The organism is Desulfolithobacter sp. (genome assembly GCF_054025815.1).
In genome coordinates, this window is sequence record NZ_JBPMMS010000013.1 from 115343 (window position 1) to 172846 (window position 57504).

The 57504-nt window shown below is 54.2% G+C and carries 52 protein-coding genes (2 of these 52 only partly in view); 26 read left to right on the forward strand and 26 right to left on the reverse strand.

Annotated features, from left to right (window positions below; translation table 11 throughout):
- The 9 genes from ACXJJY_RS03335 to ACXJJY_RS03375 form a co-directional block, all read right to left on the reverse strand.
- On the reverse strand, positions 1-63 hold the start of the coding sequence (locus ACXJJY_RS03335; protein ID WP_456385291.1) for a secretin GspD/PilQ domain-containing protein. The gene continues 1482 nt to the left of window position 1, outside the view; the window shows 63 of its 1545 coding nt (coding positions 1-63); it begins with the start codon at positions 61-63; the stop codon falls past the left edge of the window.
- 76 nt (positions 64-139) lie between these two features.
- The gene (locus ACXJJY_RS03340) at positions 140-1048 is read right to left on the reverse strand and encodes a zonular occludens toxin domain-containing protein (protein ID WP_456385292.1); all 909 of its coding nucleotides are present in this window, start codon (positions 1046-1048) and stop codon (positions 140-142) included.
- Between the two features lie 4 nt (positions 1049-1052).
- On the reverse strand, positions 1053-1382 hold the full coding sequence (locus tag ACXJJY_RS03345; RefSeq protein ID WP_456385293.1) for a hypothetical protein: 330 nt from the start codon (positions 1380-1382) through the stop codon (positions 1053-1055).
- 9 nt (positions 1383-1391) lie between these two features.
- A complete protein-coding gene (locus ACXJJY_RS03350; RefSeq protein WP_456385294.1) occupies positions 1392-2861 on the reverse strand; it encodes a hypothetical protein in 1470 nt (489 codons plus the stop codon).
- A 5-nt stretch (positions 2862-2866) separates the two neighbouring features.
- Positions 2867-3001, reverse strand: coding sequence for a hypothetical protein (locus tag ACXJJY_RS03355; protein WP_456385295.1), 135 nt, complete (start codon positions 2999-3001; stop codon positions 2867-2869).
- Between the two features lie 247 nt (positions 3002-3248).
- Entirely contained in the window at positions 3249-3551 is a 303-nt protein-coding gene (locus ACXJJY_RS03360) for a hypothetical protein (RefSeq protein ID WP_456385296.1), read from the reverse strand.
- 41 nt (positions 3552-3592) lie between these two features.
- Positions 3593-3727, reverse strand: coding sequence for a hypothetical protein (locus ACXJJY_RS03365; protein WP_456385297.1), 135 nt, complete (start codon positions 3725-3727; stop codon positions 3593-3595).
- 39 nt (positions 3728-3766) lie between these two features.
- Positions 3767-3904, reverse strand: a complete 138-nt coding sequence (locus ACXJJY_RS03370; RefSeq protein ID WP_456385298.1) for a hypothetical protein — start codon at positions 3902-3904, stop codon at positions 3767-3769.
- Between the two features lie 121 nt (positions 3905-4025).
- A complete protein-coding gene (locus ACXJJY_RS03375) occupies positions 4026-4304 on the reverse strand; it encodes a hypothetical protein (RefSeq protein WP_456385299.1) in 279 nt (92 codons plus the stop codon).
- Positions 4305-5037: 733 nt separating this feature from the next.
- Here ACXJJY_RS03375 and ACXJJY_RS03380 point away from each other — a divergent pair.
- The 6 genes from ACXJJY_RS03380 (at position 5038) to ACXJJY_RS03405 (ending at position 10410) form a co-directional block, all read left to right on the forward strand.
- A complete protein-coding gene (locus ACXJJY_RS03380; protein ID WP_456385300.1) occupies positions 5038-5499 on the forward strand; it encodes a helix-turn-helix domain-containing protein in 462 nt (153 codons plus the stop codon).
- A gap of 7 nt (positions 5500-5506) precedes the next feature.
- Positions 5507-6187 carry a DUF4124 domain-containing protein gene (locus ACXJJY_RS03385; protein WP_456385301.1) on the forward strand — a complete coding sequence of 227 codons (681 nt, stop codon included), beginning with the start codon at positions 5507-5509 and terminating at the stop codon, positions 6185-6187.
- 325 nt (positions 6188-6512) lie between these two features.
- Complete coding sequence (locus ACXJJY_RS03390; RefSeq protein ID WP_456385360.1) at positions 6513-6728, forward strand: RNA-binding S4 domain-containing protein; 216 nt, start codon at positions 6513-6515, stop codon at positions 6726-6728.
- 519 nt (positions 6729-7247) lie between these two features.
- Positions 7248-9422 (forward strand): adenosylcobalamin-dependent ribonucleoside-diphosphate reductase, encoded by a 2175-nt coding sequence (locus ACXJJY_RS03395; RefSeq protein ID WP_456385302.1) that lies wholly within the window; start codon positions 7248-7250, stop codon positions 9420-9422.
- A 53-nt stretch (positions 9423-9475) separates the two neighbouring features.
- Positions 9476-10000, forward strand: coding sequence for an SEC-C metal-binding domain-containing protein (locus ACXJJY_RS03400; protein WP_456385303.1), 525 nt, complete (start codon positions 9476-9478; stop codon positions 9998-10000).
- 8 nt (positions 10001-10008) lie between these two features.
- A complete protein-coding gene (locus tag ACXJJY_RS03405; protein ID WP_456385304.1) occupies positions 10009-10410 on the forward strand; it encodes a VanZ family protein in 402 nt (133 codons plus the stop codon).
- A gap of 93 nt (positions 10411-10503) precedes the next feature.
- Here the strand turns inward: ACXJJY_RS03405 and hemB are convergent, their stop codons facing one another.
- The 4 genes from hemB to ACXJJY_RS03425 form a co-directional block, all read right to left on the reverse strand.
- Complete coding sequence (gene hemB / locus ACXJJY_RS03410; protein ID WP_456385305.1) at positions 10504-11481, reverse strand: porphobilinogen synthase; 978 nt, start codon at positions 11479-11481, stop codon at positions 10504-10506.
- Between the two features lie 126 nt (positions 11482-11607).
- Positions 11608-12981 (reverse strand): sigma-54-dependent transcriptional regulator, encoded by a 1374-nt coding sequence (locus ACXJJY_RS03415; RefSeq protein WP_456385306.1) that lies wholly within the window; start codon positions 12979-12981, stop codon positions 11608-11610.
- Between the two features lie 73 nt (positions 12982-13054).
- The gene (locus ACXJJY_RS03420) at positions 13055-15277 is read right to left on the reverse strand and encodes a sensor histidine kinase (protein ID WP_456385307.1); all 2223 of its coding nucleotides are present in this window, start codon (positions 15275-15277) and stop codon (positions 13055-13057) included.
- A gap of 89 nt (positions 15278-15366) precedes the next feature.
- Complete coding sequence (locus ACXJJY_RS03425) at positions 15367-15948, reverse strand: DUF4390 domain-containing protein (RefSeq protein WP_456385308.1); 582 nt, start codon at positions 15946-15948, stop codon at positions 15367-15369.
- 312 nt (positions 15949-16260) lie between these two features.
- Between ACXJJY_RS03425 and ACXJJY_RS03430 the strand changes: the two genes are divergently transcribed.
- The 7 genes from ACXJJY_RS03430 (at position 16261) to rfbC (ending at position 20964) form a co-directional block, all read left to right on the forward strand.
- Positions 16261-16674: a DUF302 domain-containing protein gene (locus ACXJJY_RS03430; protein WP_456385309.1), complete on the forward strand. Its 414-nt coding sequence runs from the start codon at positions 16261-16263 to the stop codon at positions 16672-16674.
- Between the two features lie 61 nt (positions 16675-16735).
- Complete coding sequence (locus ACXJJY_RS03435; RefSeq protein WP_456385310.1) at positions 16736-17725, forward strand: arsenic resistance protein; 990 nt, start codon at positions 16736-16738, stop codon at positions 17723-17725.
- Between the two features lie 41 nt (positions 17726-17766).
- Positions 17767-18162, forward strand: coding sequence for a NifB/NifX family molybdenum-iron cluster-binding protein (locus tag ACXJJY_RS03440; protein WP_456385311.1), 396 nt, complete (start codon positions 17767-17769; stop codon positions 18160-18162).
- A gap of 84 nt (positions 18163-18246) precedes the next feature.
- Positions 18247-18543: a DUF134 domain-containing protein gene (locus ACXJJY_RS03445; RefSeq protein WP_456385312.1), complete on the forward strand. Its 297-nt coding sequence runs from the start codon at positions 18247-18249 to the stop codon at positions 18541-18543.
- A gap of 145 nt (positions 18544-18688) precedes the next feature.
- Positions 18689-18874: a 4Fe-4S dicluster domain-containing protein gene (locus ACXJJY_RS03450; RefSeq protein WP_267928737.1), complete on the forward strand. Its 186-nt coding sequence runs from the start codon at positions 18689-18691 to the stop codon at positions 18872-18874.
- A 469-nt stretch (positions 18875-19343) separates the two neighbouring features.
- The gene (rfbB, locus tag ACXJJY_RS03455) at positions 19344-20414 is read left to right on the forward strand and encodes a dTDP-glucose 4,6-dehydratase (RefSeq protein ID WP_456385313.1); all 1071 of its coding nucleotides are present in this window, start codon (positions 19344-19346) and stop codon (positions 20412-20414) included.
- Positions 20415-20418: 4 nt separating this feature from the next.
- A complete protein-coding gene (gene rfbC / locus ACXJJY_RS03460; protein ID WP_456385361.1) occupies positions 20419-20964 on the forward strand; it encodes a dTDP-4-dehydrorhamnose 3,5-epimerase in 546 nt (181 codons plus the stop codon).
- Positions 20965-21107: 143 nt separating this feature from the next.
- Here the strand turns inward: rfbC and ACXJJY_RS03465 are convergent, their stop codons facing one another.
- Positions 21108-23132: a ribonuclease catalytic domain-containing protein gene (locus ACXJJY_RS03465; protein ID WP_456385314.1), complete on the reverse strand. Its 2025-nt coding sequence runs from the start codon at positions 23130-23132 to the stop codon at positions 21108-21110.
- Between the two features lie 450 nt (positions 23133-23582).
- Between ACXJJY_RS03465 and era the strand changes: the two genes are divergently transcribed.
- Together era and ACXJJY_RS03475 are read left to right on the forward strand one after the other, a co-directional pair.
- Complete coding sequence (gene era, locus ACXJJY_RS03470) at positions 23583-24500, forward strand: GTPase Era (RefSeq protein WP_456385315.1); 918 nt, start codon at positions 23583-23585, stop codon at positions 24498-24500.
- Between the two features lie 166 nt (positions 24501-24666).
- Positions 24667-25638 carry a DUF6765 family protein gene (locus ACXJJY_RS03475; protein WP_456385316.1) on the forward strand — a complete coding sequence of 324 codons (972 nt, stop codon included), beginning with the start codon at positions 24667-24669 and terminating at the stop codon, positions 25636-25638.
- 61 nt (positions 25639-25699) lie between these two features.
- On the opposite strand, the gene ACXJJY_RS03480 is transcribed toward ACXJJY_RS03475, so the two are convergent.
- From ACXJJY_RS03480 to ACXJJY_RS03505, 6 genes are all read right to left on the reverse strand, one after another.
- A complete protein-coding gene (locus ACXJJY_RS03480; protein WP_456385317.1) occupies positions 25700-26899 on the reverse strand; it encodes an amidohydrolase family protein in 1200 nt (399 codons plus the stop codon).
- A gap of 194 nt (positions 26900-27093) precedes the next feature.
- Positions 27094-28413 (reverse strand): S41 family peptidase, encoded by a 1320-nt coding sequence (locus tag ACXJJY_RS03485; RefSeq protein WP_456385318.1) that lies wholly within the window; start codon positions 28411-28413, stop codon positions 27094-27096.
- Between the two features lie 220 nt (positions 28414-28633).
- The gene (locus tag ACXJJY_RS03490) at positions 28634-29815 is read right to left on the reverse strand and encodes a murein hydrolase activator EnvC family protein (RefSeq protein WP_456385319.1); all 1182 of its coding nucleotides are present in this window, start codon (positions 29813-29815) and stop codon (positions 28634-28636) included.
- Positions 29812-30699: a cell division protein FtsX gene (locus tag ACXJJY_RS03495; protein WP_456385320.1), complete on the reverse strand. Its 888-nt coding sequence runs from the start codon at positions 30697-30699 to the stop codon at positions 29812-29814. Before ACXJJY_RS03495 ends, ACXJJY_RS03490 begins: the two co-directional genes overlap by 4 nt.
- Entirely contained in the window at positions 30696-31430 is a 735-nt protein-coding gene (gene ftsE / locus ACXJJY_RS03500) for a cell division ATP-binding protein FtsE (RefSeq protein ID WP_456385321.1), read from the reverse strand. Before ftsE ends, ACXJJY_RS03495 begins: the two co-directional genes overlap by 4 nt.
- A gap of 13 nt (positions 31431-31443) precedes the next feature.
- Positions 31444-32208: an ATP-binding protein gene (locus tag ACXJJY_RS03505; protein ID WP_456385322.1), complete on the reverse strand. Its 765-nt coding sequence runs from the start codon at positions 32206-32208 to the stop codon at positions 31444-31446.
- 236 nt (positions 32209-32444) lie between these two features.
- On the opposite strand from ACXJJY_RS03505, the gene ACXJJY_RS03510 reads away from it, so the two are divergent.
- On the forward strand, positions 32445-33119 hold the full coding sequence (locus ACXJJY_RS03510; protein ID WP_456385323.1) for an HAD family hydrolase: 675 nt from the start codon (positions 32445-32447) through the stop codon (positions 33117-33119).
- Complete coding sequence (locus ACXJJY_RS03515; RefSeq protein ID WP_456385324.1) at positions 33116-34726, forward strand: DUF445 family protein; 1611 nt, start codon at positions 33116-33118, stop codon at positions 34724-34726. The genes ACXJJY_RS03510 and ACXJJY_RS03515 overlap by 4 nt, the downstream gene beginning before the upstream one ends.
- Here ACXJJY_RS03515 and ACXJJY_RS03520 read toward each other — a convergent pair.
- From ACXJJY_RS03520 to glgB, 3 genes are all read right to left on the reverse strand, one after another.
- Positions 34713-37301 carry a response regulator gene (locus ACXJJY_RS03520; protein WP_456385325.1) on the reverse strand — a complete coding sequence of 863 codons (2589 nt, stop codon included), beginning with the start codon at positions 37299-37301 and terminating at the stop codon, positions 34713-34715. The genes ACXJJY_RS03515 and ACXJJY_RS03520 overlap by 14 nt on opposite strands.
- A 373-nt stretch (positions 37302-37674) precedes the next feature.
- Positions 37675-41166, reverse strand: a complete 3492-nt coding sequence (locus ACXJJY_RS03525) for an OmpA family protein (protein ID WP_456385326.1) — start codon at positions 41164-41166, stop codon at positions 37675-37677.
- On the reverse strand, positions 41163-43136 hold the full coding sequence (gene glgB, locus ACXJJY_RS03530) for a 1,4-alpha-glucan branching protein GlgB (RefSeq protein WP_456385327.1): 1974 nt from the start codon (positions 43134-43136) through the stop codon (positions 41163-41165). The genes ACXJJY_RS03525 and glgB overlap by 4 nt, the downstream gene beginning before the upstream one ends.
- A gap of 148 nt (positions 43137-43284) precedes the next feature.
- Between glgB and ACXJJY_RS03535 the strand changes: the two genes are divergently transcribed.
- A complete protein-coding gene (locus ACXJJY_RS03535; RefSeq protein WP_456385328.1) occupies positions 43285-44079 on the forward strand; it encodes a 16S rRNA (uracil(1498)-N(3))-methyltransferase in 795 nt (264 codons plus the stop codon).
- On the opposite strand, the gene murJ is transcribed toward ACXJJY_RS03535, so the two are convergent.
- Positions 44061-45653, reverse strand: a complete 1593-nt coding sequence (gene murJ / locus ACXJJY_RS03540; RefSeq protein WP_456385329.1) for a murein biosynthesis integral membrane protein MurJ — start codon at positions 45651-45653, stop codon at positions 44061-44063. The genes ACXJJY_RS03535 and murJ overlap by 19 nt on opposite strands.
- Positions 45654-45949: 296 nt before the next feature.
- Here murJ and fusA point away from each other — a divergent pair, with 296 nt between their 5' ends.
- Both fusA and ACXJJY_RS03550 read left to right on the forward strand, forming a co-directional pair.
- The gene (gene fusA, locus ACXJJY_RS03545) at positions 45950-48016 is read left to right on the forward strand and encodes an elongation factor G (RefSeq protein WP_456385330.1); all 2067 of its coding nucleotides are present in this window, start codon (positions 45950-45952) and stop codon (positions 48014-48016) included.
- Between the two features lie 5 nt (positions 48017-48021).
- Positions 48022-48543 carry a MogA/MoaB family molybdenum cofactor biosynthesis protein gene (locus ACXJJY_RS03550; RefSeq protein ID WP_456385331.1) on the forward strand — a complete coding sequence of 174 codons (522 nt, stop codon included), beginning with the start codon at positions 48022-48024 and terminating at the stop codon, positions 48541-48543.
- A 117-nt stretch (positions 48544-48660) separates the two neighbouring features.
- Here the strand turns inward: ACXJJY_RS03550 and purM are convergent, their stop codons facing one another.
- Positions 48661-49728, reverse strand: a complete 1068-nt coding sequence (purM, locus tag ACXJJY_RS03555; protein WP_456385332.1) for a phosphoribosylformylglycinamidine cyclo-ligase — start codon at positions 49726-49728, stop codon at positions 48661-48663.
- 185 nt (positions 49729-49913) lie between these two features.
- Here purM and ACXJJY_RS03560 point away from each other — a divergent pair, with 185 nt between their 5' ends.
- From ACXJJY_RS03560 to ACXJJY_RS03570, 3 genes are all read left to right on the forward strand, one after another.
- On the forward strand, positions 49914-50114 hold the full coding sequence (locus ACXJJY_RS03560; protein WP_456385333.1) for a DUF2065 domain-containing protein: 201 nt from the start codon (positions 49914-49916) through the stop codon (positions 50112-50114).
- A 146-nt stretch (positions 50115-50260) separates the two neighbouring features.
- Positions 50261-51643 (forward strand): magnesium transporter, encoded by a 1383-nt coding sequence (gene mgtE / locus ACXJJY_RS03565; RefSeq protein WP_456385334.1) that lies wholly within the window; start codon positions 50261-50263, stop codon positions 51641-51643.
- Positions 51644-51703: 60 nt separating this feature from the next.
- Positions 51704-52777: a S1C family serine protease gene (locus tag ACXJJY_RS03570; RefSeq protein WP_456385362.1), complete on the forward strand. Its 1074-nt coding sequence runs from the start codon at positions 51704-51706 to the stop codon at positions 52775-52777.
- Positions 52778-52949: 172 nt separating this feature from the next.
- On the opposite strand, the gene ACXJJY_RS03575 is transcribed toward ACXJJY_RS03570, so the two are convergent.
- Positions 52950-53981 (reverse strand): hemolysin family protein, encoded by a 1032-nt coding sequence (locus tag ACXJJY_RS03575; RefSeq protein ID WP_456385335.1) that lies wholly within the window; start codon positions 53979-53981, stop codon positions 52950-52952.
- A 304-nt stretch (positions 53982-54285) separates the two neighbouring features.
- Here ACXJJY_RS03575 and ACXJJY_RS03580 point away from each other — a divergent pair, with 304 nt between their 5' ends.
- The 3 genes from ACXJJY_RS03580 to ACXJJY_RS03590 all read left to right on the forward strand — a co-directional run.
- Positions 54286-55833, forward strand: coding sequence for a leucyl aminopeptidase (locus tag ACXJJY_RS03580; RefSeq protein WP_456385336.1), 1548 nt, complete (start codon positions 54286-54288; stop codon positions 55831-55833).
- A 97-nt stretch (positions 55834-55930) separates the two neighbouring features.
- Entirely contained in the window at positions 55931-56950 is a 1020-nt protein-coding gene (gene fbp, locus ACXJJY_RS03585; RefSeq protein WP_456385337.1) for a class 1 fructose-bisphosphatase, read from the forward strand.
- Between the two features lie 96 nt (positions 56951-57046).
- On the forward strand, positions 57047-57504 hold the beginning of the coding sequence (locus ACXJJY_RS03590) for a TRAP transporter substrate-binding protein (protein ID WP_456385338.1). Its footprint extends 619 nt past the window's final position; only the first 458 of its 1077 coding nucleotides appear in the window; its start codon is at positions 57047-57049; its stop codon lies beyond the right edge, outside the window.

The following is a 57504-nucleotide window of genomic DNA, read 5'->3' on the forward strand; positions in this document are numbered from 1 at the left end:
GAGAAAAACCAACTCTGACAACGCCACATTTTCAAAATCAACATCAATGTAATTGTCTGGCACAATTCGACCAGAAGGATTGGCAGAAACTGCCAGATTAGGACTGAGGACTAAAAGACTTATAGCTAAAAAGAGTATTCTACTGAACATTTTGCCTGTTTTGCAGAGATAAACGATTTGTAAAAAGGATGCGACCGGCTGAGGTAGTCTGTCGCAAAATACTGGGACTATGCTCGGCAACGGCCTGATCTGCACCAGGAGACATGTCGAACAACTTCTGACCAACAACCTGCTTTTTTGCCTTGTCCAGGTTGGACAGAGCTTTTCCGGAACCGAAGAGGTCACCGGTGCCCAGGGAAGACTTGAAAAAGACCATATAGATAGTGAAAGCAAGGACAAGTGGAATAGCGAAGAAAACTGGATGTTTGAGCACGTTAACGTGCTTCATGATACCGAGTTCTTTTACGTCCTTGCCTGTATAGGATTTGTAGCAAAGGAAAACGACCTGGTTATAGGTGCGCACATTCTTGGATAGAGGAGCTGTGCGGGTCTCATCACCGGCGTAGCTATAACAGATGTATTTTTTCTGGACAGCGCCGCCGAAAAAATTGACCTTGCGGAAGACATAGGTCCATTCAACCAGGGCCCGAACCGCCGAATCAATACGCTCGATATGCTGAGTGATCAGGACAACATCAAAGCCATGGTGACGGTGGGTAGATGCCCAGGAGCCGAACAGCTTGTTTTTTTCGGTCTGCCATTCCCGAGAGGAAAAGACTTTCTGAATTTCATCGAGGACCACCAGGCAACCAGGCTCAATATGATTCCAGAAATCTTCCAGTTGGTCGTGCTCGAGAAATTTAAGGTGCCGGGAAAGACCAAAATCTGAAAGGCCACAGACACATTTGATCATCTCCTGACATTGGGGATCATCCATGCCATCGATGTTGGTGTACACAACACGGCCCATACAAAGATTATCGAGAATCTTTTTGACAGCCTCGTATGTTTTCCCGGATCCGGGAGTGCCAGCAAAGCAGATGATCATATTATTAGACTCGGGTCAGGGCAGCGGGTATAAGATTTATCAGGACTCTGAGCATGATAGCGCCGCTAACGATGGTCAGGCACTGTGGCAATGCCAGCTGATTGATCAGCCAGATTAGTTGAGTAGGCAAACTGGACCATTCAGCGGCATGAGTGAAAGCCACTGAGGAAAAATCGAGAGCAGCAAAGAAAGCATGGACAACCATCAAAAATCCATCGTAGATGGTGTACGCCACAAAACTGATAACGAGCAGAACAGCATCGAGGAGCCAGGAAAGAATAGAGACGAGAAGATCCCAGAATGAATTGATAAAGTCTATGAGCCAATCAAGCATGAAGAAAACCTAACGCTTGAGGGTAACAATGCGGATTCCGATCCAGGAAAACACTATAAGACAGACGGAACGAAGCACGGCAAGAGAATTCCCCCAATCAGCGAAATCAAAATTATGGGTACCGTATTGACCTGCTTCGATGGTCATTGCAGAATCGCCACCTGTAGGAATGTCCTGGGCAATTTGACCGGGCAGAGAGAAAAAACCAGTGGACTTCATCTGATCAATGAAGGCATTGGTGCGTGCAACAAAATCAAAATCTTCGCCAACATCATAAGGCTGAAGGTCTGATGGTGGGGTGAACTGACCATCAAGAGCATTCTGAATAGTATCGTTCAAGGCATCCACGCTGGTCCCGACACCATCTATGTTAGTAGCCAGGTCACCAATAGAAGAAGAGACGCCTGAAAGGCCATCGGTAAGACCAGAGTTGAGGCTGTCTGATATCTGAGAGCCGAAGGCACCGACGCCAGCAGCAATATCATTCAGGGCCTGAATCTGACTGTTGCCGATAGTGGACAAGTCAGCCAATTGATTACTGATAGTGGTATTCTGATCCACCAGTTCACGAAGATTATCACTGTCAGCAGCGGGATCGCCGCCGGCATTACCAATACTGTCAGAGGGTGAAGTCAGGCCTGGAACGGTAGGAGCGGAAGGAGAATCGACACAGATACATTTGCCATCAGTGGAGGAATACATGTAATCCCTGGGCAAGCAGGAGGCCGCGCAGTTAGCGGCAGGCTCCGGAGCATCAGGATCTACCGGTTGATCCGAAGGACCAGAAGCACCTGGGGGAAGAGGTGCAAGATTGCCAGGTGATGCAAGCACTTCAGGAGCAAATCCATCCGAATCACCAGGGCAGAAACACCGAGGCTCAGCAATAAGATTGATAGTAAGACCAGAGGAAAAGGATAGATCCTGATCAGGATCACGATTCCAGACAAAGGACCCACCGTCAGCGCAGGTGTCAACACCCTTGAATGGATCAAAATATACGACGGCCAAACCAAAAGAATCGGAGACAGAACCACACTCGCAAACCTTTTGAGAGTCATCGCACGGGTCAATATTGGGAACTCCGGAGCAGTCCGGAGGAAGTGAACTTACAATATTAGGTACATTATAAGTTACATTGTACATTTTATAAAATACTTGATTGTATTTCAAATGCCAGGAACCTGATTCGTAATAATAACTATAAGCATAAAGGGTAAATGCAGAAGAAGGAGTTGAAGTAGAATCTACAATTGTCATCGTAAATTCGCCAGTTGCAGTATCTATCGTCAGAATTCCATCTCGATACGTGTTGTTAGCTAAAATACCAGTAGCGGCCTCATTAACAACTGCAACGGTACATTCTCCAGGCCAAGCAGCAAAAACAGAATGTAGAAATCCAAGAAAGAAAAAAACAAGGCAGAAACACAATACAATGACAACAAGACGAATCTTGAAGAAAGATGGTATTGGAGCGGCCATGATGATCAAACCCGACGCAGGATATTGTTGATCAGGAAACCACAGGCTACGAGAAAAGACAGGCTGACAAAAGGAGCGGCAAGGGCAAAAAAATCATTGACGAGCATGGCAACATCAAAATCAGCAGGTAACGTGATCATCAGAACCACCTCATATGAGTTGCAATAACAAAGGCAATGGCACAGAGAGCGCCCAGGCCAAAGGACATAATGTCTGCAAGGCGGAGTGAGAAAACTTGTAACAAGAAAGACAGTTCATCAGCAGTCATGAAAGCCTACCAATACCGCGAATGATGGAAAAAACGTAGCTGACCACCAAACCGCAGACCCAGCCTACCATGACAAGACCGAGGCCATATCCAAATGCTTCAAGGTTCAATTCCATCAATTACCACCTGTCATTTGTGCGATCACCAATAGAGGCAGCTTTAGCAATAGCATTACGATACCGAGCATGGGCATAATCACGGTAAAGACCACTGGAGGTTTTACGGCGTTCATGCCAATATTCAGCCTCTTCAAAAAAACGACCTATAAAATAGTTATTAAGCTTGGACTCAAGAATACTCTTCAATAAATCGAGACCCATCAAGATAAACGCAATGACAAGAATACCTGCCAGGGCAGTTTTCATATCAGTGATAAGGCCGCCGGTAAGATCTGATGCTAAGTCAAAAAGAAAAGTATCCATGAGGTAATAAGGGGGAAGTCGCCTTCCCCCTGGAGCCGGGATTAACCGAAACGCAGAATGCGCTTGATATACCGAAAGCCAACAAACAGCAGGGCCACGCCGATGAAAGAAATCATCAGTGCGGAAGTGTTGGTGGACAGACTCGAGATATCAACGGCGGTAAACAGAGCATCCATAAGATTCACCTCCCTATGGAAAGATTAATAAAAAACTGATCAGTGCAGAAATGCCTTGATCAGCACGCCAAGACCGACAACGATAAGAACAAGAGAGAGGATGCCACCGACGGCTACAAGCAGATCCGCACGGATGCCATCAAACATGGTTGCTTCAATAAGTGGTGTCCAGGTCATGTCAATACCTCGTGGTTATGAGTGACGAAAAACCGCACAGACTGAGGTGCCGGGCCTCGGCAGGAGCCGAATGCCCGGAACCTCAGTCTGTGGGAGTCTGCGGCAACCCCCAATGTTCTATTTAAGGTTGAGCTTCCCAGAGCTGGACGTTGTAATACATCTGACCATCCTTACGGCGGTTGGATGCACGGACATCGCAGAGGACTTCAACAAGGGAACCATCAGCGCCCAAGGGGGAACGAGCGTTTACAGCAAACCGTTGAGGAAAAGAAAACTCATCAGGAGCAGGTACAATGATGTGATTCGCGAAAAAAGTACCGCGATCTGAATGAATCTGATGATGGCTTTCAAGCTTGCCTTTGATGATCACCTGGAGAGCGTTTCGTTTCTTTTCTGTCATTTTCATTACCTCGATAGTTTAGTTTGTCGTTTTGTTCAATTGGACGTTCTTGTCATGCTGGTCCGCCAAGATCAGCTAAAAATCATAGTAATCGTAAAAATATTCGGTCTCATCGGGTGATGAATATCGGGTAAATCCAGGCATAGATGTAAAATCCCTGCCCTCAACTGGACGAATGAAATCAGGATCAGCAAAGGGACTATCTTCGGGGATTGACCAATCAAGTACTTCTGGCTCGTAATAAGAAGGCATATAGTCACCTCAAGGAATGGATAGGGACAAGAAAATGATGGCAGACAGGACAACGGAGGACGAAGATCTTACGAAGGGAAGCGGAACTCCGCAGCTTGAAGAGGCGAAGAGGTACATCGCAAAATGGACAAATAGGGCCTGGTTTACGAGTGGTTGTTTTGACGTTAGCTATCGGTTTCACAGTATCAAAAAGGTGTAGTGTAAAACGGAATAATCTCGCCGGAACCATGACAGTGAGGACATTCCAATTTATCACCAGCATCGAAGACAAATCCTCTGCCACTACAAGTATGGCAAGGAGTGGGTTCGCGCGGGTCATAATCGTCAGCGTCAACCCAGAGAGAACCGTCTGTATCGTATGGCCCAGGTTCGTCGAACATTTGATTTCTAAATACCGTTTGTGATACGCTGTAAAGTTGTAAAGAAGAAAGCAATAAAACATAAAGATTATGTATTATTGACTTAATAGCACATAAAAATTATGTGTGTCAAGAAAAATACACAACTTTTAGACGTGAAAGAAAAATTTATCGATATCTGGGAACGAATAAAAAAAGAAACAGAACTGAAAACATTAACGCAGCTAGGAAAAGTAGTTGAAAGCACACAACAATATGTATCAAGAAAGAAAAAAGCCAACGACTTCCCCATAAAATGGGCCTACCTGGTAGCCAAGAAATATGGTTTATCCACAGAATGGATCATGACAGGGAAAGGTCCCAAGAGGCTGGACCAACAGCCGACCAGGGCAAACTATGAAAATAACTTCCTGGAACTGGTGGATGAATGGTTGACCGAACTGATCAGGAAGCAGCCAAGAAGAGCTGAGTGGTTCCGATACCAGTTCGAGGATTCTTTTCCAGGATTCAAGGAATGGCTGAAGCAACGTGAAGCCAAGGGGCAGGGGGAAGGTAATACCAATATGGACAGCAAGGTGGCGTAGAAAATAAATGGACGGAAAAGAAAAAGTAACGAAACTGACAAAAGTTATCTTGAACGATATGAAAGGAAAAAGGGAAATATATCAGGATGAAAAGGGGAAAATAAAAAAAAAATACAGCTATAGAATTAAAAGAGAAAATGAAACATGGAAGATAGCATGGAAAACATTACTGGTTATATTTATCATTGATTTTAGTATTTTCAGTTATTTCAAATTTTATAAACATGTAGGAGTGATTGAAGGGCTTGATGGATGGTCAAGAAGTGTAAGAAGTTTGATTAATAGAGGAGATCAACAAAAAACAACAAGACAAGAAAATTATTATGATATAAATAAATCAAAACCAAGTAAAAATGATAGAGTATATAAATGGACTGATAGCAACGGTAAAGTTTACTATTCAAATGTACCAATAGGAGCAGATAGGAAAAATGTGCAGATAGCTAACCTGCCAAATATACAAAAATTACAACAACAGAAAACAAAACAATACAAATTATTAAAATACATTGTTTACATAAAAAATGGTGGGCAAGTGGAATGCTCAAGTATAAGTAGAAATGAAAACATGATCGTTTTGATGACAAAAGACGGATTATTAATGAATATTGACGAAAACAAAATTGATAAGATTGAACAATACCAGTTTGTTAACAACAACATCAGAATGACAAAATGGAAGCCGTAACAAAAGGAATATAAAGGTGGGCCTCATGGTGGGCCTTTACTTTGCGAAACAGAACAAAATGAACGAGATAGGCAAATAAAAATTATTCAATATCAATATGTTATGGCTGATGAACCGGCCTGTCACGCCGGAGGTCGCGAGTTCGAGTCTCGTCGGCCCCGCCAGTATATCCAGGGACTTAGCCAGTTTGGTTAAGTCCCTTTTTTTATGACAGTGGGTCTTTATCCGAAAAACAAAGTCAACAAAGTATATTTTGTCCTTCAGGAAGGTTATCCGTAAATAACCAGGCCGGTACAGGGGAGCTGCTGTGGAGAAATGCACACAGATGGAGATCCGCGGAGCATATATTGAGCTTTACAAAGTCCTCAAGCTGCAAAACCTGGTGGCCAGCGGCGGAGAGGCGAAATATGTGATCGCAGAAGGCATGGTACAGGTGAACGGCAGCGTGGAAACCCGTAAACGGCGGAAGATTGTCCCCGGCGACCGGGTAGAGTTTGCCGGGCATCTCGTTATGGTTACTCCTGGTTTGTCTGCGACTTGATCCATCCCAAACGGATGTAGTACTGCTGGCCCGCGTCCTCCCAGTCATCACAGCTGGTTTGCGCTTCGACAGCAGGCCGCTCGGCCTCGCGGTTTCCTGTTTTTTTCACTGTTACCAGGCAAAAGCCACTGCTGGTATCCTTGACCTTATAGAATTTACAGCTCAGGCATGTGACGGCGACCATATCGTGCACCTCTGGTTGTTTGTGGCAGGTATTGTATTTTCCTCTCCGGGTCCGTAAACGGCAGAAAAATCACGGTAAACATACTGTAGCAAAGGTAAGAGCGCACTATTTTTTTCTGACCCCAAAAGGGTGTTTCCGCAGGAACTATTTGAAAATATGTGCTTTTGCTGTAATCAGGTAAAGCACAACCTGTTGGGCTTTTTATGGTTGCCTGCCCCTATATGTTGTGCTATAAGACCACGGTACCATGTTGGCCCGGCCGGCCGGTCGGCCGGGTCTGTTCAGAATCCACACCACAAAACCTGAGCAGGAAAAGTCATGCAAGGGAGGGACTCATGACACGTGATATTCCTAAAATGGAATTGACAAAAACCGCGGAAACTGTGCTCCGGCGCCGGTACTATCTCAAGGACCGCAATGGCAATCCCATCGAGAACTGGGAGTCGCTGTGTCACCGGGTGGCTGATGCTGTGGCGGTGGTCGACAGGGAATATCCTGAATATGAAGAACTGCGCAACAGTTTCTTCAACATGATCTACTATCTCGATTTTCTGCCTAATTCACCCTGCCTGATGAACGCGGGTACGGATCTGGGTCAGCTGTCTGCCTGTTTTGTCCTGCCGGTGGAAGACTCCATGGATGGAATTTTCACATCCATTCGCAATGGGGCCCTTGTCCACAAGACCGGTGGCGGCACCGGCTACTCTTTTTCCCGGCTGCGGCCCAGGAATTCCGCCGTCCGTTCTACCCAGGGGGTGGCCTCCGGGCCGCTGAGTTTTGCCGCCGTGTTTGACGCCGCCACCGAGACCATCAAGCAAGGTGGCAAGCGCCGTGGCGCCAATATGGGGGTGCTTCGGGTTGATCATCCCGATATCATGGATTTTATTCATGCCAAGCAGGATCAGAACCGTTTCACCAATTTCAATTTCAGCGTTGCCATTACCGACAAGTTCATGGAGGCAGCCAAGGCGGGTCAGGACTATGATCTCATTGATCCCTCCACCGGTGAAGTGGTGGACACTCTCAATGCGGCTGAAGTCTTTGATACCATTGTCGACCTGGCCTGGCACAACGGCGAGCCCGGGGTCCTGTTCATTGATGCGGCCAACCGGGCCAACACCACTCCTCAGCTCGGTGAGTTTGAGGCCACCAATCCCTGTGGTGAACAGTGGCTTCTGCCCTACGAGTCGTGCAATCTGGGATCCATTAACCTGGGGCGCTATGTGAAGGACGGGGTTGTTGACCGGGAACGGCTGGGCAGGACGGTTCGGCTTGCGGTGCGTTTTCTGGACAACGTTATCGACTGCAACCGATTTCCCATTCCCGAGATTGCCGAGATGACACAGAAAACCCGTAAGGTTGGGCTGGGCATCATGGGGATGCACGACATGCTCATCCAGATGCGCCTTCCCTATGCCAGTGAAGAGGGACGTGCAGCTTCTGCTGATGTGATGCGTTTCATCCGCGAGGAAGCTGAACAAGCCTCTGTCGAACTGGCTGAACTTAAAGGACCTTTTCCAGCCTACGATCGCCATGTTAACAAGTATCCGGCCCGTCGCAACGCCGCCCTGACATCCATACAGCCCACCGGCACGGTCTCAATGATCGCTGATTGTGCTTCGGGCTGCGAACCTTATTTTTCCATTGTCATGGTGAAGCATGTCATGGACGGAGATCGCCTGTTGATGGTCAATAAGCTGTTTGAGCAGGTGGCACGGGCCGAGGGCTTTTATTCCGAGGAGTTGATGAACAAGGTGGCGGAAAGCGGCACAGTGATAGGCCATGAGGAAATTCCCGAAGAGTGGCAGGAGATCTTCCGTACGGCCCAGGATATCCCGCCCGAGGATCATATCCGCATGCAGGGCGCCCTGCAGACAAACGGAGTGGACTCGTCCATCTCAAAAACCATCAACCTGCCTTCCTCTGCCACCACAGAGGATGTACGTCTTTCCTATCTGCTCGGCTACGAGCTCGGCTGCAAGGGGCTGACCGTCTACCGGGACGGTTCCCGGGATGCCCAGGTCTTGAACAGCGCGGTTAAAGAAAAGCAAGACCAGACAGCTACGGTCTCCACTCAGGGGTTGGTCCGCAAGAAGACCCTGCCCGATGTCCTGAGTGCCAAGCGGTATCGGCTCAAGGATGCCAACGAGAACACGATCTATATCATTGTTTGTTTTGACGACAATGAAAACCCGATGGAGGTCTTTGCAAAATTTCCATTTGACAATCGGGTCGACCTGAAGGATAAGTCCACTATGTGGACCACCACCTGTCGACTGGTCTCCCTGGCCCTGCGCTACCAGATTCCCATGGATGAGATTATCAAGCAGCTGGATCGCTCCAGCGGGCACATGCTTGACCTGCCGGCCCAGCTTGGCAAGCTTCTCAAGTCGTTCATGGCCGGCACCCACCACGGATTTGCCTCTATCTGCCCGGAATGTTCTGGAAAACTGGTCTTTGAGGAAGGGTGCGAAACCTGTCACGACTGCGGTTATTCCAAGTGTTCCTGAGCCCGTCAGGTTTCATGGCCTTATGACGATAACTGGACAAGGAAAAACAAGATATGGCAAAGATTGGACGAAATGATCCCTGCCCCTGTGGCAGCGGCAGTAAGTACAAGAAATGTTGTCTGCCCAGGGCACAGGCTGGTCAGCCGGTCACTCCCATGGAACAGGCCCGGGTTTCTTTGATGGGACAGATCGAAAAGATCCAGCGGGCCGCGGGCGCTGGAAAAGAGAAGGTCTTTGAGGTGGGTGTGTTTGTTTTCTTCAGTAAGCGTGACGGCGATGCCTGGCTCCTGGAGATAACCGATTCAGATGCGGTTCAGGTGGCCAGGGCAGGTAAACCGCTTGACACTCCCATCGATGAAAATCCGGAGACCATCGAGATCAACTGGAGTCATACCTTTGCCATCCGGGACAAAAAATTCTACCTGACCTCCTACGAGGACAAAAGCGAGGCCCTGCTCCCCGGGGTACCCACCCAGCAGGTTCGGGCCGCCATCCGCAGGATAAGGAAACGGTATCCCGAGGATCTGCTCAACCAGGTCCACGTCCCTCAGGAGAACACCGAGGCGACAGACCCCTGATCACGACCATGAACCGCTGGTATCGATATATTCCGCTGGTCCTGGTGATGGGAATAATTTTTTATCTCTCCCATCAGCCTGGTGATACCCTGGAGCTGCCCGACCTGCCGGATATAGATAAACTCTGTCATGCCCTTGCTTACGGCGCTTTGGCCGGCAGCGCGATTTTTGCTGTCAGGATGGAACATTGGCGATGCCGGCCGCTGTATATGGCTCTGCTGGTGCTGGGCTTTTGCCTGGGCTACGGAATCAGCGACGAGTTTCACCAGTCCTTTATTGCCGGCCGGGACACCAGTGGCTGGGATGTGGCTGCCGATATGACCGGAGCCATGCTGACCCAGGGGGGCTGGCTCTGGTATTTGCGGCAGAGGTTTGGCGTTCGCCTGACGGCCATGCCGGCAAACAGATAGTTTTTTGTTCTGTTCCAGGTGACAAGAAAAAAGCCCGATCGATTGCCGATCGGGCTTTTTTTTCTTTTTTCTTTTTTCTTCTTTTTTCCGTTCTCAACCGCCCTGGAGAAGCCTGGCCATGTCCTTGGCAAAATAGGTGATGATTATATCAGCTCCGGCCCTCCGGATGGAGAGCAGAGTCTCGGCCATGACCCGGTCGCCATCGATCCAGCCCTGTTCAGCCGCTGCTTTGATCATGGCGTACTCGCCGCTTACATGATAGGCTGCCACCGGCAGATCGAATTCGTCGCGCAGCTGGCGAATGATATCCAGGTAAGCCACGGCCGGCTTGACCATGAGGATGTCTGCCCCTTCGTCCACATCCAGGGTGGCCTCCCGCAGGGCCTCGCGGGAATTGGCCGGATCCATCTGGTAACTGCGGCGGTCTCCGAACTGGGGTGCGCAGTCTGCCGCGTCCCGGAAGGGGCCGTAAAAGGCCGAGGCGTATTTCACCGCATAGGACATGATCGGAACCATATGGAAGTTGTTTTCGTCCAGAGCAGAGCGGATCTCGGAAACCCGGCCGTCCATCATGTCCGAGGGCGCCACCATGTCCGCCCCGGCCTTGGCGTGCGACAGGGCCGTACGGGCCAGCAGTTCGAGGGTGGTGTCGTTGTCCACCTTGCCTTCCACCAGGCAGCCGCAGTGACCGTGGTCGGTGTACTCGCAGAGGCAGACGTCGGTGATCACGGTCAGCTCAGGTACTTTGTTCTTCAGTTCGCGGATCGCACGCTGGACAATGCCGTCATTGGCATGGGCGCCGGAGCCCATGGGATCTTTTTTCTCGGGCAGGCCAAAAAGAATGACCGAGCGAACGCCGAGTTCCAGGCACTGCTTTCCTTCCCTGGCCAGCTGATCCACACTGAGACGGAAAACTCCGGGCATGGAGGGCACGGGTTCGCGTCGGTTTTTGCCCGGCATGACAAACAGAGGATAGATCATCTGTTCCGGCATCAGGGTGGTTTCCCTGATCATTGCCCGGAAATTTTCATTTTGCCGGAGTCGACGGGGACGATATTCTGGAAAAACCATACTTGTACTCCTTGGCCGGCATTCGCCGGAGTGTGTTAATGGGGAATCCGGATCGGTGACGGAAAAGTTCTTGTTTCTTGTGGTTGTCCTGTCAGTCGGCTGTGTCCTGAGAGGGATAACCTGACTTCATATCTGTTTATCGTTTTTTATGCCCAGGGCCTTGACCTTTTTGTGCAGATGGCTGCGTTCCAGGCCGATTTTTTCAGCGGTCTGCGAGATGTTGCCGTTGTTTTCCGCCAGCCTGGCCTGTAAATAATCGCGTTCAAACTGCTTTCTCGCTGCCCTGAAGCCGAGATGACGGTAGGGCACGCTGACGGTCGGGGCAGGGGAGGATGCCTGGCTGCCACTGCCCAGGAACAGGGCCACGTTACTGGCGTGAATGATCGGTTCCGGAGACATGATAACCAATCGTTCCACCAGGTTACGCAGCTCCCGGACATTTCCGGGCCAGGAGTGATGCATCAGTTCGGCCAGGGCATCGTCTGAAAACTGTTTGCGTCCCAGCCCCTTTTTTGAGAACTGAATCAGGAAATCCTCCACCAGCAGGGGAATATCCTCCAGTCGCTCCCTGAGGTCCGGCACCCGTATTGGTACCACATTGAGGCGATAAAAGAGGTCGGCCCGAAAGGTGCCGGCTTCGATTTCCTTCTCCAGGTCCTTGTTGGTGGCGGCCAGCACTCGAACATCCACCTGGATGGTTCGTGTACCGCCGACCCTTTCGAATTTCTGCTCCTGGAGGATCCGCAGGACCTTGGCTTGACTCTTGAGGCTCATGTCCCCTATTTCATCAAGAAACAACGTGGAGCCGTCTGCCTGATCGAATTTGCCCCTGCGGCTGGTGGTGGCGCCGGTGAAGGCGCCTCTTTCGTGTCCGAACAGTTCGGATTCGATAAGGTCCTCCGGGATGGCGGCGCAGTTAACCTCGATCATGGGCTTGCTGCTGCGCCGGGATTTGCGATGGATAGTTTGAGCCACCAGTTCTTTGCCGGTACCGTGTCCGCCGCGTATAAGGACCCAGGCGTCGGTCGGGGCAACCCGGTCGATCTGCTCGCGAACCTGGCATATGGCTGGAGAATTTCCGGTCAGGTCCGGCTTGACAGGCGAGCTTTCCCGCAGGAGCTGGTTTTCCCGCTCGAGCCTTGCTACGTGCAATCCTTTCTTGATGGCCAGGACTATTTTGTCGTAGGAGAGCGGTTTTTCTATGAAGTCAAAGGCGCCGATGCGGGTGGCCTGCACTGCGGTTTCAATGGTACCGTGACCAGATATCATGATGACCGGCAGGTCAAAACGCTCTTTTATCTCCTTGAGCGCCTCCAGCCCGTCCATGCCGGGCATCCATATATCAAGGAGTACCAGGTCGATCTTTTCCTGCTCCAGGAGAGCCAACCCCTCCTCGGCTGAAGGCGCGGTCAGCGGCTGGAATCCCTCGTCGGCGAGGATTCCGGACAGCGATTCGCGGATCGAGTCTTCATCATCGATAATCAGGATGGTGGATGCCATGGGGTATCGGGTTCTGGTGTAAGGCTTGTGTAGTGTGCTTTGGATGATACGATCGACCTGACGATTCAGACTATCAGGAATCCAGTGGAAGCTCAACGATAAACACTGCCCCGCCAGGCCGGTTGTCAGCCACCCTGATCATCCCGTTATGCTCGGAGACAATGGTGTGGGCGATGGCCAGGCCCAGGCCGGTGCCGGATTTGCGGGTGGAGAAGTAGGGTTCGAAAAGCCGGAGTCGTGCCTTTTCGCTGATACCCGGGCCCGAGTCAGCCACCTCCATGCATACTTTTTTGCCGTTATCGGTCAGGGAGAAACGCAGGTGGATCGATCCGCCCTCGTGGAGCACGGTGACCGCGTTGTCAAGCAGATTGATCAGGACCCTTTTCATCTGTACCGGATCAAAGTGAAACAATGGGATATCGCCCGGTTCCTCAAGGATGAATTCGATATGCTTGTGAGCTTCGCGGTACAGAACAAGGACGTCGTCGGCCATGGCGACCAGATCACCCTGCTCCTTCTTCAGTCTCGGCATGCGGGCAAAGTCGGAGAATTCACTGACCAACCGCTTGATCTCGTCAACCTGGTTGACAATGGTCCGGGTGCACTGGTCAAAAATCTCGACATCCCCTTCGATCCTGTCCAGATAACGTTTTCTGAGTCGCTGGGCCGAGAGCTGGATCGGGGTAAGCGGGTTTTTGATCTCGTGGGCGATCCGCCGTGCCACCTCCTGCCAGGCGGCCAGGCGCTGGGCCTTTTCGAGGTTGGTCAGATTGTCAAAGACGATGACATAACCGATGGCACGTTGGTTTTCATCCATAAGGCGGGTGATGTTGACCAGCAGGGACAGGGTTTCTCCTCGACGCACGGTGATCCGCAGGTGGCGCTCAACCGAGTGTTTTCCGGATTCCAGGAGCTCCCGGAAAAAATTCTCAACGATCATTACGTGAGGTCGCGCGAGAACCTCGTGGTAGTCCCTGTGGAGAAAATCTTTGGGGTTTATCTTGAGGAGATTTTCGGCGAACCGGTTAATGGTGGTGATCTGGTTGTTCTCGTTGATGGCAATGACGCCGGCGGCCACGTTTTCCAGGATTGTTTCCAGGTAGCGCCGTCTCTGTTCCGACACCTGGTTGGATTGCTGCAGGGCCTCATGGGCCTGGGCCAGCTGCCGGTTGGATGCCAGCAGATCGGAGGTCATCTGGTTGAAAGAGTCCACGAGCAGGCCCATCTCGTCGTCGGATTCCTTTTCCAGCGTGAAGTCCAGTTCCCCATCTGCAACCCGGCGGGTGGCCTGGGCCAGCTTGTTGATGGGGCCGGTCAGGGTGCGGGCGATATAGAACCCGAACCAGATGGCACCAAAGAGGATGAGCAGGGTGATGATCAGAAGCATGATCAGCAAACTCAGCTTGATGGGTGCCTTGAGCATGACCAGCTGGCGATAGTCGTTGATGCCGCTGGTGATCGTCTGCATCTGGGCCAGTTGATCGGCCGGGATCAGCAGGGTGGTCACCAGATAAGTGGCAAGTTTTTCGTTCTGATTCACTGCGAGCGGGACAATGGCCTGGACCAGCTCGCCGGCACTGGAATTCTGGGTGATGACCTCAGGGCGGTTTTTCTCGCTTGTCCGTCTTATGGTCTCGGTGGGAATCTCCGGCAGAACCACAGGCAAAAGCCTCGGTCCGCGTACCGATAGCAGTTCTTTCTGGTTGGCATCGATGAGGGTCAGAGCATCAGGTGCACCAGGCGGGGCGATTTCCAGAGTTCGTGAGAACAGTTTCTTGACCAGTTCCCTGTCCTCAAGAGGAATCAACCCCGAGTCGATCAGCCGCGCTATCCGGATCCCCATGTTTTCGGCACGTTTTTCTGTGTCGCGAAAGATTGTCTGGGCAAGCTTGAGCGAGGCCTGGAGCGATTGCTCCACATTGGTATTGAACCAGTAATCCATGGACGTGGAGACAAAGCGCAGGGCAATGACAAAGAGCAGGATGGTCGGAATGAGCGACAGGGAGACAAACGAAACCACCAGCCGGGTGCGCAGCTTGGAGCCCAGAATATTATGCCGGCGTTCAAATATCAGCTCCACAAGGTTGCGCAGGACCAGGTAGAGCATGAGCAGGAGCAGGAGGGCATTGATGTTGATCAGGGCAAAGACCAGCACAGTGCTGGAAACCGGCAGGTTGAGATTGCCGCGGAGAATGGAGGCCTGCAGGTAACCAAGAAGCGGGATCAGCAGGACACAGCAGCCGATGACATAGCGGACCAGGCGGCGTTTTTTCTGGCGTTGTTCTCGGGTCAGCATCAACTTGTCTTAAGCGTTCTCTGCCTGTTGAGGGGGACTTCGGGCATTTTTCCGGTCACGGGGTTTGCAGGAGCCCTCGATGTCGGGGATCAGTATCTGAATTCAATGGAGCGCCAGTCGGTTTCAAAGTCCCACAGGGAGATAAAGGGCATAAGGTAATGGATACCCAGGGGCAGTTTTTTTTCCGCCAGCTTGGCCTTGATGCGCAGCTCGTAGGGTGCATCGGGCTTCAGTGTGTCCAGGGGGATAACCTTGAGGCCGCTGAGTTCGGTCATGAACTGCTTCGCTTCTCGCAGGGATCTGGTTTTTTCGATCCGGTTGCCAAACTCGGTCAACTGGACATGGTACTCCTCTTTCAGCGCATCAAAGGTCATGGTGTGGGTGACGCTCAGGTCGGCCAGGGTGGTGTCGAACCAGTTGTTGCGCAGCTGTTCCAGTTCCACCATGAAGGTGAACGATACCGGGATACCGTTGCGGACACCTTCGATCATTTCATCGGTAAAACAGTTTTTTATGGTGGCGAAGAGAAGCAGGTGGCTGCTTGAGGTGGTGATGATGATATCAGCAATTTCCGGCTCGGCTTCCTGCCGGGCCCCAGGTGACATGGGAAACAGCAGGGCAATGAGCAGGAAACATGCAGACATTCGCAAGGTGCGGAGCAGGTGCTTCATATATAAAAAATCTCTTGAGAGACCCCGGTGGCTCGTCGGGAAGTGTCTGGATACAGGCAGGCCTGTATTTTCAGAATAAAATTTTTCATTTTAGCAACTAGTGTTCCGCTTGTCCATCCGTAAGTGACCCGGATCCCTGCGGATGCCATGAATAAAATCGTCCTTGACACTGGAAAAAAGACGGGCTATTGTGTGCATATGTTCAAAATGACTGGTCACCGTTACTGGTCTTGATGTGTTTATTCCATATAAGAATTTATGTTTTTATATTTTTATATTTCAAATTTTTAACTTTTTTTCAGGAGGTTACCTATGAGTGATCATCTCTACAAAGCGGAAACCACGAAATCGGCAGCAGAATTTGCCCGGGATCTGGGCAGGGTTGTGGGCAAGTATGGCTTTGTCGTCCACAATGAATCCAGTATGGACATGGCACATTCCTTCGGCAGGCATGGCGTGGAGGTGGCAGAGGAATTCGACTTGCACATGATACAGATCTGCAAGCCGGAGAAGGCAGCCAAGAGCCTGCAGGCCAATCCTGAGCGGGCCATTCTCATGCCTAAATATGTGATGACCTTCTCCAGGAACGGCAAAACCCAGATCCGATTCTTTTATTTCAGTGAGGAAAACATCCGGGCCATGGTTGATGACGAGGCCTTTCCAGACTCTCTGGCCCAGACCTACAAGAAGATCATTGCCATGATAGAAGAGGCCATCAAGCTGTAAATGAGCAGGTTCCATCCTCTCGCAGATACAGGATCTCCGGGTCCTTCATAAGGAGACTGCCATGTGGAAATTTCTTATTTCCATCAACAAGAAACTGGTCTATGCCATCCCGACCATGATGATCCTGGGGTTCTTTTTCGGGATCAACATCGATCCGGACCTGATCAAAAAGCTCAAATCCCTTATTATGCCCCTGACCTTCCTCATGGTCTACCCGATGATGGTAACGCTCAACATCAAACATCTCAAGGAGGGTATCCAGAACGTCAAACTGCAGCTGACCACCCAGTTTATCAACTTCTGTGTCATCCCTTTTGTCGCCTATGGGCTGGGTATGTATTTTTTCAAAGAGAACTCCTATATGGCCCTGGGACTCCTGCTTGCCTCCCTGTTGCCCACCTCGGGCATGACAATCTCCTGGACCGGATTTGCCAAAGGTAACATGGGAGCGGCCATCAACATGACGGTGATCGGCCTGACGCTTGGTTCCCTGGCTACGCCGCTCTATGTCCAGGTGCTGATGGGTACCAAGGTGGACATGAACATCGTTTTGGTGGTCAAGCAGATCGTTTACATCGTCTTTATTCCCATGCTGCTTGGCTATTTGACCAGGTCCTGGCTTTTGAAAAAGTACGGGATGAAGGAGTTCAAGGCCCGGCTTGCGCCCCGGTTTCCATCCCTTTCCACTCTGGGTGTGCTGGGAATCGTGTTTGTGGCCATGGCTCTCAAATCCAGGCAGCTGGCGGCCAACCCTGGTATTCTCTGGTCTATTTTTCAGCCGCTTTTGATTATCTACCTTCTCAACTTCACCCTGGGTACTCTGGTCGGCAAGATGCTGTTCAACCGGGGCGACGCCATTGCCCTGGTTTACGGAACGGTCATGCGCAATCTCTCCATTGCCCTGGCCATCTCCATCAACGCCTTTGGCACCAGGGGAGCGGATGCGGCCCTGGTCATCGCCACCTCGTATATCATCCAGGTTCAGTCCGCGGCCTGGTACGTGAAGTTTACCGACAAGCTGTTTGGCCCGCCTGAGGAAAAGGCGGCCTGAACCAAATCCATAAAAACCAAGATAACGGAGGGTGTATCATCATGGAAGAATCACTTCGGCTGGCAGTCCCATCCAACAATCCTGGCGGACTTGAGGCCACCAGATCGGATCATTTCGGTCACTGCGAAGCCTTTACACTCATTGATATCAGCGACGGGAAAATTATCCAGTCCGTGATCGTGCCCAATCAGGATCACGGGGCCGGTGGCTGTATGGTACCGGTCCAGTTTCTCCGCGACCAGAATGTGGACGCCATTGTGGTCGGCGGAATCGGCGCCCGTCCCCTGCAGGGATTTGCAGAGGTTGGTATTGCCGTGTATTATGCAACTGACAGCAGTGCCAAAACGGTTCAGGAAGCCGTGGACGGCATTACCAAAGGCTCTTTTCCCCTGATCCGCCCTGACCAGGCCTGTTCCGGACATGGAAACTGTCATTGACAGGTAACCGGTAATCCTGATCCTGCTCCAGGTCCTGGTGCCTGCTTTCATCGGGTCGGGGGTGAATCAATTTTCAGAAGAAAGATGTCACCACGCCCCAAGAAGAAACGTGTCTGCAAGGGAAATTTTTGCGGTCGGGCCTTCAAGCCCACCGGAATCTCAATCCCCGATCTCAAGCACATCCCCCTGTACCGGGATGAGCTCGAAGTCATCAAGCTCTGTGATTACGAAGGTCTGTTTCAGGAACAGGCCGGTGAGAGAATGGGGGTGTCGAGGGGGACTGTACAGCGGATTCTCACCTCGGCCCGGCGCAAGATTGCCGAGGCCCTGACAACCGGTGCGGCACTGGTCTTCGAGGAAGACGATCATGGCCGGGGGTGAGCTGATATCAGCCAGGCAGCCTGGCAGTTTTTTGTTTGGCAAAACGGTTGACAGAAGGCTGGGGGCGCATTATTTGTAAACATATGCACAAAAACAGGTCGTGCAGGAGCGCCATTAAGATCAATTCAAATACAGGGAGTAAACCATGTTCCAGGTAGATGTCGACAAGGATAAATGTACGGGTTGTGAGGAATGTGTGAACAGTTGTCCGGCCCAGGTATTCGAGCTGGTGGACGGAAAGTCTGACCCTGTCAACATGGATGAATGCCTGGGTTGTGAGACCTGTGTCGAGGTCTGTCCTGAAGGGGCAATCACAGTGACTGAACTCTAACAGTCTGTTGCAAAGCCGTCACGGATTCAGGGCTCAATGATACATGAAGGGTGGGCTCCGATGGTCATGGTTACCCAAGACATCGGACTTCCTGATGTGATACCGGCCGGCTCTCTAACCGGGGGATAGAAAAAAATCCCATTCCGGTGTCCCGGCCGTCAGGTTGTCTTTCTGAAAAATACTCATTCACCTGCCTCTCCCCGCGTCTGCAGGGTTTTTCCTCCTTCCCTGCAGGCGCATCTGTTTTATTTTTATTTTGTTTTATCTTCTCTGGTCATCGTAGAAACTCCGCACCGGTACGAAAAGGATAAATTTTTGCGTCCCTGTTTGACAGGGTCTGTCTCCCTTTCTATAGTGCACCCCTGAAATGCGTGGCCGGGAGGCTTTCTGCAGGTTTTACGTAACCCGGTCCCTGGCTGTCTGTTGGCAAAAATTCGTTCAGTTGAAATATGTATCCGGAGCAGAAAGTATGGGCAGAAAGGTTCTTGTAACCGGTGGTTGTGGATTTATCGGGGTGAATTTTGTCCGGCTTGTTCTCGGTTCCTTTCCGGACTGGCAGGTCATCAACCTGGACAAGCTGACCTATGCGGGTAACCTGGAAAGCCTGGGTGAGCTGATCGGCCATCCACACCATACCTTTGTCCGGGGTGATATCTGCGACCGGGATCTGGTGCGGCAACTCTTCCGTGAGCATGATATCGATACCGTGGTGCATTTTGCCGCCGAATCCCATGTGGACCGTTCCATTACCGACCCGGATGCGTTCATCAAGACCAATATCTTTGGCACCTTTACCCTGCTTGAGGTGGCCCGGGAAGTCTGGGGGACACCGAACGGCTTTCCCGCTCAGGTCCGTTTTCTCCATGTCTCCACCGACGAAGTATTCGGCTCGCTTGGCGAGAGCGGCTATTTTACCGAGACCACCTGCTATGATCCCCGCTCGCCATACTCTGCCTCCAAGGCCTCTTCAGATCACCTGGTCAGGGCCTGCTTTCATACCTACGGCCTGCCTGTACTGATAACCAACTGTTCCAACAACTACGGTCCCTACCAGTTTCCCGAAAAGCTTATTCCCCTGGTACTCAACAATGCCCTGTACGGTCGACCGCTGCCCGTCTACGGTGATGGCGGCAACGTGCGGGACTGGCTCTATGTCCAGGATCATTGCGAGGCCATTGTCCGGGTCCTTGAGCAGGGCAGGCCTGGTGAGTCGTATAACATCGGCGGTCATAACGAAAAAAAGAATATCGAGGTGGTGGAGATGCTCTGTGACATGCTCGATGAACGGGTGGAGCTGCTGCCGGGTGGCGAACCAAGGCGTTCTTTGATAACCTTTGTCAAGGACCGCCTCGGGCACGATCGCCGTTATGCCATTGATGCCACCAAGATCGAACGGGAACTGGGCTGGACTCCGAAATATACCTTTGATCAGGGTATGGAACGTACGGTTTTGTGGTATCTGGACAACCGATCCTGGATGGAAGCGGTCCTGGATGGCTCGTATCGCAGGTATTATGAAAAAATGTATGGCAGCAGGTGAGATAATGCAGGTGATCGCAACGGAGATACCCGAGGTCCTCATCATCCAGCCCAGGGTGTACGGTGACGAGCGTGGTTTCTTTTTCGAAAGCTTCAACCAGCGCCGCTGGGAAGAGAAGACCGGGCTTGCAACCCGTTTTGTCCAGGAAAACCATTCCCGTTCCACCCACAATGTTCTGCGCGGCCTTCATTACCAGATCCTTCAGCCCCAGGGCAAGCTGGTACGGGTGATTTCAGGCGAGGTCTATGATGTGGCGGTGGATATCCGCAGCAGTTCGCCCACTTTTGGTCGCTGGGTCGGAATCCATTTATCGGCGGAAAACAAACGTCAGTTCTGGATTCCCGAGGGCTTTGCCCACGGCTTTGTGGTGCTTTCCGAAATGGCGGAGTTTCTTTATCTCACCACCGATTACTACGCGCCAGAGCACGAACGGGCCATCCTCTGGAACGATCCCGACCTGGCCATCTCCTGGCCACACACCGGCGAGCCGATTCTCTCGGAAAAAGACCGGAACGCCTCTCTGTTCAGGGATGCCGAGGTGTTTCCCTGATCTGTGGCATCACGGGAGAGGCAGGCACGAAATTCGCGCGGGATCCAGCGGTGTGAGTTCTTTCCGGACCAGGGCGGTTCAGGATTTCGCTTGACCCGGGGATACCACTGGCTGAGGACAATGGAGCCTGGTCGTGAACTCAGTCAGGGCCATTCCACCCGCAGGGTGTTGTCACGGGCATTGACCCTGGTCAGCCGCACCCTGACCATATCTCCCGGCTCTACGGGAAAGGCCGGATTGGGTGGTAGATCGATATCAAAGAGACAGTCGGCCAGCAGGAGGTTGATTCGTTTGGGACCACTGTTGATCACCAACGCGTTGACCGTATCTCCTACCTGCTGTTCCAGGTACCTGAGAATCCAGTAGCGGTACCGCTGCTGGCGTACCATGTTGGCCCGTCCGAGCTTTTGGTGGATGGTGCCGGCAAAGTCCTTGCATTCCGTATCGGAGAACAGAATACCTTTGCCCTGAATCATATTGCTTATCTGCAGCTGCATGACCAGGTCGAGAAACCGGCGGATGGGCGAGGTGACCGTGGTATAGCAATTCAGTCCCAGGCCCGAATGGGGTTTGGGACGGGTGGTCAGCTCTCCCCTGGACAGGAAACGCCGCTGCCGGGCTATCTCCGGCAGGCTGGTATCCATGCCGTCAATGAGCCGCTTGCGCGGAGGGCCCTGGGAGCGGAACAGGCCCGGGGCTTCCTGGGCGGCAAGATAGGCGGCCGCCACATGGTTGGCCAGGATCATAAGCTCCGAGACAATGGTCCGGGCCGGTGTATCCACCGGGGCAAGGGAAATGCCAATCCGGCCGTCCTCGTCTATCTTGATGTTGACATCGGGAAAGGGCAGCAGCAGGGCCCCGTTTTCCACCCGTCTGCACCGCAGCTGTTCACGCAGTCGGTTCAGGGTGAGCAGGTTTTGGCTTGTATTGTTTTTCAGGCCTTCGGCCACGAGCTCATCCACCTGGGTGTAGGTGAGCTGCTGTTTCACTGTCACCACTGCCTGTACGATCCTGGAGCGGATCAGCTCTCCATCCGGTGACAGAGTCATAATGAAGCTCATAACCGGCCGCGGCTTGTCTACCAGCAGGCTGCACACTCCCTGGGACAATTCCTCGGGCAGCATGGGAACCTGTTGCTCGGGGAAATAGATGGATGTGCACCGCTCCATAGCCTCGGCAAAGAGCGGGTCTCGGGGCTTGATGTAGTGGGCCACGTCGGCAATGTGAACCCCGACTTCGATGTTTCCGTCTTCCAGCGGTTGTACGTGCAGAGCATCGTCAAAATCACGGGTGGATTCGCCGTCCACCGTGAAGACATCAAGTTCGCGCAGATCCTTACGCCCGGGCTCGGCCAGAAGTTCGTCCACATTCGGTTCCTGGATGGAGCGGGCCTGCTCCAGTGCCGCCTCGTTAAACTCCACCGGCTGCTCGGCCTTCAGCAGCATGGTGTTTTCGTCCCGGTGCCAGACTCCGGCCCGGACCAGAAGATTGAAGGCGTCGTCCGGTCTCGTCAGTTCCGCCTTTTTCAGGAGCTGACGGACCAGGTCCGCCTCGGCGCTTTCGTTGCCAAACAAAACATACTGGCTGATCCATTCCAGGCACTGTTCCCGCTGCGGCCAATCCTCACAGGTCACCTCTTCTCCGGCCATGATACGGCAAAGGGCCCTGGCTCCGTATTCCAGGAGCTGCTCCCGTTTCTCTTCCATGGCCCGCTGGTGCTTGAGCTGTTCCACCTTTTCCTCGCTGTGTACCGTTACCTGACCGTTTTTGTATTTGAAATAAAACCGGTCCCGGAGTACGGCTCGGAGGAAGGCCGCCACCTGGTCATCGCTTAGCTTGTTGCCAAAACAGAGTTCGGCCAGGAAATCGGCGGAAAAACCGGCATTCTCTTCGGTTACGGCCAGTTCCCATATCTCGCTGAGATCAATGGTCGCAGTCAATCGTTCCCTGTTCTCGCTGGTCTCGCGCAGCAATCGGATCATGTCGTCGCGGCTGATGTCCACAGGGAAGGTCGAGCGCGAGGCTGTGAGGATGCGGGACTGGGGCAGGTTCACCTCGCGTCCGTTTTGATTTATGATGCGCAGGCGTTTGCCGGTATCCTGGAGTACCAGTCCACAGAGAAATTTGCCGCCTTCTATATATTCAACCAGAGTGCCGGAAAGAGTCATGGAATTATATGTTCAACATTTCACCTGAATCCGTGATGGAAAAATTATTGTGATGACCACCGAAACTTGGCACCGGTGCGAAAAAGAATAATATCGCTCTGCCCTGGAAGAACCAAAAACTGTTTGTCAGAGAATATCGCAGAGAGGTCATTGTTTTTCATCGTCCACCGGAAAAGAACCAGAGATGTCTCAATATCACCCGTCGCGATGGAGACGCTCTTTGGAAGCTGTCCTTTGACAGCCTTTGCTGCGTATCAACTCGTTGTCAGACGTTTTTATAACAGTCAGTGGGGCTCTTCCGGATGTATGCGGTGAATGTCTCAGTTTCACGGATTCAGGTTGGTTTAAAGGAGTACGTTGTCTGTCAGTCGTGGCCGTGCTATGATTTGTGCACCTGCCCTGGCACATTACCCTTAACATGGAAATCAGTACACGTAAATCGTAACAGATATGGACACTGAAAACACCCAGGCCCTGCACCGCTCAGGCGTGGTGGCCATTGTCGGCCCGCCAAATGCCGGCAAATCAACCCTGCTCAACCGTTACCTGGGCCAGAAAATAGCCATCGTCACTCCCCGACCCCAAACCACCCGAAATCGGATTCTGGGTATTGTCACCGGGCCCGACTACCAGATCATCATGCTCGACACTCCAGGGTTGCACAAGGCCAGGGAACTGCTCAACCGGGAGATGGTGCGGATCGCCATGGAGAGCCTTGGCGAGGCCGATGTGGTGCTCTTCCTGGCCGATGCCTCGGCCTTTGCCGGACAGAAAAAAAAGCTTGAAAAATATCGGCAGGAATACACCGGCTATCTCGACAAAGTGCGTACTCCGTCCGTGCTGGCCCTCAACAAAGTCGACCTCCTCAGGAAAGAAGAGCTGCTGCCGGTCATCGACTGGTACTCCAGCCTTCACCCCTTTGACGCGGTGGTGCCGATTTCCGCCCTGCAGGGCAGCGGTACCGATATACTGCTCGAGGAACTGGTTGCCAGGCTGCCCGAAGGACCGCAGTATTACCCCGACGATATTCCGACCGACTCTACAGAACGGTTCATCGTCGCCGAGATCATCCGGGAAAAAATTTTTCTTCTTACCCGTGAAGAGGTTCCCTATTCCACCGCGGTCCTGATCGACTCTTTCCTGGAAGAGAAAAACAGGGTCACCATCCATGCCACCATTCTTGTGGAGCGCAGTTCACAAAAGGGTATCATTATTGGCCGTAAAGGACAGATGCTGGTGGAAATTGGCCGTAGTGCCCGCCTGGAGATCGAGGAGCTGCTTGGATGCCGGGTGGTACTGAAGCTCTGGGTCAAGGTGAAGAAGAAATGGACCCGTAACGAACAGATATTGAAGGAACTTGGCCTGTAATTATCATCCTGTCCGGAAGGACCGGCTGCCTCCCGTGCATTCTCCGGGTCTCCACCCTTACGTTGACAATCCGGGAGTTGGCGGCCGCTGGAACCGGACGGATGCTGTATTTTTACAGTGCTGCACCGCGAGATAATCGGCAAATCGAAAAGGAGAGGAGAAGACAATGGATATCGAGTTTCATTATCACATCACCTACATCCTTGCCAGAAAAGCCCGGTTCAGCAGCCAGGACGCCTTTACTCTGGCCTATTCCAGCCAGTACGTGGATGACAACGTCTTCCACTACTACATAAATTATCCCGATGGCGGCCATTTCATCTCCGAAGTCTCTCAGACCATGGACATTACCAAGCCTTCACCCAAGCGGCAGAAGATCTATCCGCTGTTTCATTTCATCCCCGGTGATCCGGACAGTCCCACGGCCCGGAGAAAGGATGGCAAGACCCACCAGTTCAATACCACTCCGGACAGTGATAACGCCCGCTACCTGCTTCAGCGGGCCCTGGACTCAGGCGATCTCTATCGCATAGGCGTGGCCGTGCACGCCTATGCTGACACCTGGGCTCACCAGAATTTTCTTGGTCTCAAGCACAAGTTCAACGCCATGCCAGGCTTTGTCGAGTCCTTGATTCCCAATATCGGCCATGCCGATGCCAAGCATGAACCGGATACGGTTCACAACCGCTGGAAGGATGAGCGGCTGGCTGGAGATTTGGAAGTAGTAAACAATAATGACCGCTTCATCCAGGCAGCGGAAAAGATATTTGCATATCTGTGGCTGGTGAAAAACTCCGACCAGGATGGCCTGACATCCCTTTGGCGGAAACTCGAAAAACAGCTCCTTGACGCCATGGATGAGACCTACCTGCTGGGCGCCGATGACAGGGCCAGAAAAAAAGCCTATCGCAAAATATGCGACGACATGCCTGACTACGATGAAAAACAGTGGCGGTATGCAGCGGTGGAAAAACGGGAATTCGAAATCGACCTTTTCGACAGGTACTGGGCCAGGGGCGGTCGGGAAGAATTTGAAGAATCCGACTGGTACAGGTTCCAGCAGGCTGTCATCGCCCACCGCGAAGACGCCCTGGAAAGGCTGCGTTCTCTGTACGAAGGAGAGGATTTTCCGGTCTGAGCAGTTCCCGGGTGGACGTCAACTCCATGTATGCAACCTAACAAGATTTCTGTTACTGGTATTATGTTGCCTTGACGGGATTCTTGCTGTATGCGGTGCTTGGTGCGCCGTCAATGTAGATTCCTTCCAGATAGGAGAGTTTTCTTGGCAGCTGTTTCACCGTGCCCCTGGCAATCAGGAAAGTTGCACTCCTGCCAACAGTAAGCCTGCCCAGCTTCTGCATGCCGAAGAACCTGGCCCCGTTTTCAGATGCGCAGCGGATAGTCTCTGCGAGTGAATAGCCAGCTTTGATGAACAATTTCATCTCTTCCACCATAGATTCGCCATGGAGTATGCCAACACTGCCGGCACCGGTTCCCACAGCCGTTTTCACTCCGAGTTTTCTGGCAGACCTCAGTTGCGCCAGCTGTCCGGCAAGCATCCTTTTCCAGAACGCCTCTGCACCGGGGTCGGACTTTCCTGGTGGTGCATAACGTAACGAAAAGCGGCAGCACACATCGCCTCCTGTCCCGGCGCTGTCCAGAGCATTTTTGGCCCGCAATACACTGGGTATCCACAGCACATTCTTTTCCGCCATTTTGCTGAGATTTTCTTCGCCCATAAGGTATCCCTGCTCGATGGCATCGCACCCAGCCTCAAGCGCATGTTCAACCTGTTGCGGGCCATTGGCCACCACTACCGCTTTTTTTCCTCCTCTGTTTCGCAGAATCCGGCACAGGTCTTCGCGGGCAAGCCGTGGATGTGGCTCTTCCCTGCTGTCGATATTGCCGGAATAACCAATCTTGAGATAATCACCTCCTGCAGGATGGCCGTCTGTAAGGTCCTGCCAGCTCAGGCAGAGTCGACCGCATGTTTTAAGATCAACAAGGCTCCCGCGGGTCATCCCCTCCAGAGAGGATGTCACCTGGTCGCTCCTGTCGTCGCTGTTGGCCACCCCGAGCACACCGTGTGCATGGCAGTAACCAATATGCTGCTCGATCAAGGCGGCCTTTTGTGCCGGGCCGGCCTCTTCAAGGGCCAACCTTACCATCCTGTCCACTGAAGGAGATTGCGACAGGGAAACACTGCTGTCGACCAGCGCGGGCAAAATGGTACAGTGCGAGAGATCGTCGATTTCCATTCCGTCGCTGCGGGAAAGATCTGCTGCAGAACCAATAGCGCTGATAACGCCGCCCTTTACGGCCAGAAAGACATTCTTGCGCACATCAGTGCTGCTGCCGTCGATAAAACTTCCCGCGACTATGAAACGTGTATCGCTCATGATTATTTTGTACTGCTTCTGATGTAAACGAAATGATCGAGCTTGCCGGTGGGCTTCATAAAGGGTGACTTTTGTCCTGTATCCTGGTTTGTCCCCCGGGTGCTTTTCGCGATTGTCAAAGACAAAAGGTCTTGCCACCTCCTGAGATGGCAGGACCTTTTCTGTGGTGGCAAGAAGAAAGTTCTCTTGCAGGTTCAGTTGATCAAGTTCTTGTTCTCAGCAGCTATCTGCAGGCTTTTCAGGATGATCAGTGCGGTACGTAATTGATTGTCTTTTTGCAGCTTTTCTCTGGCTTTCCGTAGCTCGTTGTCTTCCCGGGACATTTCTTTTTTCCGGTCTTCTTCGCCGTTTTTGAAATGATGGGGCAGGTCTTTTTCCCGCACAGTCCAGAAATTTTTTCTTTTATTGGGATCTTCATTTTCCACGGGTGGACTAAAGGCTATTTCCACGTCGGGCGTGATACCCCTGGCCTGTATGGAATTGCCGCTGGGAGTGTAGTAGCGGGCCGTTGTAAGCCGAAGACCGGCCCCGTCGGGCATGGGAATTACCGTCTGCACCGAGCCCTTGCCAAATGTTTCCGTGCCGAGAATGATAGCCCGCCTGTGATCCTGGAGTGCTGCGGCGACGATTTCAGAAGCACTGGCCGACCCTTCGTTGACCAGGACGATGATCGGGAACTGGAATGAGGCACCGTCCCGGTGAGCCTCGAACACCATGTCTTGCTCCGGATCGCGGCCCCGGGTGGAGACAATGACGCCTTTGTCGATGAACACATCCGCTACCTTGACTGCCTGGTCCAGCAGCCCGCCGGGATTGTTGCGCAGGTCCAGTACCAGCCCTCTGATCTCACCCTTCCTGGCAGCATCCCGCAGGGCCTTGCGAAAATCCCTGGTGGTGGAAGCCTGAAAGTTGGTTATCCGGATGTAGACAAAGCCGGGCTCAAGGATCATGCTCTTGACCGAATGAAGCGGAATTTCAGCCCGGACCAGGGTGAAATCCTTGAGTTCGGACCACCCGGAGCGAAAGATGGAAAGAGTCACTTTGCTGCCTTTTGGGCCACGGAGCTTTTTGACCGCGTCCATAAGCGTCATGTTTTTGGTCAGTTTACCATCGATGCGGATTATCTGGTCACCAGCCCGGATACCTTCCCTGTAGGCAGGCGTTCCCTCGATGGGAGAGACAACAGTCAGCACTGAGTCCCTGATGGTGATTTCGATGCCGATACCGGTGAAACTGCCCTTTGTCTCTACCTGCAATTCCTTGAAATCCTCTGGCTCCAGGTAGGATGAGTGGGGGTCAAGGGATGAAAGCATGCCGTTGATGGCACCGACGATAACCTGTTGAATATCGACTTTGTCGACGTAATGCTGCTGGAGCAGCATCAGAACATTGGAGAAGGTTTCCAGACTTTTGTATGTTTCCTGGTCGTTTTGGACCTGTTCACCAGCCAGGCTGTGCGGAACGGGAAAGGTGAAAAAAACAAGGGTGAGCAGCAGGGTGCAGTATTTTTTCATGGACTGATTCTATATCCGGATGGAAGAGGAATATGGGCCCCCATTTATCTTGGTCATGTTCAGGAACCCTGTAATCTGGTCAAAAACGAATGTATCAGATTAACAGACGGCTTTACACAATATTTTTTGCTTATAGCGCAATTGGTGAATCCGGAGTTTTCGTCGTTCGCCCGTACCTCGCGGCTCTGGATGGAAAAAACGAGCCTGACTCGGGCCCCTGTCAGTGTTTGAGGCATCCGGGTTTGAACCAGGGCAGTGGATCTTCGGTCCTGGCACCGTGACGGATTTCAAAATATAGTCCCTGGTCAAACAGGGTGGCGATATCACCGGTGATCCCTATCTGTCTGCCGGTCTCCACCTGCTGTCCCTCGCGGACTAGGATCTGGTCCAGCCGGGCGGTGACCGTGTAATATCGCAGTCCGTGGTCAATGATTACCATGTTGCCATAGCCGCGCATGTATCCGGCAAAGAGGACCTTACCCTTATAGATGGCACGTACCGGAGCGTTTTCCGGCGTCTCAATGGAGATGCCCTGCGATTGATCCACACTTTCAGGGTCATTGTCTCTCCTTTCGCCAAATCTGCGAATGAGACGACCCTGGACCGGGGGATCCAGCCGGCCCCGGTTCAGGACAAAGCCCCTGGTCCGGTTTTCCTGCTGTTGTTTGAGGCGGGTAAGGGTCTGGCTCAACTGTTGTTCCGCCCGCCGCATTTCCCGTACCGCCTGCGTGTAGAGACTCTGCTCGGTCCTGATCCGGGACAGGAGCTGTTCTTTCTCCTGGCGCAGCCGGGACAGCTTGTCTTTTTCTTTCACGGCCTGAGCAAGGAAATTTTTGAGGACCGATTTTTCAAGTTGCTCGGCATCTCTTGCCCGGCGCAGCTCTTCAATGGTGTCACGGTATCTGGCCATGAGCTCCCGGTCATATTCCAGCAGCAGGCGGAACGAGTCGCCAAACACCATCAGATCCGGCAGTTTCTGGTTGGAAAAGGTGACATCGAGGAGCGTTATCCGGCCCACAAGGTAGTAGGCACGCAACCTCTTTTGCAGATGCGTTCGGACCGCGTTCCTGATGGTCCAGGCCTTGCGCAGCTCCTGTTCCTTTTGAGCCAGAAGTTTTTCCTGCTCCTTGAGCTGGGTCGTGATCGTGGCCAGGGTCTTTTTCTGCTGGCTCAGTTTCCGGTCGATCTGCTCGAGTTCTTCGAGCAGATTTGTCTCCTTTTCTCCGGTTTGCTCTATTTTTTCAAGATGGCTGGAAAGTTCGCTTCGCAACCGGCCGATACTCTGGCGGTGCTGCTCAAGCTCCGCGGCTGTTCTTGCCACTGCCCAGCCAGCAGCGCCGTTTGCCAGCAACAGGTACACGAAACCGGGCAGCAACCATGATTTCCAAAGATGCAGCTTCATAGGCGGAGGAATTTTCTGGTCGAAAAATAACTGCCACTGGCACAGAGCAGGGTGGCAACACCTATGATGCCTCCCAGGACCGGAAGAGGGAAAAAAGTAAAGGGAAACAGCTCAAGCAGGGCCGATCCGGCAAAACGCAGCTTGATCCAGTTAAAGAGCAGGTACAGCGCCGTCAGCCCCAGGCTGGAACCAAGCAGACCCTGCATGGCCCCTTCGATGAAAAAGGGCATGCGGATATAGTTGTTGGTGGCTCCCACGAGGCGGAGCAGTTCCAGCTCCTGCTGCCGGCCAAGGATGGCCAGCCGCAGTGAATGGGCTACCATGAATGATGTAACCAGGACAAGCAGGGCACCGGACAGGAGGACGACTACCCGCAGGAGCTGGACAAACGAATAAAAGCGCTCCACCCAATCCTGACCGTACTGGACCCTGAGAACGCCGGGCAGGGTCTGGATATAGTCGGAAAAACGTTTGATCCGGGTGAGGGAAGTCAGCGAGCGGTGCGGATAGATTTCCATGGATGGTGGAAGAAAATCACGCGGCATGTCAGCCAGGATATCCCGATCGCGGCCCAGTTGGGCGGCAAAGCGATCAAAGGCCTGTTCCCTGCTGATGAATATGATTTTTTCCACTTGGTCAAACTTGAGGATTTTGCGCCGGTATTCGTCCTGAAGCCTTGGCCCTGGTTCCTCGTCCAGATAGGCCACCAGCCGCAGGTCATCCCCGAAATGGCGTCCGATATCAAGGACATTGGTGTAGATGAGATAGAAAAAGGAGAAAATGAGCACCGACAGACCAATGGTGATCAGGGAAAGGATCTGGGTTGACCAGGTCTGCCGAAGATTACGGCCAGTCTGGCTGATGACAGCATAGATAAAATTCATATCTCTGACTCGGTCTCACCAGGCACCGAAGTGGTTTCTGCCGGGACTGTGGGCGGAACCCGGCACCCGGCATCGAGCTCGACCACCCGGTGGGCTGTACCCTGGAAAATGGCAAGATCATGGGTAGCGATGATCAAGGTGGCACCCTGGCGGTGACATTGCCTGAACAGCTCCATGACCCGTTTGGTGGTCTCGGCATCCAGATTGCCGGTCGGTTCGTCGGCCAGGATGAGTTCGGGCTTGTTGGCCACCGCCCGTGCAATGGCGACCCGCTGCTGTTCGCCACGGGAAAGATCACCGACCCGGGCCTGGATCTTGTCGGCAAGGTCGAGGCGGTCGAGCAGGTAACGGGTTCGTTTGCGGATAAAGGTGCGGCTCCGGTAGGAAACCTCCATGGAAATGGCAATGTTTTCGGCCACGTTCTTGTCCGGCAACAGTTTAAAGTCCTGGTAGGCCATGCCTATGGATCTTCTGAGTTGTTGAATGGCCGCACGGGACATCTTGGCCAGATCGTTGCCGCCGATTTCCACCAGTCCCCTTGTCGGCGTCTCCAGGCCGCACAGAAGCCGGAGCAGGGTCGTCTTGCCGGCTCCACTGCGGCCGGTAAGAAAGACCATCTCTCCCTGTTTCACGGACAGGGATACGTCATTGAGCGCTTCCACCGAGGGTGGATAGACCTTGGTCACCTTGATCAGTTCGACCATGCTGGTGGTGTGTTTTTGCTCTGTCACCGAACAGGCATCCTCAGGATTTTGCAAAGATTTTGTCAAAGATGGCAAAGGCCTGCTGGACGACCCTGGAATCATCAGGAAGGTTCAGGTAGGAGTTGCCGGACAGTTCCTGTTGTACAAGCTCGTCACTGGCCGGGATGATACCGGCCAGCTCCATGTCCGCCTCAGCCACGGCCTGGTCGATTTTTTCCTGAAGGGCAGGGGGCACAGGGTCCGGGGCCCGATTGACAATGAGATACTGGCGCTTTATCTCGAGCTGGAGAGGTCCGGTGATGTCAGCAATCCGCCGGGCGGTCAGGATACCTCGTGCAGACGGATCCGAGACAATGATCAGGGTATCTATGGCATGCAGGTTCATGCGGCTGAGATGTTCCATGCCAGCCTCGTTGTCGACAATGATGTACTTGTAGTTTTCCGCCAGTTTGTCCATGGTCATGGCCAGGTACTGGTTGGCTGCGCAGTAGCATCCAGGCCCGTCCGGCTGGCCCATGACCAGCAGGTCAAAGCCCGAATCCTCTATCAGTGCCTGGTGTATTTTCATCTCCATGTACTGGTCGCGGCTCATGCCGTGGGGGATATCACCCTTCATTTCTTTGCGGATCTCACCCAGGGTCGTGTGAACATCCAGGTTCAGCAGTTCGTTAAGGTTGGCATTGGCGTCGGCGTCCACGGCAAGAATGGGTGTCCTGTTGAGCTGGAGAAGATATTTGGTGAGCAGGGCCGAAGTGGTGGTTTTGCCGGTACCACCCTTGCCTGCCATGGCTATAACTTTGGTCATGGTCTATATCCTTGTAAAATAAATGAATGGTTCTTGTTTTTGCACCACTATACATTATAGAAACGGTTTTTTCATGTCAAACGGAAAAGCCTGTTTTTTCAGTAGGTTTACCTTGTTATTGATTTACTTGTAGACGTGGTGCTGATTGTGCGATATTTTGACCAGTTCGTGTATCAGACGCAAAACCCGGGTTCGTGCTCCCAGCGCTGTTTCGCAAACATTACCGGAGGAACTGGATGGGATACAAAGCTGTGATCTTTGATCTGGACGGTACACTGCTTGATACCCTCGATGATCTGGCAAAAAGCGGTAACCGGGTACTGGCAGCCCAGGGCATGCCTACCCATCCGCGGGATTCCTACCGCTATTTTGTTGGTGACGGCCTGGAGACACTGATTCGCCGGATCGTTCCTGAAGATCGCCGCGACAAAGAGACCATTCGCCGTATGATTCAGGAGTTCAGAGATGTGTACTCCAGAAACTGGAATGTGCTGAGTCGGCCTTATCCCGGTATCGACGACATGCTCGAAGAACTGCGCCAGCAGGGTCTCTTACTGGCCGTGCTCTCCAACAAACCCGACGACTTTACCCGCCACTGCGTCCGGGAGCTGCTTGGCAGCCACTCTTTTGTCTCGGTGCTCGGTCACCGTCCTGGCGTGCCCAGGAAACCGGCCCCGGACGGAGCCCTTGAAATTGCAGCGACCATGGGATTAGCGCCAGAGGATATTCTCTATCTCGGTGATACGGCAACAGACATGGAAACCGCCCTGCGGGCCGGCATGACTCCAGTGGGCGCGCTCTGGGGGTTCAGAACCGCCGACGAGCTCCGCCAGAGCGGGGCGGCTCACCTGGTACACCATCCTGGTGAAGTTGTGGAGCTGGTCTTGAAAAAATCCTGTAGTGACAGATGATCAACCAACTTTTGGATCCAACAGTCATAGCCTGGGCCGGGCCCCCGGTTCTGGGCGCCTTTATCGGCTACCTGACCAACAAGGTGGCCATCAGGATGCTGTTTCGGCCGTTGAAGCCCTGGCGGATCTGCGGCATTCGTGTGCCCATGACCCCGGGCGTCATTCCGTCCAAACGGCATGAGCTGGCCGTCAACATCGGCGAAATGGTCGGCCAGCATCTGCTGACGAGCAAGGACATCGGGGAGGCCCTGTCCCGGGAACAGTTCCAGGACCATCTCTACCGCATCGTCGATGACATGGTCCGGGATGTCCTCGGCCGCGACCTGGGTCCGGCCGCCACGTTGGTGCCCCGTCGGTTCCGGGCCTATTTCAAGATCGGTGTCCGGACGCTGAAATATCGGCTCAAGAGCGGGGTGCACGGATTCTTCCAGAGCGAGGACTTTGCCGGGACCTTCGAGGAGGTCCTGGTCAAGGAGCTCGACCGGCTCGGGAAACGGCCGGTGAACGAGTTTCTCTCCCTTGATGGGCGGGAGGCTGTGTACAGGTTTGTCGAGGATTTTGTCGCCGGGTTGCTGGCCGGAGATGAGGTGGAAAAACGGCTTGCCTCCTATCTGCGTAAACAGGTGGAAAAGGCAGCCAGCGAGAACCGTTCCGTCGGCGATCATCTGCCAGACTCCCTCTCCTTTCTGATCGTGTCCACCATCCGCGAGCAGGCTCCTCGATTACTCGAACAGCTGGCCCGGCTGCTCGCGGAACCAACCATGCGCGAGAAGATCATCTGCGGCATTCGTGATGCCATCAATGGTTTTTTAAGCACCCTGGGGCCGCTGGCGGCCATGGCCTCAAGCTTTCTCGATGCAGGCAGCCTGGAAAAGAAGATTCGTCAGTACCTGGAGGATAAGGACGAGGATATCGCCACCTGGCTCAAGCAGCCGGCGGTTCAGGAGCGGTTCGCCGATATCCTGGGGCAGCAGGCCGAAAAGTTCCTGGCCACACCCATCGTAACATTGCTGGACAAGGTGGACAGGGAGCAGCTTGACCGCATCTTTCAGGAGACGGCTCACCAGCTCCTGGCGGTGTTGCGCACCGAAGGAGTACGGCAGACCTTTTCTTCTCTGCTCCGCGATTCCATGGAGTCCATGCTCGATGACGGAGAAAGTCCTTTGGGCGAGGTGGCGAACCGACTTCTCGGCCAGGAGACCACACTTGCGCTACAGCAGGCCACGGTTCGGGAAAGCATGGCCATTGTGCGCTCCAGGCAGGTGAAATCCATTATCGACTCCATGCTGGGTACCATGATCGACCGGCTCACAGCCAGGCCCATCGGCGTGCTGCGGGACCTTATGCCGAGCGGAGTCCGCAGGGGGATCACCGAGTATCTTGTGCTGCAGATCAACCGCCTGCTCCAGGCCCAGGTTCCCGGGCTCGTGGATTCGCTCAATATTCGCCGTATTGTTACGGAAAAGGTGGATTCGCTCGATCTTCTGCGCCTTGAACGCCTCCTGCTTTCCATCATGGAGGAGCAGTTCAAGTACATCAATCTTTTCGGAGCCCTGCTCGGTTTCCTGATCGGCATGGCCAACCTGCTGATCCTCAGGCTGGGATAGAGCGCGCCTCCTCTGGCGGATTTTCTCCGGCCGTGGTGCGGATTTTCAGTGCCGTGTGGATCACATTGCCAAGCTCCGTCATGGTATAGGGCTTGCGGATAAAGGCGGACGCGCCCTGGGCAAGGGTCTTTTTTACCTCGTCACTTTCCGAAAAGCCACTGGCTATAACCGCCTTGAGGTTTGGTTTGAAGCGGAGCATCTGTTCGTAACACTGGCGGCCGTTCATTCCCGGGTCCATGATCATGTCCAGCAGCACCAGGTCGACGTCCTCTTCTTTGACCACTGCCAGGGCTTCTTCGCCGGAGCTGGCGCTCAGCACCCTGTAGCCCAGGCTTTCCAGGAGTTGACCGGCGATGTCACGCTGTTGGGCTTCGTCATCGACCACCAGTATCAGGCTTCCGTTTCCCTGCAGACTGTCGTCCGGCATCTTCTCTTTCCGCGGTTCGATTTTGGCCCTGGTGGCGGGAAAGTAGAGGGTGAAGGTGGTCCCGTTTTCATCGCTTTCCACCGTGATGTCTCCGCCATGATCCTGGACCGTGTTCCAGACAATGGTCAGGCCCAGGCCGGTGCCGCTTTTTCCCATCACTTTTTTGGAGTAAAAGGGCTCAAAGATGTGCTTCTGGTCTTCAGGAGAAATACCCGGCCCATCGTCGGCCACAGAGAGAATGACATACTCACCCTCTTTCATGTACTGGTTTTCAGACACAGGTCGGTCGATATAGCAGTTGGCTGTGCTCACGGTGATGGTGCCCTGTCCATTGACCGCCTCCGCCGCGTTGATCAGCAGGTTCAGGAGCGATTTGCGGATATGGATGGGTGAGCAGGAGATGTTGAGCAGGTCCGGATCGAGCTCGGTCCGGCAGGTCAGATCGTCCAGGTCCTCGACGATCTGTTTGAATTCCGGCGAGTCCAGCTGTTCCCGGATCAGAGTGTTTATGTTGACAGTTTCCCTGGCCGCAGCCGCTCCCCGAGTCACGGTGAGCATGTCTGCCACCACTTCGGCCGCCCTCAGGCCGGAATCGCGGATCTGGACCAGTGGAGCGCGCAGTTCACTGTCGTCGGGCAACTTGAGCAGCAGCAGTTCCGGGTAGCTGACAATCCCGGAGAGGATGTTGTTAAGGTCATGGGCCACCCCGCCGGCCATCAGGCCGACGGCCTCCATTTTCATGGAGCGGTGCAGTTTTTCCTCCATCTCCCGCTGACGGCTGACATCCATGAAAAAGGCGAAATGATAGTCCTCTTTTTCGTATTCAAAATAGTTGAGGTAGAGTTCGGCCGGAAAGGTGGATCCATCCTTGCGCAGGCAGATGGTGGTCAGGGTGTAGAAGGCGCTTTCCTTCATCCCCTGCAGTTCCTCTTCCCAGCGCTCCTGAGAAATCTCGGCATCGATATGCGCCACCGACAACCCGGAGAGTTCCTCGGGGCTGTAGCCCAGCATGGTCGCGGCTGCCCGGTTGGCATGGATGATGGAGGTCTCTTCGAGCACAGGTGAATTTTTGATCCAGACTATGGGAAAGACGCAGGTTTCCACGGCGTGCTGGGTGAAGAGAAGTTGCTGTTCGGCCTGGCGCAGTTTTTCCGCCTGATTGCGGATTTCCCGGTTCTGCTGCTCCAGTTTGCGGTTGTATTTGCCGAGGTCATAGGTCCGGTAGAGCAGGGCCAGAACAACGGCCAGGGCCAGAGGAATAAAGCGCCATAACTGCTCGTAGTCCTTGCCCCGTTCAAACCGGACGGCGATCCAGTTGTTGAGGATTTTCTGGTGGGTCGCCGGATCGATGGAGGCAATGGCCTTGTCAAATATGTTGACCAGCAGAGGTTCGTCATTGCGGGCAGCAATCCCAAGCTTCCATCGTTCGTCGAACTTGCCAGACACTTTGAGCTCACCGACAAAATCTTTCTGGATGGTGTAGCCCACCGTGGCCAGGGTGCCGATAAAACCAAAAATATCGCCTTCAACCACCTTTTTTAGACCATCTGAAACCGAATCCACATCCACGATCTTCATCTTCGGGTGACGCTTGCGCAGCAGTTCGTTGAAGGCATATCCCCGGACAATACCGATGGTTTTATCGGTGATGGTGGAAATGTCGTCAATGAATGGGGTATCGATCTTGGCGGCCATGACCAGGGGGATATCCAGGTAGGGCCTGGTAAAATTCATGTATGTTTCCCGCTCCGGTGTCGGCATGGCCAGGGAGAAGATGTCGCATTTTCGAGCCTTGGCATAGGCGATGGACTCCATCCAGTCCACGGTGGGAATCATGACGATGGGAATACCGATGATTCTGGAGAAGATATCCATGTACTCGGCTGTCATGCCGATGTGTCGACCTTTTTCGATTTTTTCAAGCGGCATCCAGTCAGGGTCGACACACATGGTGATCCGTTTCTTGACCTCAAGGTATTGCTGCTCTTCCCGGGTAAGTGAAAAAAGAACCTGGTTCGTCGAATCCTTGAAGACGGCATCATTGTATAAACGATCTCCTTCGGACCCGGCCAAACAGGGACGGTGCAGGTTTACAAACAGCAGGATGAAAAGTAGTGGATGGCAGAACGCCGGTCCGGCTCGGTACACTCTTGCCTCCTGGAACGGCTGAACAAGCTGTCGGGGCAAATGTCAATCAAAAGGTTAGAATATTGCCCGGCATGCCTAAGGACAGTTCCGGTTACGTTACATTTTTTATTTTGTTCAAACTGTTTACCATAGCTATTGTGCCATCTCGTGGTCTGCAATGCAAATTACTTTTTAAAAAAACTCAACAAGATGCAGGCTGACTTCTTGAAGAAATGGTTTGGCTGAGGCAGAGATAAAAAAGTGGCGGGCTTGAGAACACAGGGTGGGACGAAAAACTGTATAAAAAAAACAAAAAAACAAAAAACAAAAAACAAAAAAACGGGGACCGTAGGGCCGGTCCCCGTTCATCGGGACTCTCTTATTGGAGAAATGCTTACCGAGCCGTAACCGGGTGCAGTTCCACGCGCCGGTTCCTGGCCCGTCCTTCGGCCGTGGCATTGTCGGCAATGGGATTTTCAGGACCATAGCCCCTGGCAATCAGCCGGTTCTCGGCAATCCCGTGCTCGATCAGATATTTTTGTACAGCCTGGGCCCGGGCCATGGATACTTTGAGATTGCGTTCAGGATCTCCCACCGAATCAGTATATCCCGCCACCTCGTACACGATGTCGGGCTTATCGCGCAGGATGGCGGCAACCTGATCCAGGTAGGCCCTGGCCTCGTCGGTGAGTTCCGCAGTTCCGGTGGCAAATGTGACCCCGGAGAGAACAATGGGGCTGTCGGCCGGGCAGCCCAATGTTCCGGAATCGTCTGCCGCCGGGGTTTCGGGGCAGAGGTCCAGGCGGTTCACGACTCCGTCGTTGTCGCTGTCAAGCTCGCAACCCAGCGAATCGACCGCAGCCCCGGCCACGGTATCCGGACAGGCGTCCACGGCATCGGAGACCCCGTCGTTGTCACTGTCAGTGGTCTGGAGGAGAAGTTGTTCCTTTTCTTTCTGCAGGGCCTCAATCTCCTGCTGGAGGGCCTGCAGCTGTTCGGCAAGGGCCTGCTCCCTGGACTGGCTGGTTTCCAGGGCCTCTTTGAGACCTGCGGCCTCTTCCTGGAGGGCGGCCAGCTCCTGCCTGGTGGTTTCCAGCGCGGTCAGCTTCTGCTCAAGCTCGGTAAGGATCGATTCCTTTTCCGCCAGGGCGGCCTTGAGTTCATCGATCTGTGCAGCCTCGCTCCTGGCCGCTTCCAGCTGCCCACTCAGCTGCTCGTCCATGGCTTCCAGTGTGGCGATTTTCTCCTGCAGGGCGACAATGGCCTCCTGCCTGGTCTGCAGTTCCGCCTTGAGCTCATCGATCTGCGCGGCTCGGGTTCTGGCTTCTTCAAGCTGGCTGGCCATTTCTTTGCCGGCGTTTTCCAGGGAAGCAATTTTGAGCTGCAGGGCAGCGATGTCCTCTTCCCTGGTTTTAAGCTCGGCTTGAAGCTTATCGATCTGCGCAGCCTTACTCTGTGCCTCCTCCAGCTGGGTTTTCAAGTCCTGGCTGGTGGTTTCCAGATCAGCCAGTTGTTCCTGCACCTCCTGCAGCTGGGCCGCCAGCGCTTCCTTTTCGGCAAGAACGGCCTGGCTGGTAGCCTGGATCTGCTGAAGGGTGTCATTTTTTTCCTTCAGAAGCAGCTGCAGCTGCTCCACTTTCTCGGTGAGAACCGGAACATTGGCTGCCGCTTCGGTCTTTTCGGCGATAACTGCCTTGGCATTCTCCAGGGATTGGGTCAGCTCTTCGATACGGGCTGTCTTTTCATCCAACTGGGCCTGGAGCTGCTCTTTTTCAGTCTGCAGGGCGGTCAGTTCCTGTTGCACTCTGGCCAGTTCCTCCTCGGTCGAAGCCAGCTTGGAAGTCACGGAACTCTGGGTCTCGCGGGCCGTGGCCAGTTCGGCCTCAAGATCGCTGATCCTGGCTCTGGCCTCTTCAAGCTCTTCGCCAAGGGCCCGGGCCGCGGCCAGCTCTTCCTCAAGCGAGGCGATCTTTGCCTCGGAAGCAGTGAGCTTTTCGGTGAGCCCGGCCACCTGGCCGGTCAGTTCGTCGATTTTTGTCAGGGCCTCGGTTAACGCTGTCTTCTTTTCGGCAAGCGTTGCCTTGACCGTCTCCAGCTCCTGGGCGGCGCCACGGGCTTCATCCAGTTGAGCGGTCAGTTCCTGAACCTGGGTTTCAAGATTCTGTTTTTCGCTCTCCAGGTTGGCAAGCGTGGTGTTCAGTTCGTCAAGTTCCGAGGTTTTTCTTTCCAGCTCGGCAGCACACTGGTCTTTGGCCTCGGTGGTCCTGGCCAGCTCCTCATCCTTGACAGTGATGACCTGTTCCAGGCGCTCCTTTTCTTTCTGCAGCTCGGCTATCTGGTTGTTTGCCTCTTCCAGACGACTGTTCTTGTCGGCCAGGTCGGCTTCCTGTCGTTCGATGGTGGCCCTGGCTGCATCCAGTTCGCTCTGCAGGGCGTCGCGGGAGGCAATGGTATCTGCCAGCTTGCCCTTGAGCTGGTTCATCTCGTTATCCCAGACAATCCTGGACTCGGTGAAGGCCACAATCTGGCGCACCAGCCGCTTGCCCTCTTCCATGGCCTCCTGCTCTGCCTGACGGGCTTTGGCAAGCTCAGTGCGGAGCGACTCCATAGCATCCATGGCCGCCTTCTTTTCCTCTTCGGCACGGGAGGCCCGCTGCTCGAGTTCCTGGATCTGGCTGGCTTTGGCCTGCAGCTCCTGCTGCAGCGTGGCAAGCTGGGCCTGGGCCTCGGCTAGGGCCTGGCGGCTCTGGGTGAGCTGTTCTTCCAGGGTGTTGGCTTCCATCTCCGTGGGAGCGATCAGCTTGCTGCGTTCCTGGCCGTATTTGAACATGGCCTCGGCTTTGAGCTCGGCCCGTTTACGAGCCGCCTTGAGGACCGCCACCCTGGACAGGGTGTCGCTCAGCTTGGCCCGAAGCGTGCCGATCTCGCCAAGCTGTTTCTGGATGGTCTCCCGGAGAGAGGCCAGTTCCTCTTCCTGGCGTTGGGCGGTTTTCTCGGCTGTTTCTCTGGCAAGTTGTGCTTCGGCCAGGGATTTTTTCAGCTGATCAATGGTGTCTTCAGCCGTCACCAGGTTGGCCTCGGCCTGCTGCACCCGCAGTGACAGGGCCTGGATGCGGTCGTTGGCGGTCATCAACCCTTCGGCTTTGTTCTCCAGGTCGGCCCGGACTTTTTCCAGGTGGTTGGTGATGATCTCGGCCTTGCGCAGTTTCTGCTGCAGGGTGGCGTTTTGCTGGCGGAGCGAGGCAAGGATGGTCTGGGTATCTTCGAGCTCGGCAATCTTGAGCTCAAGCTCCTTTTCAAGATTCGCTATCCGTTCCTTGAGTACGGCCGTCTCCTGGCAGCTTCTGTTGGTGTGCTGTTTGGATGCCAGGGCCTGGTCACGGGCTTCGCTCAGAATCTGAATCTGCTGCTGGAGCTTGGCGATCTCCGCATCCCGGACGACAATTTCTTTTTTCAGGGCATCGATATCCGCACCGGTGTTGTCCTGATGAAGGCGGTCCTGCAATCTGGCTTTGAGTTCGGCAAGTTGTCCGCGGGCGGTGCGCAGCTCCTGTTCCCTCGAGGCAAGATCTTCACGGGCAGCATTGAGCTGGTTACGCAGGGCTGCGAGTTGTTTTTCCTTCTCCGCGTTCTCGGCCTTTTGGCTGGCCAGCAGTTTTTGCTGTTCCTGCAGGGTCAGAATTTCCTGTCTGGCCTCGTTGAGCCGGGCCTTGCACTTTTCAACCTGGCTGTTGCAGTCAGCCAGGGCCGCGCTGTGTTCCTGCACCACCGCCTGGTGCCCGGACGCGGCTTTGGGGTATTTACGGACCTGCTTGCCATGGTATATGGCAAGGAAAATATAGACGATGATTCCGGCGATGATCAGAGCTGTGGTGCGTGGTTTCATGGCATTTGTATTGTTGTGCTGGTTGGTGTCGTTATTACCTGTTGCCCTGGCTTGAGTATCAGCGTTGCCAGGGGGGGCAGGGTCAGGCGCAGGCGATGGCGGAATCCGTGGCAGGATTCGTCGGTGGCGGTCAATTCGCCGCCGTTTTGCACATTGCTGCCCCAGTAGACATCCAGGTCACTGTTGACAAGCTCCCTGTAACAGCCCCCTTTGGGAACACCGATACAGTAATTTTCACGAACAATCGGTGTGAAATTGGCTATGATAACCAGGAAGTCATCCCTGTTCCCGGCATAGCGTATATAGGAAAAGACCGAGTTGTCAGAATCGCTGGCATCGATCCAGCTGAAACCCTCCCAGTCGAAATCGTTTTCAAAAAGTGCTGGCTCGGCCTGGTACACCAGGTTGAGGTCCCGAACATACCGTTTGAGACCCTTGTGATTGTCTGCCTCAAGAGACGTCCAGTCCAGGCTTTTGTCGTAGTTCCACTCCTGCCACTGGCCGAATTCACACCCCATGAAGAGGAGTTTCTTGCCCGGGTAGGTCCACATGAAACCGAGATAAGCTCGAAGGTTGGCGAATTTCTGCCAGTCGTCGCCGGGCATCTTGTTGATCAGAGATCCCTTGCCGTGCACCACCTCGTCGTGGGAGATGGGCAGGACAAAGTTTTCCTGAAAGGCATAGAGAAGGCCGAAGGTCATTTCATTGTGATGAAATTTGCGGTGGATGGGATCGTGGCTCATGTATCGGAGCGTGTCGTGCATCCAGCCCATATTCCATTTCATGCTGAAACCCAGCCCGCCGAGATAGGTGGGACGGGAGACCATGGGCCAGGATGTGGATTCCTCGGCAATGGTGAGGATTCCCGGGAAATTGCCATGGACCACCTCGTTGGTTTTTCTCAGAAACGAGATGGCGGCGAGATTTTCCCGGCCTCCATATTCGTTGGGCACCCATTGTCCCTCTTCGCGGGAATAATCAAGATAGAGCATGGATGCCACAGCATCAACACGTAATCCGTCTATGTGATACTTGTCAAGCCAGAACAGGGCATTGGAGATAAGAAATGAACGTACCTCGTTGCGGCCATAGTTAAATATCATGGTGCCCCAGTCCTGGTGTTCTCCCTGGCGGGGGTCGGCATGGGCGTAGAGATGGGTGCCGTCGAAATAGTTGAGGCCGGCGCCGTCTTTTGGAAAATGGGCTGGAACCCAGTCGAGGATGACACCGATACCGGCCTGATGACACTGGTCAACAAAGTACATGAAGTCGTGCGGGGTGCCAAAGCGACTGGTGGGCGCAAAGAAGCCAAGGACCTGGTAGCCCCAGGAGCCGTCAAAGGGGTGTTCGGCAATGGGCATCAGTTCGATATGGGTGTAGCCCATGTCGACCACGTAGGGAATCAGGGTGTCGGCCAGTTCCCGGTAGGTGAGGTAGCGCAGGCCCCAGGTCTCATCGGGAATCCGGCGCCAGGAGCCGGCATGGATCTCGTAAATGGAGAGCGGACGGTCCAGTCCCTGGCGTGCGGCCCGTTCCTCCATCCACTGGTTGTCGTTCCATGTGTATCGGTCCAGGTCGATGACAAGAGAACCGGTCCGCGGACGCAGCTCCATGCCGAAGCCATAGGGATCGGATTTGTCGAAGATCTGTCCATCGGCAGCAGTGATCCGATACTTGTAGATGGTGAATTCGCTGATGCCGGGTACGAACAGAGTCCAGATGCCCGAATCGCTGGAGTGCATGGGGTGGCTGGTGGTGTCCCAGCCGTTGAAGTCGCCGATGATCGAAACCTGGCGGGCATTGGGTGCCCAGACGGCAAAGGCCACACCGTCCTGGCCGTGCATGGTCACCAGGTGGGCTCCCATCTTTTCATAGGTTCGCTCGTGGGTACCCTCGGCAATGAGATAGGTGTCAAAGTCGCTGAGCCACAGTGGTGCAACAGGCAAGGCTTGTGGTATGGAAGGTGGCATTATGGACTAACCTCTGGTTTGATCACTATTAATCAGGCACTTTGCATTTGTAATGCAAGCAGACGAAAATGTCATGGAATTTTAGCTGATTTTGTGCTCAGTTGTTTAATTTCATTATCAATTCAACTTAAGCGGGATACATACGGAATTGAACATACTCCTTTTTAAAGACACGGAAATTAAAGGAACCAGGCTTAAGCTGGCCGACCACCGGGCTGAGCATGTGCGGAAAATTCTCAAGCTGGGTCCCGGTAATACCCTGCGGATCGGGATGATAAACGGCCGCCGCGGCACCGGCAGGATCCTCTCTGTGGATGAACAGAAGGTGGAACTTGAGGTGAGTCTTGACCAGGAGCCCCATCCAGAGCCGGAAGTGAGCCTGATCCTTGCCCTGCCGCGGCCGATCATGGTTCAGCGTATCTTCAAGCAGGCCGCCACCATGGGCGTCCGGGAGCTGCACCTGATCCGTTCCCGCCGGGTGGAAAAATCTTTTTTTCATTCGCCGGTGCTGCAACCGGAAAAAATTCAGGCTCTGCTCATCGAAGGGCTTGAGCAGGCCACCGACACCCGGCTGCCCAGTGTCCATGTCCACCATTATTTCAAGCCCTTTATCGAGGAGGTGGCCCCGACCCTTGCGGGCAGGAAGCTGTTGGCCGATCCCGGGGCCCGGCAGTCTCTGCCCGAGGTATTTGGGGCCCTCCACCCTGCCGGGTCGGGTGATGATTCCGGCCGCAGGGAAGGGGAGAACCGGCCGGCCCGTGCGCCTTCCTGCCCGGTGGTCCTGGCCATTGGTCCGGAAGGGGGCTGGAACGAGTTCGAGATAGAGATGTTTGCCAGGCTCGGTTTTGCTCCTTTTACCCTGGGACCGCGGATCCTGCATGTGGATACCGCGGTGGTGGCCCTGCTGGCCCAGATCAGCCTGCTTCAGGATTTGAACCGCTGAGCGATCCTGGCGGTGACCACGGTGAACTCGGGCAGACGGAGCATGTGCAGGATCAATCCATAAACCACGGCCCCGGTACCTATCAGGAGAATGATACCGGCCAGCTGCGCCGGAATCCCGCCTGTCAGCCAGCCGGCAAGCAGGTTGCGAAGCCAGTATACTGCCGAGGCCATGACCAGGGTGGCAACGAGAATCTTGCCGGTCCCGGCCCCCAGATAGGCCAGGGAAAATCCTTTGAGTTTTCTGTAGAGCATGGTGCCGAGGAAGAGAAAGTTCAGGGCCATGGTGCAGGAGGTGGACAGGGCGATGGCCTGGTGCTGGAAGGTACTGATGGTCAGGGAGATGATGAGGATGTTGGCCGCCACGGCCAGAAAACTGCCCACCACCGGGTACCTGGTGTTGTTCAGGGCATAGAAGACCGGGACCATTATTTTGACCGCCGAGTAGGCGAACAGGCCATAGGCGTAGTAAGTGAGAGCCTCGGCGGTGCGCACGGTGTCAAAGGCGGTGAAGGCGCCATGCTCGAAGATAAGGCGAATAATGGGCTCGGCCAGGAGAATCAGCCCGGCGGTGGCGGGAATGGTCAGGCTGAAGACCATGACCAGCGAGGAGGTGAAGGTCTCCCTGAGCCCCTCCATATCCCCGAGGGCTGCCTGTCTGGCCAGGATCGGCATGGCGGCGATGGACAGAGCCACCCCGAAAACCCCGATGGGCAGCTGGACCATGCGGAAGGCGTAGTTGAGCCACGAGACCGAGCCCTCGGCGCATGAGGCGGCAAAGTTGGTGTTGACAAAGATATTGATCTGGGTGGCGGACAGGCCGATAGTGGCCGGCAGCATCAGGTAGAGGATGCGCCGCAGACCGGGATCGCGCAGGTTGAGGCGTGGTGTGAAGCGAAACCCGGTTTTTTTCAGGCTCGGCAGCTGGATGGTAAGTTGCAGGAATCCCCCGATCAGGGTGCCCACCGCCATTCCGGCGATGGCCGGCTGGCCCAGGCGGGGAAAGAGCAGGGCCAGGCTGGTGCCGCCGATGATGGAGCCGAGGTTGAAAAAACTCGAGGCCATGGCCGGGACGAAAAACCGGCCCCTGGTGTTGAGAATCCCCATGACCACTGCCGCCAGGGCGATAAAGATGAGAAAGGGGAACATGATCCTGGTCAGGAGAACGGTCAGGTCGGTCTTGCCGACGACAAGCGCAAAATCCGGGGCCAGCAGATTGACAATGGGCTGGGCCAGATAGATTCCCGCCAGGGTCAGCAGGCTGAGCAGCAGGGTGATAAAGACCAGCAGGTTGGAGGCCAGCCGCCAGGTGGCCTCGGCTCCCTTGTTGGTGTCGTAGTCGGAAAAAACCGTGACAAAGGCGGCCGACAGGGCTCCCTCGCCGAACAGGTCCCGGAGGAGATTGGGAATCCGGAAGGCGACCACAAAGGCATCGTAGGCATAGCCGGCCCCGAACAAGGTGGCAAAGACCTGCTCCCGAACCAGGCCAAGCACCCGGCTGCACATCACCGCCCCGCTCACCGCTCCAGCTGATCTGGCTATTTTTCCGGTGGAACCGCTTGGTTTTCCTTTCATTTCAAAATCCGGGAACTGTTTGGAAAATCAGAGGTTATTGCTTGACTTTGCAGGGATAATGAGAATATAACACTTTCATTGCCGGTCAAATGGTTACCATCGTCAGGCAAAAAGAGAAAGCTATTTTCCATCATCAGCAAGAAGAGAAACAAGGAGCATGGTGAAAACAGGTCGGGACCGATACCAGCAGGTTCCGCCTGGAGGAGGAGATGAACCTGTCGGTTGTTAAGAAACAGATATAATCGCCCGCTTCGGGCGTGTTTTCTTGAAGAATCATTCGTTCGTTGGAGGGTTCCATGCAGGACGTGAAACAGATCAGGAATACGGTAATTCTCGGACATGGCAATAGTGGCAAGACAACTCTTGCGGAGGCCCTGCTGTTTACCTCCGGGGCCATCAAACGTCTGGGCAAGGTGGACGACGGAACATCCTGTATGGATTTTGAGCCAGAAGAAACCAAGCGGCATATCTCCATCGGTGCGGCGTTCAATCACCTCAACTGGAAAAAAAACGAGGTCTTTTTGATCGACACTCCCGGTGACGACAACTTTGTCAACGAGGCCCGGTTTGCTGCCCAGGTGGCGGACAGTGCCATTCTCACCGTGGGTGCTGTTCTCGGTGTCCGCAATCAGACCGAGAAATTCGTCGAGTTTATCCAGGAGCGCAACCTGCCGCGCATCATCTGCATCACCAAGATGGACAGGGAGCGGGCTGACTTCAGTAAGACCGTGGAGCAGATAAAGCAGGAGTTCGATCTCAACCCGGTGGTCCTCTACCACCCCATCGGGGCCGAGGACAATTTCAGGGGTGTGATCGACCTGGTCCGGAATAAGGCCTGGTTCTTTGCCGCCGACGGCTCGGGTCGGGTGGAAGCCGGTGATATTCCCGACGACATGGCCGACGACGTGTCCAGCATGCGGGAAGGTCTGATGGAATATGTGGCTGAAACTGATGACGACCTGATCGAGAAGTTTCTGGAAGAGGGTGAACTGACGATACAGGAGATGCAGGAGGGGCTGGTCGCCGGCGTGCAGGCTGGAAAGATCACCCCGGTCTGTGCCTGCGCCGCGCTTAACAATGCCGGGACATCGCTCATTCTCGACGCCGTGGTGGACCTGCTGCCCTCGCCGGATCAGCGTCCGGCCATGGTCGGCACCGATCCCCGGACCGGTGACCTGGTCGAGCGTTTTCCCAGTGTGGACGAACCGTTCTCGGCCCAGGTCTTTAAGACCATCACCGATCCCTTTGCCGGCCGGTTGACCATCTTCCGGGTTTTTTCCGGCGTACTGAAAGGCGACAGCTTCTATAATTCCACTAAGGAAGTATCCGAGCGGTTCGGCCATCTCTTTACCATGGACGGCAAGGAACAGACCCAGGTGGAGCAGGCTGTTCCAGGTATGGTCGTTGCCGTGGCAAAGCTCAGAGAGACCGAGACCGGCGATACCCTGTGCGACGAGACGGCCCCCATTCTTTACGAGCCCCTGGAACCCATGGAAACTGTCATCTCATACGCGATCAGCGCCAGGAAAGGGGACGAGGAAAAACTCTTCTCCTCCATCACCAGGATGCTCGATGAAGACAAGACTCTAAAACTTACCCGTCAGCACCAGACAAAAGAAACTTTGATCTCCGGTGTCGGTCAGGTGCATCTCGAGGTCATCGGCGAAAAGCTCAAGCGCAAGTTCGGAGTGGAAATGGAGCTGCGGGTACCAAAAGTGCCCTATCAGGAGACTATCAAAGGCAAGGCCCGGGTTCAGGGCAAGCACAAGAAACAGTCCGGTGGTCGCGGCCAGTACGGCGACTGCTGGATCGAGATGGAACCATTGCCGCGGGGAGGAGGATTCGAGTTTGTCGACAGGATCGTCGGTGGCGTGATTCCCCAGCAGTACCGTCCTGCAGTGGAAAAGGGTATCCTTGAAGCCATGGAAAAAGGCGTGTTGGCAGGCTATCCGTTTGTCGATGTCAGGGTCTTCCTGGTGGATGGATCTTATCACACCGTAGATTCATCAGAAATGGCCTTTAAAATCGCGGGTTCGATTGCTTTTAAAAAGGCAGCCATGGAGGCCAATCCCATTCTTTTGGAACCGATCATGGAGTTGACCGTGCGGGTGGACAAGGATTATGTGGGCGATATCATGGGCGACCTGAATAGCCGCCGCGGCAAGGTTCTGGGCATGGATTCTGCGGATAAGTATGAAATAATCAATGCCCACGTACCTCAGTCCGAGATTATGATGTATGCCCCTGATTTGACTTCCATGACCGGTGGTCGAGGTTCATTTTCGGTCAAGTTTTCCCACTACGAGGAAGTGCCGGCTCACCTGGCCGAGAAGATTATAGCCCAGGCAGGCGCGGACGACTGAGATTCATGGGTGTGAGTAAAGAGCAGATATATACCTGCGGGATTCTGACCCTGTCGGATAAAGGGTCCCGAGGTGAACGGGAGGATACCTCCGGAGCCATGCTCCGGGAGATACTTGCAGATGCGGGTTATGATATCGTGGCTTACGAAATTATTCCCGATCGGCAGGAGCTTATCGAAACCACCCTGGTGAGCTGGGCCGATACCCGGGATATCGACCTGATCGTCACCACCGGGGGCACCGGGGTGTCGCCAAGCGACGTGACCCCTGAGGCGACCCGGAACGTGATTGATCGTGAGGTGCCGGGCATAGCCGAGGCCATGCGCCGGGCCAGTCTGGAAAAAACTGTCCAGGCCGTCTGGTCCCGTGGCATTGCCGGCATCCGCAATGAAACCCTGATCATCAACCTGCCGGGCAGCAGAAAAGCGGCCAGGGAAAACATCGAGGTTGTGCTTTTGGCTCTGCGCCATGGCCTGTACAAGCTCAAGGGTGGCAGTGCTGACTGTGGGGTGCCGGACAGCCACTGAGGCAGGAGATTGCCAATCCTCTGCACAGTCAGGAAAGGAAAAAAAGAAATCCCTGGTCCGGAGAAGACGGATCAGGGATTTCTTTTTCGTGTCGTTTGCAAAAGGGGCTGAGACAGCCTATCGGGTAATACCATCGATGGTGACCCACTGGCCGTCGGTGTCGTCTACCTTGGTGATCTCACCGATCACATAGGGCACCTCGCCCAGGGCTTGCAACTGATGGACCACGTCTTCGACAAGGTCGGCATCGACCAGTACCATCATGCCGATACCCATGTTGAAGGTCCGGTACATCTCCTGGATAGATATGTTGCCTTTGTCCTGGAGAAAGGTGAATATGGGCGGCACCTCCCAGCTGTCCGGTTCAATGACGGCCTTACAGCCGCCGGGCAAGATACGGGGCACGTTATCAATGAAGCCGCCGCCCGTGTTGTGGATCAGGCCGTTGATCTTGAAGTTACGCAGTATCTTGAGCAGGGACTGAACGTAGATTCGGGTGGGCCGCAGGAGCTCTTCTCCCACAGTACAATCCAGTTCTTCGATCTGGTCATCCACGCTGAGCCCCAATTCTTCGAAGAAGATCTTGCGGACCAGGGAATAACCGTTGGAGTGCAGCCCGGACGAGGCCAAACCGATGATCTTGTTGCCCACCCTGATATCACTGCCATCGATAATGGCGTTGCGGTCCGCAATGCCGACTACAAATCCGGCAAGGTCATAGTCGCCCGGCTGGTACAGGCCCGGCATTTCTGCGGTTTCCCCGCCAATGAGGGAGCATCCGGAGATTTTGCATCCCTTGGCAATTCCCTTGACCACATCGGTAGCCACCTCCAGGTCAAGGCTGGAGACGGCAAAGTAATCAAGAAAAAAGAGTGGTTTGGCGCCGCTGACCACCACATCGTTTACACACATGGCCACAAGATCGATACCAATGGTGTCGTGTCTGTTGCACATCTTGGCGATATTGAGCTTGGTGCCAACACCATCTGTCGAAGCTATGAGGACCGGGTCTTCATAGCCGGCATTGCCGATGGCAAAAAGTCCGGAAAAACCGCCGATATCACTGAGGACTCCCCTCCCGTGAGTATCGGCAACAATGTTTTTTATCCGGGATATAAAGGCATTACCCTTGTCGATATCGACTCCGGCTTCGCTGTAACGCGATGTTGAAGGTGAATCTGTCATGGATGAGTAGTGTTATAGAATGTCAGAAGAAAGAGAGAAAAATATAAAAAATTGTCTGCCAGCCCTTTCAGACCGACAGGGTTGTATGATGTTTTTGAATCTTTTATAATATTTTTTTTTCGTTGTGTTGTCAATATGTTTGTCTGCTCGTTGCAACACTGTCGGGCATCTGGTAGTCTGGAACCATGAAACTGCTCGTAACTCTTATCGGCCTGATTCTGATCCTGGAAGGATTGCCCTATGTTGCCTCGCCCGAGGCCATGCAGAGCTGGCTCAAGCAGCTCACCGAGATGCGTCCGGAGCATCTGCGGCTCATGGGGATCCTTGCCATGGCCATTGGTTTTTTTCTCTGTTTCCTGGCCCAGCGCTCCGGCCTTCTGGGGTGACAGCCCTGCTCTCCCTTTTGTCCTCGATTCATATGGTCCCGGCATTTTAATGTTTGACTTTTTCGCAGCTCCGTTGCTAAAATACAAAATTTTTCATTCATCGGCAGAACCCAACAGCCGACGGCCAGCTTCAAGGAAACAGACCCATGGAAAAATCACCCAAACGCGAAATGATTGGCACCGAGGGGAGGGTGCTGTTCGAAACTCTGCGGCGTCTGCACCGTAAGGGAGCTGTCGGCAATATCAGGAAACTGGTTCTCAAGACCCACCCCGCCGATCTTGCCTGGGTTTTCAGGTCGCTCACTCCGATTGAGCGCAAGGATATTTTCGAGATCATCGCCCAGACCGACCTTGTTGCCGATTTCCTCTCCGAGCTCGACACTTTGATCATGGTCGAGCTGGTGGAAGACCTCTCTCCCGAGTTCATGGCCAAGGTGGTCACCAGGATGGCTTCGGATGACGCGGCCGACCTGCTTGAAGCCCTGCCCAACGACATCGCGGTGGAAATCCGGCGCCACATGCAGGTGGACGACCGGCATGAAGTGGAGGAGCTGCTCAAGTACGATCCCGAAACCGCCGGTGGTCTCATGTCCACCGATTTCATGTACCTGGATGAGGATCTCACTGTCGAGGAGGCGATCAGGAAGGTACAGAAACGCAGCGAAGAAAAAGAGATGGTCTTCTATCTCTATATCACCCACGGCGACGGTCAGCTCTCCGGAGTGCTTTCTCTGCGGGAACTGCTCCTCCACCCGCCCCATCGCAAGCTCAAGAACATCATGAACCGCAATGTCATCTCGGTCACCACGGATACCGACCAGGAAGAGGTGGCCCACGTGGTTTCCCAGTATAACCTTCTGGCGGTTCCGGTTGTTGATGCCACCTACAAGCTGGTCGGTATCGTTACTGTCGACGATGTCATCGACGTTATCCGTGAAGAGGCCACTGAGGATTTCCTGCAGATGGCCGGTGCCGGCAGGGAGCGTGAGATTCTTCTCAAACCACTGCACCAGAAGATTCTTCTCCGGGCACCGTGGCTGTTCGCTTCCTGGATCGGTGGGGTAACGGCCATGTTCATTATTAATTCCTTTCAGTATGAGCTGCAGAAGGTGTTGGCCCTGGCCTCATTTATTCCGATCATCGCCGGCATGGGTGGCAATATTGCCACCCAGTCCTCCACCATTGTCGTCCGGGGGCTGGCCACCGGCCGGATCAACATGCAGCATTTTTTTCCCGTGGTTATCAAGGAGTTCCTGGTCGGTATCGTTCTTGGAGCGGTGTTCGGCACTCTGCTCGGGTTTCTCGCCCATTTCAAATATGCCGATCCGTTCTATCTCGGGGTTGTGGTGGGTGTCTCGGTTTTTGCGGTCATGACCATGGCCGCCACCGTGGGCACCGTTGTTCCGCTGATACTCAAACGGCTCAACATCGATGCGGCCATTGCCACAGGCCCTTTTATAACAACCACGATAGATATACTTGGTGTATCGTTATTTTTCATGGTGGCAAAGACATTGCTCGGTCTATAGGAGGATCATGCCTTGAAATGGCACCCTGCCGGTTTAAACAGAGGAAGAGTCCATCCGGTCCTGTTGCTGGTTATTGTTCTGATTGGCGGCTGGCTGGTCTATCAGGGATTGCAGCGTCCGGGACTTGATCCCAATGCGACTCCGCGGGTGGTGGTGGCGCGGGGTGACCTGGCCGAAGACGAGAAAAACACCATCGAGATTTTCCAGAATGCTTCTCCGTCGGTGGTCTACATCACCACCCTGACCGTCCGGCGGGGCATCTTCTCCCTTAACGTCTATGAAATTCCCCAGGGTACCGGTTCCGGATTCATCTGGGACAAAGAGGGGCGTATTGTCACCAATTTCCATGTCATCAAGGATGCCAGCCGGATAGAGGTCACCCTGGCCGACCACTCCACCTGGAAAGCGGTTTTGGTGGGTGCGGCTCCTGACCGGGACCTGGCAGTCCTGCAGATCTCGGCCTCACCCTCCAAACTCACCCCCATCCCCATCGGCGAATCCCATAACCTGATGGTGGGGCAGAAGGTCTTTGCCATCGGCAATCCCTTCGGCCTGGACCAGACCCTGACCACCGGCGTGGTCTCGGCCCTTGGCCGGGAGATCACCTCGGTCACTGGCCGGACCATCCATGATGTAATCCAGACCGATGCGGCCATCAATCCCGGCAACTCGGGCGGACCACTGCTGGACAGCGCCGGCCGGCTCATTGGTGTCAATACCGCTATCTACTCGCCGTCCGGCACCAGTTCGGGAATCGGTTTCGCCGTTCCTGTGGACGAGGTGAACAAGGTCGTGCCCCAGGTTATCCGCACCGGCCGAATGATTCGCCCGGGCCTGGGTGTTGCTCTGGCCAACCCGCGGTTGACCAGGAGCGTCGTCGACAAGGGACTGTTGATCATGAAGGTCATGCCCGGCTCCAACGCGGACAAGGCCGGGCTGCGCGGAACCCGGCAGGTGCAGGGAGGCTATGTTCTTGGTGATATCATTGTCGGGGTCAACGGTCGGCCGGTCAACGATTACAACAGTCTGCGCGACGAACTGGAGCGCTATGACGTGGGCGATACGGTGACGATCAATATCCTGCGTGATGGCCAGCCTGTGGATGTGGACGTGATCCTTGAGGCCATGGAGTAAGCTGAAATTGCCAGGGCAGGGGACAGACTGTCCGGGTAAAAAACTGCAGGCCGGGGAGAAAGGACCAGCCGTTGGTCCGGGGTGATCACTGTCAACTCTGGCCAGCGGCTTTTCTGGTTGTACCTTCCGGTCAGCGGGGCAGTTGCTCTGTCTGCTTTTGCGGGTACTGGCATCAGGTCCGCTGCTTGCGTCCGGTTTTGATTCTGGCCAGCTCCCGCATATCCTTGGTCTTGTCCGACTCGTCAACGATTTCCCGGCCAATGATCTCCTCAATGACATCCTCCATGCTGATCACTCCGGTGACAGAGCCGTATTCATCCACCACCACAAAGAGATGCTGGTGACGTTCGAAAAAATCGATAAACACCCGGTTGAGCGGTGCGGTTTCCGGAACGAAGTGGACCGGATGCATGATCTTGGCGAGTTTCAGGTTGTAGCGGTTTTCCGCTGCGGCCATGTACACATCCTTGCTCAGGACAATGCCGACCACTTCATCGAAATCCCTGTCATAGACCGGTACCCGGCTGTGCATGCGCCATTCATCTTTCAGCTTGGCAGCCTCGCCCACGGTCATGTCCTTGCTCAGGGCAAAGGTGACGGTGCGCGGGGTCATGACCTGGCGCACGGTTTTTTCCCCGAGCTGAAGGATGTTGATGATTACTTTTTCCTGTTCCGTCTCGATTTCACCTGATTTGCGGCTCAGACGGGCGATGGTCCGCAACTCCTCGGCCGAGACCTGGCTTGTGGACCGTTTGGGGATGAGTCGGGTTACAGCCTGGCAGATCAGGATAATGGGCTGCAGCACAATGACCATCCAGTGGAGGGGGGTGGCGATATAAGGCGCCAGGCTGCGGTTGAATTCGACCCCGATGGTCTTGGGAAGAATCTCTGAAAGAAAGAGAATGGCCAGGGTGAAGAAGATCGAAAACCAGAAGACGTTCTGTTCCCCAAGGACCGCGGCGGCCGCGGCTCCGGCCACAGCTGCGCCCGTGGTGTTGGCAATGGTGTTCAAGGTGAGGATGGCGGTGATGGGCTGGTCTATGTTCTGCTTCAGCTTCCTCAGTGTGCTGGCGCTGCGTGGATGGGTTTTGGCTATGAGTTCCACATGGCTGAGCGGCAGGGAATAGAGCACCGCTTCGAAAACCGAGCACATGGCTGAGATGGTAATGGCCAGGCTGACGGCCACAACGAGTTCAATGAGCAAAAGGAACCTCCATTCGATTTTTTCTGTCCGCAGCGGAATTACCTAAAGATCGGGAAAAACGGACGGGCCTTTGGTGTCTTCCGCCTGCCTCTGTTGAATCTTGTATGGTAAACCGGAATTATATCCAGATTCACTGGCAGATGCTATCCTGTTGCGCGAAATATTGATGATGCCGGCTCGGTAACCGGATGACAGGCAATTGACTTGCGCGGGGAAAGCAGTGTACAACAAGACGAGGCCTGTCCCGGCCCCGCTTTTACCAGGCTGTTATAACCCCTGAAAAAAAGAACACTTAAAGGTTGCCATGATACAGACGACATCCCGTGATCCCCATTCTCTCTCTTCGGACATTCTGGTTTATTTTGTCGCTGAAACCGGCAGGAAAACACCGGACTGTCCTGATTCAGATATCCGTAAAATACTGAGGCTTCCCTGGAAAAAAGGTGATTTTGGCGGCAAAGAGGGTCAGGTTTTTTTGATCTATCCGTCAATGGCTGCCGGGTTGCACAAAAAGGACATAAGGGCTGGCCGTATTCTCCTGGTCGGTCTTGGAAAACCGGAGAAAGTGGACAGTGCCAAACGTGAACAGCTCCGGAAGGCTGCCGGCACAGCGGTCCGGAAGGGGATCGATTTAAAGGCAGAGGACATTGTGGTGGTTCTGCCCGACTCGGTGGGTCTGCCATCGAGCCAGTTGGCGGAATGCGTGACTGAGGGTCTGATTCTTGGCAACTACCGGTTCGACAAGTACAAGACAGGTGCCGAAGATGAAAATGGAGCCAGAGCGGTCAAGCGATTTGCACTCCATCCAGGCTCCCATGGTGAGTCGGCGGTGCGGAAAGGCATGATCCGTGGACGTCATGCGGCGCTGGCGGCCTGCATGGCGAGGGATATGGCCAATGAGCCTGGAAATGGCTGGACTCCGGAGAGATTTGCTCTCTATGGCAACCGCCTCGCCAGAGAATATGGGCTGCGGTGCAAGGTGCTCGACAAACAGGATATGGAAAAACTCGGCATGGGTGGTATCCTTGCTGTCAACCAGGGTTCGGCCACCCCGCCCAGGCTGGTTATCCTTGAATACCGGACCAGGAAAAAAAATCCCACCCTCATGCTGGTCGGTAAGGGCTTGACCTTTGATTCCGGCGGAGTCAGCCTGAAACCGGCTTCCGGTATGGAGGAGATGAAATATGACATGTGCGGCGGGGCGGCGGTGATGGCGGCCATGGAGGCCATTGCCAGGGAAAAGCCGTCAGGGATCAACGTGGTTGCCCTGGTTCCGGCCACCGACAACATGCCCAGCGGCACTGCCACCAAGCCCGGTGACATAATCACTCACTACAACGGCAAGACCAGCGAAATAATTAATACCGACGCCGAAGGGCGGCTGATACTGGCCGATGCCCTGGCCTACGGGGTGGAAAAATTCAGGCCCGAAGCGGTGGTGGATCTGGCAACCCTGACCGGCGCGGTTATTATCGGCCTTGGCCATCACCATACCGGTTTGCTGGCCAATAACGACCAGCTGGCCGACCAGCTGCTGAGGGCTGGTGAGCTTGCCGGTGAACCCCTTTGGAGGTTGCCGCTGGGCAGGGAGTATCGCAAACAGCTCAAATCCGAGGTGGCGGATCTGAAAAATACAGGCGGTAGACCCGCAGGGACAATCACCGCGGCCTGCTACCTGGAGGAATTTGTCGGTGAGGTTCCCTGGGCCCATCTTGATATCGCAGGAACAGCTTGGAATTTCACAGAAAAATCTTATATTCCAAAAGGTCCTTCCGGGATCGGTACCCGGACGATCATCAACCTGGTGCGGTCCTGGAAAAATCTCAGTCAGCCAGGGGATGGGAAAGATTGACAAGGGCAGGGCTGTTCAATATGTTGCCCTGACAGATGACAGTGTGTACAACATATTTACACATATTTGCCGGTATTCGTGAATTTGAGGTGAGAGCATGGCGAAACGTATAGGAATTACCGTATCCAGACAGCTTATGGATTGCCAGAAACTGCACCCGGAGGCAACCGGTGAGCTGACAGGTCTGCTCAGTGAACTGATTGTCGCGGCCAAGATTATCTCCGCCGAGGTCAACATGGCGGGGCTGGCCGATATTCTGGGTCAGTCGGGCAAGACCAATGTTCAGGGTGAAGATGTGCAGAAACTTGACGAGTTCGCCAACTCCACCATCAAACGGCGCATGGAGCAGTGCGGCTATATCTGCGTGATGGCCTCCGAGGAAGAGGACGGCATCATCCCTGTGCTTGATGGCTACGAGGGGAAGTATTCACTGGCCTTTGACCCGCTGGACGGCTCGTCCAATATAGATGTCAATGTCTCCATTGGGACGATTTTTTCTGTCCACCGTCGTCTCAGTGACGGCAAACAGGGTACCGAGGAGGATCTGCTGCAGCCGGGCAGGGTGCAGGTCGCGGCCGGCTATATCATCTATGGCTCTTCAACCATGCTGGTCTACACCACTGGCGATGGTGTGCACGGCTTTACCCTGGATCCCAGCGTGGGCGAGTTTTTCCTCTCTCATCCTGATATCAGGATTCCCTCCCGGGCCAGGTACTATTCGGTCAACGAGGCCTACACCAACTACTGGCACGAACCGACCCGCCGCTATATTGACTATGTCAAGACCATCGACAAGGAGACCGGCCGACCCTACAGCCTGCGCTATATCGGTTCTCTGGTGGCCGATTTCCATCGCAACCTGATAAGCGGCGGTATTTTTCTCTATCCCCGGGATAAAAAATCCACCGCCAAGACCGAGGGGAAACTGCGGCTCCTCTACGAGGCCGCTCCCATGGCCATGATCGTCGAGCAGGCCGGCGGCCGGGCGATAACCGACGACGGACGTGATATTCTCGATATTCAGCCCACCAGTCTGCATCAGCGGGTACCGCTCATCATCGGTTCCAGGGAAGATGTGGACCTGGCGGAAAAGTTTTTCACCGGCAATGTGGACTGAAGCACCCGGAGAGGGTGAACCAGGTTTTTCAGACTGGGCCGGTGGAACCGGGTCAGTGTTTCTCTTTGTTTTCAAGATTATTTTGTGGAGGTAAGAATGAAGATTCTGACAAGAGCTGTTGTTGCCCTCGCGGTCCTGGCCATGCTGGCAACCCCTGCGCTGGCCCAGAAAACCGTGAAATGGAAACTGGCAATGACCTGGCCTTCAACCCTTACACCCCTGGCCTCTCCACCCCTGCGGCTTGCCGAGATGGTCAGGGAAATGAGTGGCGGCAAGTTCATCATCAAAGTGGAAGGCAAGGAAAAGCACAAGGCGCCGCTGGGCATTCTCGACATGGTCAAGGGTGGCCAGTACCAAATGGGCCACAGCGCGTCCTACTACTGGAAGGGCAAGGACATGAGCATGGTCTTTTTTACCACCGTGCCCTTTGGCATGACCGCCTTTGAGCAGTATGCATGGTTTTATTACGGCGACGGCATGAAGTACATGCAGCAGGTCTATGACCGTTACAAGGTTTTCAGCTACCCCGGCGGCAATACCGGCGTGCAGATGGG

Bases quoted from the DNA above. Each gene is read 5' to 3' on its own strand.
- hemB (WP_456385305.1), bottom strand. From the start codon at position 11,481: ATGGTTTTTCCAGAATATCGTCCCCGTCGACTCCGGCAAAATGAAAAT.
- ACXJJY_RS03485 (WP_456385318.1), bottom strand. From the start codon at position 28,413: ATGAAAAAATACTGCACCCTGCTGCTCACCCTTGTTTTTTTCACCTTT.
- ACXJJY_RS03435 (WP_456385310.1), top strand. From the start codon at position 16,736: ATGTGGAAATTTCTTATTTCCATCAACAAGAAACTGGTCTATGCCATC.
- mgtE (WP_456385334.1), top strand. From the start codon at position 50,261: ATGGAAAAATCACCCAAACGCGAAATGATTGGCACCGAGGGGAGGGTG.
- ACXJJY_RS03550 (WP_456385331.1), top strand. From the start codon at position 48,022: ATGGGTGTGAGTAAAGAGCAGATATATACCTGCGGGATTCTGACCCTG.
- purM (WP_456385332.1), bottom strand. From the start codon at position 49,728: ATGACAGATTCACCTTCAACATCGCGTTACAGCGAAGCCGGAGTCGAT.
- ACXJJY_RS03510 (WP_456385323.1), top strand. From the start codon at position 32,445: ATGGGATACAAAGCTGTGATCTTTGATCTGGACGGTACACTGCTTGAT.
- ACXJJY_RS03445 (WP_456385312.1), top strand. From the start codon at position 18,247: ATGTCACCACGCCCCAAGAAGAAACGTGTCTGCAAGGGAAATTTTTGC.
- ACXJJY_RS03475 (WP_456385316.1), top strand. From the start codon at position 24,667: ATGGATATCGAGTTTCATTATCACATCACCTACATCCTTGCCAGAAAA.
- ACXJJY_RS03525 (WP_456385326.1), bottom strand. From the start codon at position 41,166: ATGAAACCACGCACCACAGCTCTGATCATCGCCGGAATCATCGTCTAT.
- ACXJJY_RS03495 (WP_456385320.1), bottom strand. From the start codon at position 30,699: ATGAATTTTATCTATGCTGTCATCAGCCAGACTGGCCGTAATCTTCGG.
- ACXJJY_RS03490 (WP_456385319.1), bottom strand. From the start codon at position 29,815: ATGAAGCTGCATCTTTGGAAATCATGGTTGCTGCCCGGTTTCGTGTAC.
- ACXJJY_RS03340 (WP_456385292.1), bottom strand. From the start codon at position 1,048: ATGATCATCTGCTTTGCTGGCACTCCCGGATCCGGGAAAACATACGAG.
- ACXJJY_RS03465 (WP_456385314.1), bottom strand. From the start codon at position 23,132: ATGACTCTTTCCGGCACTCTGGTTGAATATATAGAAGGCGGCAAATTT.
- ACXJJY_RS03380 (WP_456385300.1), top strand. From the start codon at position 5,038: ATGTGTGTCAAGAAAAATACACAACTTTTAGACGTGAAAGAAAAATTT.
- ACXJJY_RS03420 (WP_456385307.1), bottom strand. From the start codon at position 15,277: ATGCTGACCCGAGAACAACGCCAGAAAAAACGCCGCCTGGTCCGCTAT.
- ACXJJY_RS03415 (WP_456385306.1), bottom strand. From the start codon at position 12,981: ATGGCATCCACCATCCTGATTATCGATGATGAAGACTCGATCCGCGAA.
- ACXJJY_RS03370 (WP_456385298.1), bottom strand. From the start codon at position 3,904: ATGACCTGGACACCACTTATTGAAGCAACCATGTTTGATGGCATCCGT.
- ACXJJY_RS03440 (WP_456385311.1), top strand. From the start codon at position 17,767: ATGGAAGAATCACTTCGGCTGGCAGTCCCATCCAACAATCCTGGCGGA.
- ACXJJY_RS03505 (WP_456385322.1), bottom strand. From the start codon at position 32,208: ATGACCAAAGTTATAGCCATGGCAGGCAAGGGTGGTACCGGCAAAACC.
- ACXJJY_RS03430 (WP_456385309.1), top strand. From the start codon at position 16,261: ATGAGTGATCATCTCTACAAAGCGGAAACCACGAAATCGGCAGCAGAA.
- rfbC (WP_456385361.1), top strand. From the start codon at position 20,419: ATGCAGGTGATCGCAACGGAGATACCCGAGGTCCTCATCATCCAGCCC.
- ACXJJY_RS03580 (WP_456385336.1), top strand. From the start codon at position 54,286: ATGATACAGACGACATCCCGTGATCCCCATTCTCTCTCTTCGGACATT.
- ACXJJY_RS03385 (WP_456385301.1), top strand. From the start codon at position 5,507: ATGGACGGAAAAGAAAAAGTAACGAAACTGACAAAAGTTATCTTGAAC.
- ACXJJY_RS03405 (WP_456385304.1), top strand. From the start codon at position 10,009: ATGAACCGCTGGTATCGATATATTCCGCTGGTCCTGGTGATGGGAATA.
- ACXJJY_RS03360 (WP_456385296.1), bottom strand. From the start codon at position 3,551: ATGGATACTTTTCTTTTTGACTTAGCATCAGATCTTACCGGCGGCCTT.
- ACXJJY_RS03395 (WP_456385302.1), top strand. From the start codon at position 7,248: ATGACACGTGATATTCCTAAAATGGAATTGACAAAAACCGCGGAAACT.
- ACXJJY_RS03390 (WP_456385360.1), top strand. From the start codon at position 6,513: ATGGAGATCCGCGGAGCATATATTGAGCTTTACAAAGTCCTCAAGCTG.
- ACXJJY_RS03560 (WP_456385333.1), top strand. From the start codon at position 49,914: ATGAAACTGCTCGTAACTCTTATCGGCCTGATTCTGATCCTGGAAGGA.
- ACXJJY_RS03515 (WP_456385324.1), top strand. From the start codon at position 33,116: ATGATCAACCAACTTTTGGATCCAACAGTCATAGCCTGGGCCGGGCCC.
- ACXJJY_RS03345 (WP_456385293.1), bottom strand. From the start codon at position 1,382: ATGCTTGATTGGCTCATAGACTTTATCAATTCATTCTGGGATCTTCTC.
- ACXJJY_RS03400 (WP_456385303.1), top strand. From the start codon at position 9,476: ATGGCAAAGATTGGACGAAATGATCCCTGCCCCTGTGGCAGCGGCAGT.
- era (WP_456385315.1), top strand. From the start codon at position 23,583: ATGGACACTGAAAACACCCAGGCCCTGCACCGCTCAGGCGTGGTGGCC.
- fbp (WP_456385337.1), top strand. From the start codon at position 55,931: ATGGCGAAACGTATAGGAATTACCGTATCCAGACAGCTTATGGATTGC.
- ACXJJY_RS03425 (WP_456385308.1), bottom strand. From the start codon at position 15,948: ATGAAGCACCTGCTCCGCACCTTGCGAATGTCTGCATGTTTCCTGCTC.
- glgB (WP_456385327.1), bottom strand. From the start codon at position 43,136: ATGCCACCTTCCATACCACAAGCCTTGCCTGTTGCACCACTGTGGCTC.
- ACXJJY_RS03365 (WP_456385297.1), bottom strand. From the start codon at position 3,727: ATGGATGCTCTGTTTACCGCCGTTGATATCTCGAGTCTGTCCACCAAC.
- rfbB (WP_456385313.1), top strand. From the start codon at position 19,344: ATGGGCAGAAAGGTTCTTGTAACCGGTGGTTGTGGATTTATCGGGGTG.
- ACXJJY_RS03355 (WP_456385295.1), bottom strand. From the start codon at position 3,001: ATGATCACGTTACCTGCTGATTTTGATGTTGCCATGCTCGTCAATGAT.
- murJ (WP_456385329.1), bottom strand. From the start codon at position 45,653: ATGAAAGGAAAACCAAGCGGTTCCACCGGAAAAATAGCCAGATCAGCT.
- fusA (WP_456385330.1), top strand. From the start codon at position 45,950: ATGCAGGACGTGAAACAGATCAGGAATACGGTAATTCTCGGACATGGC.
- ACXJJY_RS03350 (WP_456385294.1), bottom strand. From the start codon at position 2,861: ATGGCCGCTCCAATACCATCTTTCTTCAAGATTCGTCTTGTTGTCATT.
- ACXJJY_RS03375 (WP_456385299.1), bottom strand. From the start codon at position 4,304: ATGACAGAAAAGAAACGAAACGCTCTCCAGGTGATCATCAAAGGCAAG.
- ACXJJY_RS03450 (WP_267928737.1), top strand. From the start codon at position 18,689: ATGTTCCAGGTAGATGTCGACAAGGATAAATGTACGGGTTGTGAGGAA.
- ACXJJY_RS03480 (WP_456385317.1), bottom strand. From the start codon at position 26,899: ATGAGCGATACACGTTTCATAGTCGCGGGAAGTTTTATCGACGGCAGC.